Here is a 56,528-nt window from a genome sequence, read left to right as displayed (position 1 = left end):
GTGCATTCTTGTAACTTTTGGTTTTTTAACTTTGACAAAGTTTCAAAACTTTGTCAAAGTTTTTGGTTAAAAGTTATCGGAGTGCGTGCATTCTTGTAGCTTTTGTTTTTTTAACTTTGTCAAAGTTGCAAACTTTGACAAAGTTGCGGAGTCAAAAACTATCAGAAATCCTAAATGCTTATTGTTTCACGAGTACGGACATGCCGGGATGCAGGCCTTCAACGGGTTCCGTAGGATAGGCTTTTAGTTCAAAGGTCTTACGATCGAAGTCTCCTTGTGCTTTGGTAGCCGTCCACGTGGCGAAATCAGCCATTACGGAAATATGTTTAACCTGCAAGGTTACTTGCTTGTTGTTCAGCGCTGGAATAATAGCCTGAAAGGTGGCATTCTTTTGGAATCGGTGCATAAAATCCTCACGGATATTGAGCACTACCCATATGTTGGAAAGGTCGGCAATGGTGATGATGGGATATCCGGTATTTATCAATTCGCCTTCATTGGGGATTATCTTCATTATCTCACCTTTTGCGGGTGCATATAGGTTGGCTTCGCTCTTGTAGGCTGTTACTTCTTCTACGGCGCCTTTGGCACGCTCCACCATTGCTTTTGCGGCTTGTTTGTCTTCCAATTGTGCGCCCGATAAAGCAAGGTCGTACTGCGCTTTGGCTGCGTTAGCCTGCTCGATGGCAGCTTTGTATTTTGTATATACCTCGTCGCGCTTTTGTGCGGAAATTAATTGTTCTTTGAACATACTTTCAACACGCAAGAATGATGTTTCGGCAAATTCGGCAGCCAATTTTGCCTGCTCCCACATACTTTTTGCAGCCTGAATCTGCTGACTTCTTGCGCCGGCGTTAGCTTTTGCAAGCTGGGCTTCGGCGGCGCTCTGAGCGGCACTGGCTTGGGTAAGTTTGGCGTTGATTTCAGGGGTCTCGATGGTAAGTAACAATTCCCCTTTATTGATAGATTGCCCCTCGTTTACCAATATTTTATCAACCCGACCGGGTATTTTGGGTGCAACACTGATTTGTTTGGCTTCGGCTTGTCCTTGCCAGTACTGAGGCTCGGGTTTTAATAAATGACCAGTAGCCAAAATGGCAACAATCAATAAAATGATGATAACCGTAAGTTTGATGATTTTTTTTGCTTTCATTATTCTTGATGTTTTTAATAGGTGTTTTTGATGATATAGCTTATTTTTTTGTTTTGTAACTTTGTCAAAGTTTACAACTTTGACAAATTTTTGAGTAAAAAGTTATTGGAGTGTTTAAACTCTTGTAGCTTTTTGTTTTTGGAATAACCAGAATGCGTGCATTCTTATAATTTTTTATTTTTGGAATAATAAGAATGTATGTATTCTTGTTGCTTTTTGTTTTTGTAATAATCGGAATGCGTGCATTCTTATTACTTTTGATTTTTGGAATAACCGGAATGCGTACGTTCTTGTAGCTTTTGGTTTTTTAACTTTGACAAAGTTTCAAAACTTTGTCAAAGTTTGATGTTTAAAGTTGTTGGAATGCGTGCATTCTTGTAGCTTTTTATTTTTAGAATAATCGGAATGCGTGCATTCTTGTATCTTTTGTTTTTTTAACTTTGTCAAAGTTGCAAACTTTGACAAAGTTTTTAGTTGGAAAGTTGTCAGAGCGGCTGCATTCTTATAACTTTTTGTTTTTAACTTTGACAAAGTTTTGAAACTTTGTCAAAGTTTGATGTTTAAAGCTGTTGGAATGCGTGCATTCCGGTATTCTTTTATTGTTGGATATGGTAGTTATCGATGTTTCCGCTAACTTTTATAACTTCCATTGCGGCTTCACGCTGCTGTTGAATACCTTGGGCTTGCTCGATAATGGCTTTTTGGTAGTCGCTTTCGGCTTGCAATCGCTCGGAAATGTCGATTAGCCCCTCTTCATATTGTTTTATGGCAAGGGAAAGGTTGTTGTGAGCGATTTTGACCTTTTGCGCATTGATGGAAAGCTTGTCGTTGGCAACGTTATAGTGTTCTATGTTTTTTTGAAGTAACAACATCAGCTTGTCTCGGGCATCGGTAAGTTTGCTTTGGGTAGCAGCGATGTCAAGTCGGGCTTGTTTGATTTTGTTTGTGCGGTTTAGCCCGCTAAACAGCTCCCATTTGGCGCCGAGACCCACAAACCAAGTCGGCGCAAAGGTAATTTCGTTTATGCCAAGGGTAAAATTCCTGCCCGACAGGGGTAACGCGCCCAAATTAAGGTCGGCATTGTAAAGCGATGTGTATCGCACGCCTCCGAGCGCCATAACTTGCGGCAAAAATGCGTACTTTTCTTTTTTGAGAACGTATTCTTGTGCCTTGGCGAATGATTCCAGTGCTTTGACTTCGGGTTTCTCGTCGGCAGTCAGGTTATTTCCGGCATCTAAAAGTACGAAGGGTTCAAACGAGTTGGTAACTTGTGAAATTTGAAGTTGGTCTAAACCGGTGAGGTATTGTATTTTTTGGTGTATGAGACGCTTGTTTCCGTTGAGTTCCACCTGTTTTGATTCCAGTTCAAGCTGGGCGAGCTTGATTTTATCCATATCTAGCGGAATGGCAAGACCTTGCTCGATGCCTTTCTGCACTCTTTTGGCTTCGGTTTGTAGGCGTTTTTGGCTCTCGTCGATAAGTTTTTGTACGGCGTCAAGCACTTTAAGCTGGTCGAAGGCAGTTATGACTTCTTGCGTTAGGGCGTCAGCGGTGCTTTTGGCAAGTTGTTGGGTGCCGATGTGCTTTTGCTCCAAGGCTTTTGCTCCATACGGAATTTGAAGTCCGCTGAACAGCACGGTTTTGGCAGTTACGCCGGCCATTAATAGGTTGCCTTTGAAAGAGCTGGTTCGGTTTCCGTCAAATAAAGGGATTCCGAGCAGCGGCGTTTGCACTGTTTCGAAGTCAAAAGTTTCTTGACTGTTCAAATACATATAACTTCCGGAAGCCTCAATACGCGGAATGTAGCGTTGCAGGGCGTTTTGGCGCTCCAGAGTTATCTTCTCGGCTTCGATATCCTTTTGTTTGAGTGTCTGGCTTTTCTGTTTTGCAGCGCGGATGGCAGTATCCATTGACGGGGATACCGAGATTTGCGCCGTTACCGCAGTTGCCGAAAGTGCAAGTAACAAACTTGCGATGCGTTTTGTACATTTCATTATCAATAAGTTTAAAGACTGAAAAACGGGGGCAAAGATACGACAAAAAGAGTTGCCTCACTGACACAAATGCGTCATTTTTAGGCAGAAGGTTGTATGATTTTCTTACGAATACGGGTAAGTGCCTGCCGGCTGATACCCAGATAGGAGCAAAGATGTGAAACCGAAACCCGATGGATTAGTGTCGGGTTCTCTTTCAGGAAGTTTCGGTAACGCACTTCGGCATCGTCAAACAAAAAGCCTTCCATTCGGCGGTAAATACGTTGCAGAACTTCCTCAATGACGAGTCTTCCGTAGCGCTCAAACGCCGGAATTTGGTGCATACAGGCTTGCAAATGTTCGTAGGAATGGTTGATGATGGTGGTTTTTTCAAGTGCCTGTATGTTGTAGCGGCTGGGTTGAGGGCTTTCAAGCGATGTGTAGTAGGCGGCAACCATCTGCTCTTGCATAAAACTCACGGTGATGTCATCGCCTTGTTCGTTGGTGTAGAACGTGCGGAGCAATCCGTGCGTGACGTAGCCCATTTGCGTTTGCGCTTCACCGGCTTTGATGTAAAATTCACGGGGTGAAAGCACCGAAACGGATAATCCTTGTGCGAAAAAAGCAAGGTTATCGTCGGTCAGCGCCGGATTTTGGGTTTTTACGTTTTGCAGATAGGGTTCAATCACACAATTCATCGCAGTTGAAAATTATTGTAATGTATCGATTTTGGTATTTTTCGGCAATGCGGAATTACAATCGCTGCCGCATTACTTCATATAAAAATACGCCACAGGCGACGGAAACGTTCAGTGAACCGATTTCGCCCACCATAGGCAATTTGGCTTTGGCATCGGCGAGTTTCAGCAGGGCGGGGGAGATGCCCGTATCTTCGGCACCCATTATGATTGCCAGCGGTTGGGTCATTGGAACTTGGTACAGCAGGGAATCAGTTTTTTCGGTGGCAGCCAGTACTTTAACGCCACTGCCTTGCAAGTAGTACACGGCATCGCGCAGGTTGTCCACTTTGCAAATGGGAACGTTAAAAACAGCTCCCGCCGAGGTTTTTACCGTGTCTGCAGTAACGGAAACGCTGCCTTTCTTCGGAATGATGATGCCCGAAACGCCCGTGCATTCGGCAGAACGGATAATGGCGCCGAAATTGCGAACGTCCGAAAGATGGTCTAATATCAAAAACAGCGGTGTTTTGCCGCTTTCAATGCTTGTCATCACCAGATTTTCAAAATCGTGATACTCAACAGGAGCGAGCAACGCCACAACGCCCTGATGATTTTTTTTGGTAAGCCGATTGAGCTTCTCCGCAGGCACTTGTGAAACGCCGATTTGTTCTTTTTGCAGTAAGGTTTGTAATTCTTGAAAAAGCGGACTTTTTAATCCCTTCTGAACGAATACTTTATCGATGGTTTTTCCTGCCGAAATGGCTTCAATCACGGCGCGAATGCCAAAAATTTGATATTCTTTTTCCATAAATGGCTACTTTTATTTATTTGATTATGAGCTTAAAACTCTAACGGATTGTTGTAGGTTTTAAATTTGTGTTTAAGGGCTTCAATTTTGGTTTCTAAATTCTTACGAAAAGCTAAAAATTGCTCGCTTTCAGGATTAAAGGGTTTGTGTTTCAATCCTTTTTGAATGGAATCGACGGATTTCATATCTGCCAAACAATTCGGGTCGATTAGAGTGTTGATAAATCGTTCCCAAATATAGTCAATCGCCACTTGCGAGGGGTGGAGCATATCGTCGGCATAGAAGCGGTAATCGCGCAGTTCGTCTGTCATAATTTCGTAAGCCGGAAAGTATGCAACGTCGGTGTTTTTTGTTAGAAAAGAATGTAATCCGCTGATAAGATGCGCTTTACTGATTTGATTTTGAGTGAACCCGTCTTTCAGATGCCGAACGGGAGAAATGGTAAAAACGATTTTTGCCGAAGGATTACTATTTTTAATCTGCCAAATGCTGTTTTGCAAACTATTTTCTATTTCGTTGATTGTGAGTAATCTTTTTGAAAATTCCGTTTGCGGAAGTTTGTGGCAATTGGCAACGATTCCGTGTTGATGATGCTCGTAAATCCACGCGGTTCCTAAAGTAATAAATACAAAATCAGCTTCTTGCAGCCCCGTTTGTAGTTGCTTGCTTTGTTGGTTGGCGATTTTCACCATATTAATAAGGTGAAGTTGCGAAAGTTCGGAATGAAAGTCGAAACAATGCCATAAATCGTTGTGTTGGAAAAAATCTTCTTCGGAAAAAATTGCGTTTTGCATTGATTTTGTAATGATTTTTTCAATCGCCAACGGGTGGAACAAAATTCCAAACGGATTGCTAACTACTTGAAATTTATGATAATGCAGTTTTTGGGCGATGTTCACGGCAAAGCACGACCCAAGGCTCACTATCTTGGAATGATAGCCTATTTTGGGTGTGATTTCGTTTGTCGGAACAACGGTTCTGAATTCCATAATTTGTGTTTGTCAAGCGGATAAACGTTTTCGAGCGACAAAAATATGAAAAATGTGCCGAAAAAATTAATAATTAGGAGTTTAATGCGAATGGTTGATTTTTTTAATGATTTAAGTTATTGATTAATAGTTTTTTATTTCAGACAGAAAAATAAAAATACGCAAAAAATCATTGAATTTCAAAAAAAACGCGTAACTTCGGCGTTTCGTTCCTTATATATTTTAAAAGAAAATTAATGGATTGGATAAATCACTTATTATCAGCTGTTTTGATGCTGATAACTTTTGCCATAGGCAGTTCGTTGCGTTTTGCCGATTTTGAAAATATTTTCAGGAAATCAAAAGCACTTACCGTTGGTTTGGTTGCCCAAATGGTTTTTTTACCGATATTGGCGTTTGTAATTGCTTATTTTTCAGACCTATCTCCGGAATTGAAGGTGGGAATGCTCATCGTGGCGATTTGCCCCGGCGGAACGACCTCCAATTTTGTGTCGTATTTGGTGAATGCCGATACGGCTCTGGCTGTGGCACTTACGGCGGTTAATAGTTTGCTGATTTTGTTTACCATTCCCGTTTTTACCAATATGGCGATTTCGCTTTTTATGGGAACCACGTCAGAATTTTCACTTTCAATGACAGATACGTTTCTGGAAGTCAGTAAGATAGTGATTTTTCCCGCTTTTTTGGGTCTGGTGTTTAATCGCTATCTTCCGAATTTTGCGTTGAAAATAAAATTTCCGCTAAAAGTCATCAATACGATTTTGCTGGGCTTGGTTTTTGTAGTGAAATTTCTTGCCGATAAAGAATCGGGCGGGACGGGTATCGTTGTTGATGAAATGGTGCGTATTTTTCCATATGTGCTAGTAATGCATTTGGTTGCAATGATTTTTAGTTATTTGATTTCCAGAAGATTTTTCGGAGTTTCCAATGTGCAATCTACCACCATCGGGATTGAGGTTGGCTTGCAAAATACGGTCTTGGCGATTTACGTGGCGGGACTTATCCAAAGTGTTGAAATGGCAAAACCGGCGTTGGTGTACGCAATGTTTTCATTTTTTACCACGTTGGGCTTTGCTCTTTTCGTGATGCGGGATAGGTATAACAAATAGGAGTAAACTTTTTAAAAACTTTTTTGTGATATTTGTAACAAAATAAAAGTCACTTTTTTTTGAATAAAATATTTTATATTATTGATTTTTAGGTATTTAATTGTTTATGTATTAAAAAAAGAATTTTAAGTTTTGACAATGTTGCAAAATATTTTTTAATTAAATTATTGATTTCTTGGTTGTTTAAAAATTTAAAACTACTTTTGCACCCGCAAATAATAGAAGCAATGAAGATGGGGTGTTACTAAAAACCTCAAAATCATATCAAAATTGTAAATATATAACAAACATAATATTGTAAAATTAAATTATGCCAACAATTTCACAATTAGTACGAAAAGGAAGAACCAGAATTACCAAGAAGAGTAAATCGGTTGCTTTGGATTCGTGTCCTCAACGCAGAGGAGTGTGTACGCGTGTTTATACAACAACGCCAAAAAAACCGAACTCGGCAATGCGTAAAGTGGCGCGTGTTCGTTTGACAAACGGCAATGAGGTGAATGCGTACATCCCTGGTGAGGGTCACAACCTCCAAGAGCACTCGATAGTATTGGTACGAGGCGGAAGGGTAAAAGATTTACCGGGTGTGCGTTATCACATTGTTCGTGGAGCGCTTGACACTGCCGGAGTTGCAGGAAGAACGCAGCGTCGTTCTAAATACGGTGCAAAACGTCCAAAACCAGGGCAAGCAGCACCAGCAAAAGGAAAAAAATAATTTAAAAAATCTTTTAACAAGAAGAAATGAGAAAAAGACAGGCTAAAAAAAGACCTCTTTTACCAGATCCGAAGTTTAACGATCAGTTGGTAACGCGTTTTGTGAACAACTTGATGTGGGATGGTAAAAAGTCAGTGGCTTTTAAAGTATTTTACGATGCACTTGATATCGTAGAGCAAAAGAAAAATAACGACGAAAAATCAGCGTTAGAGGTATGGAAAGATGCTTTGACCAATGTAATGCCTCACGTTGAGGTGCGTTCGCGCCGTGTGGGTGGAGCTACCTTCCAAATCCCGATGCAAATTCGTCCTGACCGAAAAGTGTCAATGGCAATGAAATGGTTAATCGGTTACGCTCGTAAACGTAACGAGAAATCGATGTCGCAAAAATTGGCAGGAGAAATTTTGTCAGCAGCCAAAGAAGAAGGTGCTGCGGTTAAGAAAAGAATGGATACGCACAAAATGGCAGAGGCAAACAAAGCCTTCTCACATTTTAGATTTTAATACCTAATAAATAGATGAGTAGAGATTTAAAATATACAAGAAATATTGGTATTGCTGCACATATTGATGCAGGAAAAACAACCACCACTGAGCGTATTCTATTCTATACCGGAAAAACGCACAAATTGGGAGAGGTTCACGACGGAGCTTCTACAATGGACTGGATGGAGCAAGAAGCTGAGCGTGGTATTACAATTCAGTCAGCTGCAACTACTTGCGTTTGGAATTTTCCAACTGAAAACGGGAAACCTACCGCCGATGCAAAAGAATATCACTTTAACATTATCGATACCCCTGGTCACGTGGACTTTACCGTTGAGGTGAACCGTTCGTTGCGTGTATTGGACGGATTGGTGTTCTTGTTCAGTGCTGTTGATGGGGTTGAACCTCAATCGGAAACCAACTGGCGTTTGGCAGATAACTACAAAGTGCCACGTATCGGTTTCGTTAATAAAATGGACAGACAAGGTGCAAACTTCTTGAATGTTTGTAACCAAGTGAAAGATATGTTGAAATCAAATGCTGTGCCGATTGTATTGCCTATCGGTGATGAGGTTGATTTCAAAGGAGTAGTTGATTTGGTAAAAAACCGTGCAATCGTATGGCACGAAGAAACACAAGGAGCTACTTTCGACATCGTTGAAATTCCGGAAGAAATGAAAGATGAAGTTCATCAATATCGTGCGCAACTTATTGAAGAGGTTGCGGCTTATGATGAAGGTCTTTTAGAGAAATTTATGGAAGATGAAAATTCTATCACGGAAGAAGAAATTCACACCGCTTTGCGTGCTGCCGTGATGGATATGGCAATCATTCCGATGGTTTGTGGTTCGTCATTCAAAAACAAAGGGGTTCAGTTTATGTTAGATGCGGTTTGCCGCTACTTGCCTTCACCTTTGGATAAAGAGGCTATCGAAGGAACAGACCCAAATACAGGTGCAGAGATAGCAAGAAAGCCAGCTGTATCTGAGCCTTTTGCTGCTTTGGCGTTTAAAATCGCAACAGACCCTTATGTAGGTCGTTTGGCATTCTTCCGTGCTTATTCAGGGCATTTAGATGCAGGTTCATATGTATTGAACGCACGTTCAGGAAACAAAGAGCGTATTTCGCGTATCTACCAAATGCACGCCAACAAACAAAATCCGATTGAATATATTGAGGCAGGAGATATCGGAGCGGCAGTAGGTTTTAAAGATATCAAAACCGGTGATACGCTTTGTGATGAAAAACATCCAATCGTGCTTGAATCGATGGTGTTCCCTGATCCGGTAATCGGTATTGCGGTTGAGCCTAAGACAAAAGCTGACGTAGATAAAATGGGTATGGCTCTGGCGAAATTAGCAGAAGAAGATCCAACGTTCCAAGTGAAAACAGACCAAGCCTCAGGGCAAACTATCATTTCCGGAATGGGTGAGCTTCACTTAGACATCATCGTTGATCGTTTGAAACGTGAGTTTAAGGTGGAAGTAAACCAAGGTCAGCCACAGGTGGAATACAAAGAAGCACTTACCGCAGTTGCTAATCACCGTGAGGTCTACAAAAAACAATCAGGTGGACGTGGTAAGTTTGCTGATATTGTTTTCCGTATGGAGCCTGCCGAAGAAGGAAAAGTTGGTTTGGAATTCATCAACGAAATCAAAGGTGGTAACATTCCGAAAGAATATATCCCGTCAGTTGAAAAAGGCTTTAAAGAAGCAATGAAGTCAGGTCCGTTGGCAGGATTTGAAATGGACGCAATGAAAATCACTTTGGTCGATGGTTCATTCCACGCGGTGGATTCAGATTCATTATCGTTCGAGCTTGCTGCCAAGTTAGGATACAAAGAGGCTGCTCGTGCTGCCAAAGCGGTACTTATGGAGCCTATTATGAAGTTGGAGGTTATCACTCCGGAAGAAAATATGGGTGATATCGTTGGAGACTTGAACCGTCGTCGTGGTCAAGTAAACAATATGGACGACAGAAACGGAGCAAAAGTTATCAAAGCACACGTTCCGCTATCGGAAATGTTTGGTTACGTAACAGCATTGCGTACCCTTTCATCAGGTCGTGCCACTTCAACGATGGAGTTTTCACACTACGCGGAAACACCTTCAAACATTGCAGAAGAAGTAATTAAAAACGCCAGAGGCAACTAATTTTTAAGGAAATGAGCAGTCAAAAAATCAGAATAAAATTAAAATCTTATGACCATAATTTGGTTGATAAGTCGGCTGAAAAGATTGTAAAAACAGTAAAATCAACAGGAGCCGTAGTGACCGGACCAATTCCGTTACCGACTCATAAAAAAATCTTTACTGTGTTGCGCTCTCCGCACGTAAACAAGAAATCGCGCGAGCAGTTTCAGTTGAGTTCTCACAAACGCTTGTTAGATATTTATAGCTCATCGTCAAAGACTATCGATGCTTTGATGAAGCTCGAATTGCCAAGCGGAGTTGAAGTTGAAATCAAAGTGTGATAACGCAACTGTTTAGCAAGCTGATTTTCAGAAACTAACATTGTCCCGAAACTGCGAGTTTAGGGAAAAACGGAAAAAAATGATTCAGGGTTAAAAAGCCAAGGCATTTTTTGACCCTGAACCTATATAAACTAATATTAATAATTAAATTTAATTTATGTCTGGGTTAATTGGAAAAAAAGTAGGGATGACCAGTATTTTTGATGAAAACGGAAAGAACGTTCCGTGCACCATCATTGAGGCAGGTCCTTGCGTAGTTACCCAAGTCAGAACCGCAGAGGTTGACGGGTATGAGGCTCTTCAACTTGGTTTCGATGACAAAGCAGAACACCGCGCTAACAAAGCTGAGTTAGGGCACTTTAAAAAAGCAGGTACTTCTGTTAAGAAAAAAGTTATCGAATTTCAAGGATTTGAAACAGCCCACAAATTAGGTGATTTAATCACCGTTGAGCTTTTTACAGAAGGCGAGTTTGTTGACGTAACAGGAATTTCAAAAGGTAAGGGATTCCAAGGGGTTGTTAAACGCCACGGATTTGGTGGAGTTGGACAATCAACACACGGTCAGCACAACCGTTTAAGAGCGCCGGGGTCAATAGGTGCGTCGTCTTATCCGTCACGTGTATTCAAAGGAATGCGAATGGCTGGCAGAATGGGAGCAGAAAAAGTAACAGTACAAAACTTGAAAGTGTTGAAGGTGGTTGCCGAGAAAAATCTTTTAGTGGTTAAAGGGTGTATTCCGGGACACAAAAATGCTTACGTAACTATTCACAAATAATGGAAGTAGCAGTATTAAATATTCAAGGAAAAGAAACAGGCAGAAAAGTAACTCTTTCTGATGCTGTGTTCGCAATTGAGCCTAATAATCACGTGATTTACTTAGATGTGAAACGCTATTTGGCTAACAAACGTCAAGGAACTCACAAGGCAAAAGAGAGAAATGAAGTAGCGGGTAGTACTCGTAAGATTAAAAAACAAAAAGGAACCGGTACGGCTCGTGCAGGTAGTGTGAAATCACCTGTATTTGTGGGTGGTGGTCGTATTTTTGGACCTCGTCCGAAAGACTATACACAAAAACTGACCAAAAACGTGAAGCGCTTGGCTCGTCGTTCAGCGTTGAGCGCCAAGGCAAAAAGCCAATCCGTTTTGGTTCTTGAAGATTTGAATTTCGATGCTCCAAAAACAAAAGATTTTACTAATATTTTGAAATCTTTGGGGTTAGAAAATAAAAAATCACTTTTTGTATTGCCGGAAACAAATAATAATGTATATTTGTCGTCGCGAAATTTGAAAAGCTCTAATGTTGTAACAGCTTCTGAATTAAATACTTATCAAATAGTAAATGCTTCGGATGTAGTTCTTTTAGAGAGTTCGGTGAAAGTTTTAGAGTCAATTTTAACAAAATAAGAAAGAATGAGCGTATTAATCAGACCCGTAATTACGGAAAAAGCAAATGCAAATAGCGAGCTAAAAAGTTGCTATACGTTTGAGGTTTGTAAGCAAGCTAACAAAATTCAAATTAAAGAAGCTGTTGAGGCTGCTTATGGCGTTAAAGTTGCACAGGTTCGTACGTTGAACTACGCGCCTAAACGTAAAACGCGCTACACAAAAACAGGTTTGCAATTAGGAAAAACCAATGCCGTAAAACGTGCAGTGGTGCAAGTGGCAAGCGGCGAAACTATTGATTTTTATAGCAATATATAAGTTTAACAAATAGACAAAGATGTCAGTTAGAAAATTAAAACCGATTACCCCCGGGCAGCGTTTTAGAGTAGTAAACGACTTTGACACCATTACTACTGATAAGCCGGAGAAAAGCCTTTTGGTTCCGTTGAAAAAGTCCGGAGGTAGAAACAATCAAGGGAAAATGACCATGCGTTACATTGGTGGTGGTCACAAAAGAAAGTATCGTGTTATCGATTTCAAACGAAACAAGTTTGGTGTTGAAGCCAAAGTAGTTTCAATCGAATACGATCCCAACAGAACAGCGTTTATTGCTTTGGTGCAATACACTGACGGAGAGAAGCGTTACATCATCGCTCCGGCAGGTTTGAAAGTTGACCAAACAATCGTTTCAGGCGAAAGTAATGTAGCTCCTGAAATTGGTAATGCAATGCCGCTTTCACAAATTCCGTTGGGAACGGTAATTTCTTGTATCGAATTGCGACCGGGGCAAGGGGCAAACATCGCTCGCTCTGCCGGAACTTTTGCACAGCTTATGGCAAAAGACGGAAAGTACGCAACCGTGAAATTGCCTTCGGGTGAAACACGTATGATTTTACTTACTTGTATGGCAACAATTGGAACTGTGTCAAACTCTGACCATCAGTTGATTGTATCAGGTAAAGCAGGCCGTTCACGTTGGTTGGGCAGAAGACCACGAACCAGACCTGTTGTGATGAACCCTGTTGATCACCCAATGGGTGGTGGTGAAGGTAGAGCTACCGGAGGTCACCCACGATCAAGAAAAGGTATCCCTGCCAAAGGTTACAGAACTCGTTCTAAAACCAAGGCTAGTAATAAGTATATTGTAGAACGTAGAAAAAAATAAGAGACTAAGAAATGGCACGTTCATTAAAAAAAGGACCTTACGTTCACTATAGTTTGGAGAAAAAAATCCAACAAAATATTGAGTCAGGAAAGAAAACGGTGATCAAAACTTGGTCAAGAGCCTCAATGATTACCCCTGATTTTGTTGGGCAAACAATAGCAGTTCACAATGGTCGTCAGTTTGTTCCGGTGTATATCACAGAGAATATGGTGGGACACAAATTAGGAGAATTTTCACCAACACGCTCGTTCAGAGGGCACGCTGGTGCAAAAAATAAAGGTAAAAAATAATAGAAGGCTATGGGAGTTCGTAAAAGAGAAAAAGCAACAGAGATTAAAGAAGCTAAAAAGAGCTTGGCTTTTGCAAAGTTGAATAACTGCCCTACTTCACCCCGAAAAATGCGCTTGGTAGCGGATTTGGTTCGCGGGCAACAAGTAGATAAAGCCCTTGCTATTTTGAAATTCAACCAAAAAGAAGCGTCGGCTCGTTTAGAGAAATTGTTATTGTCGGCAATCGCCAACTGGCAAGCTAAAAACGAAGATGCTGATTTGGAAGAAGCTGGATTATTTGTTAAAGAAATCCGCGTGGACGGAGGTACTATCTTAAAAAGATTACGCCCTGCACCACAAGGAAGAGCACACAGAATTAGAAAACGCTCTAACCACGTTACAATCGTATTGGGAGCTAAAAATTATAACACAGAAAGCTAAGATAAACTATGGGACAAAAGACAAATCCAATTGGGAATCGCCTTGGAATTATCAGAGGATGGGAGTCTAACTGGTACGGAGGTAACGACTACGGAGATAAACTTGCTGAAGACGACAAAATCAGAAAGTATGTACAAACCCGTTTGTCAAAGGCTAGTGTTTCACGTGTGATTATTGAAAGAACTTTGAAACTTGTAACCGTTACTATCACCACCGCTCGCCCCGGTATCATCATCGGTAAAGGCGGTCAGGAGGTAGACAAGCTCAAAGAAGAATTGAAAAAAATCACCGGTAAGGACATTCAGATTAACATCTTTGAAATTAAAAGACCCGAACTTGATGCCAACTTGGTTGCGGCAAGCATCGCTCGCCAAATCGAAGGGCGTGTTTCATATCGTAGAGCCATTAAAATGGCAATTGCGGCTGCAATGCGTATGAACGCCGAAGGGATTAAAGTGATGATTTCAGGTCGTTTAAACGGTGCAGAGATGGCGCGTTCTGAAAGTTACAAAGAAGGACGCATCCCGTTGTCAACATTCAGAGCCGATATTGATTACGCACTTGACGAGGCACACACCACATACGGACGTATGGGAATCAAAGTGTGGATTATGAAAGGCGAAATCTACGGAAAGAAAGACCTTTCTCCGCTTGTGGGAATGAGTAAAAAATCTGCCGGAGTAGGCTCATCAGCAGGGAAATCTACGACTGACAAGCCTTCGGGAGCTAGAAGAGCACGTCGTAAAAAGTAATTTTTAAAGAAAAAAAGAAATGTTACAGCCAAAAAGAACGAAATATCGTAGAGTACAGAAAGGTAGAATGAAAGGCGTTTCACATCGTGGGGCGCTACTTTCAAACGGTATGTTTGGAATCAAATCGTTAGATTCAGCTTTCATCACTTCGCGCCAAATTGAGTCTGCCCGTGTTGCGGCAACTCGTTATATGAAACGTGAAGGACAGTTGTGGATTAAAATTTTCCCAGACAAGCCGATTACCAAAAAACCTTTGGAAGTACGTATGGGTAAAGGTAAAGGTGCCGTAGAATATTGGGCAGCCGTAGTTAAACCAGGAAGAATTATGTTCGAAGTAGGAGGCGTGCCGATTGAAGTAGCCCGTGAGGCGTTGCGTTTGGCAGCACAAAAACTTCCTGTGAGAACAAAATTCGTTGTAGCAAGAGATTATCAAGATTAATTAAAGAACAATGAAACAGTCTGAAATTAAAAATTTGACAATAGCTGAGCTGCAAGAAAAGCTTGGTGAGTACAAAAAATCGTATGCAGATTTGAAAATGGCACACGCCATTCAACCGCTTGAAAAACCGATTCAATTGCGACAAGTAAGAAGAACCGTTGCGAGATTGGCATGTGAGCTAACTAAAAGAGAATTACAATAATTCGAAGCTGCCTTATGGAAAAAAGAAATTTAAGAAAAGAAAGAATAGGGGTTGTTACCAGCAATAAAATGGAAAAAACCATTGTGGTTTCAGAAGTAAAACGCGTGAAGCACCCTATGTATGGTAAGTTCGTGTTGCGCACTAAAAAATACGTAGCACACGACGAGAAGAATGATTGCAACATTGGTGATACCGTACGGATTATGGAAACTCGTCCGCTGAGTAAAACCAAATGTTGGAGGTTAGTTGAAATCATTGAAAGAGCGAAGTAATTATGGTACAACAAGAATCAAGATTAAAAGTAGCCGATAACACCGGAGCAAAAGAAGTATTGACTATCCGCGTATTAGGTGGAACAAAACGTCGTTACGCTTCGGTAGGTGATAAAATTGTAGTAACTGTGAAGGAGGCAACTCCTAACGGAAGCGTGAAAAAAGGGCAGGTTTCAACCGCAGTAGTGGTGCGAACCAAAAAAGAGGTACGCCGTGCTGATGGCTCTTACATTCGTTTTGACGAAAACGCCTGCGTTCTTTTGAATGCAGCGGGTGAGATGAGAGGGACACGCGTTTTTGGTCCTGTTGCAAGAGAACTTCGTGATAAACAATTTATGAAGATTGTGTCATTAGCGCCTGAGGTGCTTTAATTTTTAATAACTGAATTGATGAAACTAAAAATTAAAACTGGAGACACAGTACGTGTAATGGCTGGTGAGCACAAAGGTTCAGAAGGCAAAGTACTACGTGTTGATCGCGAGAAGAATAAAGCGATTGTTGAGGGAGTGAATTTGGTGTCAAAGCACACCAAACCAAGCGCTCAAAATCCGCAAGGAGGAATCGTTAAAAAAGAGGCTTTTATTCACATTTCAAACCTTTCGTTAATTGACCCCAAAACAAAACAACCTACACGCGTTGGTTTTGAGGAGCGAAACGGTAAAAAAGTGCGAATTTCTAAAAAATCTAATGAAGTAATATAGTTATGGCATACGTACCCAGACTAAAACAAGAATACAGAGAGCGCATCGTGGCGGCTCTGAAAGAAGAATTTGGCTATAAAAATGTAATGCAAGTGCCTAAGCTCGAGAAAATCGTTGTGAGTCGTGGTGTTGGTTCAGCAGTGGCTGACAAAAAACAAATCGATTACGCCGTTGAGGAGCTTACCAAAATTACGGGACAAAAAGCAGTAGCAACTTATTCTAAAAAAGACGTTGCTTCGTTTAAACTCCGTAAAGGAATGCCCATCGGGGCAATGGTTACCTTGCGTGGTGAGCGAATGTACGAATTCTTAGACCGATTGATAACTGCGGCTCTTCCGCGAGTAAGAGATTTTCAAGGAATTAAGGCAACAGGTTTTGACGGGCGAGGAAACTACAACTTAGGGGTTACTGAGCAAATTATCTTCCCTGAAATTGACATTGACAAAATCAATAAAATTGCAGGTATGGATATTACTTTCGTAACTTCGGCTCAAACCGACAAAGAAGCCAAATCATTATTAAGCGAATTAGGATTACCTTTTAAAAAGAACTAAGTATATGGCTAAAGAATCAATGAAAGCCCGTGAGGTGAAAAGACAAAAATTGGTAGCAAAATATGCCGCAAAACGCAAGGCTTTAAAAGAAGCAGGTGATTATGAGGCACTTCAAAAACTACCGAAAAACGCATCGCCGGTTCGTTTACACAATCGTTGTAAATTAACGGGTCGCCCCAAAGGATATATGCGTACATTTGGAATTTCACGTGTTTTGTTCCGTGAAATGGCTAATAAAGGATTAATTCCGGGCGTGAAAAAAGCAAGTTGGTAATAATTAAAAGGACAAAGAATATGTACACAGATCCTATAGCAGATTATTTAACAAGAATTAGAAATGCGAATAATGCCAAGCATAGAGTGGTTGAAATTCCTGCATCGAGATTAAAAAAAGAAATTACAAAAATTTTATTCGACCAAGGATATATTTTGAGCTATAAATTTGAAGATAATGCCGTTCAAGGTACTATCAAAATAGCTTTGAAATATGACAAAATCACCAAAGAGCCTGTCATTAAGCACATCGAAAGAGCAAGCAGACCGGGGCTTCGTAAGTATGCCGGCGCTGATAACCTTCCTCGCGTGTTAAACGGATTGGGAATTGCCATCATTTCAACTTCAAAAGGAGTAATGACAGGTAAAAAAGCCAAAGAACTTAACATTGGCGGTGAAGTAATTTGTTATGTTTACTAATAAATAAAAGACAAAAAAATGTCAAGAATAGGTAAAGCACCCATCAAAATTCCGGCGGGCGTTACAGTAACCATCAATGGCGCTGTCGTAACCGTTAAAGGAAAATTAGGCGAATTGACCCAAGAGGTTAAAGACATTGCTGTAAAGCAAGAAGATGGACAATTAGTGTTAGAGCCTACCGCTCAAACCAAAGACCAAAATGCAAAACACGGTTTGTACCGCGCATTGCTTAACAATATGGTTGTTGGTGTGTCGGAAGGATTCACTAAAGAATTAGAGTTAGTCGGGGTTGGATACCGCGCTTCAAATCAGGGGCAAAAATTAGATTTGGCACTTGGTTTTTCTCACAACATCGTTTTGGAATTGCCGCAAGAGGTAAAACTTGAAACCGTTAATGAGAAAGGTAAAAACCCAATTATTAAATTAACTTCACACGACAAACAGCTGGTAGGGCAAGTGGCGGCTAAAATCCGTAGCTTCCGTAAACCAGAGCCTTACAAAGGAAAAGGCGTTAAGTTTGTGGGCGAAGTGTTGAGAAGAAAAGCAGGTAAATCAGCTTAATAGTTAGAACAATGGCATTATCAAAATTAGAAAGAAGACAACGTATTAAAAGTAGAATCAGAAAAGTAGTGAACGGTACTACGGAGCAACCTCGTTTGGCGGTGTTCAGAAGTAACAACGAAATCTATGCGCAAATCATAGATGACACAAAAGGAACTACTTTGGTAGCTGCATCTTCAAGAGATAAAGAAATCAGTACTGCAAAAATGACTAAATCAGAAAAAGCAGCATTGGTTGGGAAAGCTATTGCAGAAAAGGCTTTGGAACAGGGTGTTGAAAAAGTAACTTTTGACCGAGGAGGCTATTTGTACCACGGTAGAGTAAAATCATTGGCTGACGGAGCAAGAGAAGGCGGACTTAAATTCTAAAAAACTATGTATCAGAAATATAAAAATGTAGAATATGTAAAACCAAGCGGACTTGAACTAAAAGACCGTTTGGTAGGAGTTCAACGTGTTACCAAAGTAACCAAAGGAGGACGTGCGTTCGGGTTTTCGGCTATCGTTGTAGTAGGTGATGAAAACGGTGTTGTAGGGCACGGGCTAGGCAAATCAAAAGAGGTTGCCGATGCCATTGCCAAAGCCGTTGAAGATGCGAAAAAGAATTTAGTTCGCATTCCGCTTAACGGAACTACCTTGCCACACGAGCAAAAAGGAAAATTCGGAGGTGCCCGCGTGTATTTACAACCGGCAACCGAAGGTACCGGAGTAATTGCAGGTGGAGCGGTGCGTGCCGTTTTGGAGGCTGTGGGTGTTCACAACGTACTTTCAAAATCACAAGGGTCATCAAACCCTCACAACGTGGTGAAAGCTACTTTTGATGCATTGTTGCAGTTGCGTTCAGCAAAAACAATTGCTGCCCAACGCGGAATTTCGTTAGAAAAATTGTTTAAAGGTTAATATTCGAAAAGCAATGACAAAAGTAAAAGTAACTCAGATTAAAAGTAGCATCAAGCGCCTAAAAGACCAAAAATTGACTTTGCAGGCTCTTGGACTCAAAGGAATAGGAGGCACGGTTGAGCATCAAGCAACGCCGAGTATCTTAGGAATGATTAATAAAGTAAAACACTTAGTTTCTGTTGAAGAAATTAAATAATATTTTTATACAAAGTTATGAACTTGAGTAATTTACAACCTGCAGAAGGTTCAATTCATAGAGAAGGGAAGCGCGTTGGTCGTGGGCAAGGTTCCGGAAAAGGCGGAACCGCTACACGCGGGCACAAAGGGGCAAAATCTCGTTCAGGTTATTCTAAAAAGATTGGCTTTGAAGGAGGACAAATGCCTTTGCAAAGACGCGTACCAAAATTTGGTTTCAAAAACTTTAACCGTAAAGAGTATGTAGGTATCAACCTTGGGCAATTGCAAAACTTGGTCGACACCGGTAAAATTACCGATTCGGTTGATTTAGAAACCTTAGTTCAACTTCGTTTAGTTAAGAAAACCGATTTGGTTAAAATTTTGGGCGGAGGAGAGTTAAAAGCAAAATTAAAAATATCTGTTCATAAGTTTACGGCAAGTGCCAAAGCGGCTGTTGAAGCGGCGGGAGGCGAGGCTGTAGCTTTGTAATGCATTAAATTATTATGAAGTTTATCGAGAACCTAACCAATATATGGAAAATAGAAGAGTTAAGAAACCGAATTATCTTAACTCTCGGGATTTTGTTAGTGTATCGTTTCGGAGCGCATATCGTTCTGCCGGGTATTGATTCGGCTCAGTTACACGAGTTGGCATCAAGAACGTCAGGCGGCGGATTGTTGGATATTTTAAACGCATTTACCGGAGGGGCTTTTGCCAATGCCTCCGTTTTTGCGTTGGGAATTATGCCGTACATTTCCGCTTCAATTGTGGTACAGCTGATGGGAATAGCCATTCCGTATCTGCAAAAACTACAAAAGGAAGGTGAAAGCGGGCGACGAAAGATAAATCAAATTACTCGATGGCTTACCATAGCAATATGTATTGTTCAAGCACCCGTTTATCTCTACGGAATCAATCAGTTGGGAGTTCCTGATAGCGCTTTTGTTTTAGGAAAAGGTCCTGAGTTTATTGTTCCCGCAGTACTCATTTTGGTAACCGGAACTATTTTTGCGATGTGGTTGGGTGAAAAAATCACAGACAAAGGGATTGGTAACGGTATTTCGTTACTTATTATGGTGGGGATTATTGCTCGTCTTCCGTTGGCTTTTGCAGCTGAATTTGATGCCCGTGTGGCACAATCAAACGGAGGTTTGATGATGATTCTTATCGAAATCATTATTTGGTTTGTAATTATTTTGTTGTGTATTTACCTAATCAAAGCAACGCGTCAAGTACCGGTTCAGTATGCCCGCAGAACGGCTGATGGTAGTGTGGCGGTTGAGAAAAATGTTTTTGGTGCACGTCAGTATATTCCCTTGAAGTTGAATGCTTCGGGGGTAATGCCAATCATTTTTGCACAGGCGCTAATGTTTGTGCCGGCTGCCTTGGCAGGACTTTCAAAGTCAGAAACGGCATTGAGCATTCAGCAGGCGTTTAGCAATATATTTGGTTTTTGGTATAACTTGTTGTTCGCGACAATGATTATATTGTTTACCTATTTTTATACGGCTATTACTGTGCCTACCAACAAAATGGCTGATGATTTAAAACGAAGTGGCGGATTTATCCCGGGTATTCGTCCGGGTAAAGAAACCGGTGATTATTTGGATAAAATAATGTCGCTTATCACCTTTCCGGGATCAATTTTCTTGGCTTTGATAGCTGTTTTTCCGGCATTTTTGAAGGTAATCGGGATGCAAGACAGTTGGGCGTTGTTCTATGGCGGAACCTCATTGCTGATTTTAGTGGGGGTTGCCATCGATACGGTGCAACAGGTGAATTCATACTTACTAAATCGTCATTACGACAGTTTGATGAAAACGGGTAAAAACAGAAAGGCTTAATCATATGGCGAAACAAGCAGCGATTGAACAAGACGGTACAATCATCGAAGCATTATCAAATGCGATGTTTCGGGTGGAGTTAGACAACGGGCACGTGGTAATTGCTCATATCTCAGGGAAAATGCGTATGCACTACATCAAATTACTTCCCGGTGATAAAATAAAGTTAGAAATGAGCCCTTATGACCTAACAAAAGCTCGGATTACGTATCGCTACTAAAAGAAAGTGTTTGGGTGTTATCGGTTTTTTGTATTGAATTTTGATAAAAATCTTTGTCAAAGTGATTTAGCTTTGACAAAGATTCTTTAATGCGCTAATAGATTGAAAATAAGTGTCTTTAGTGTAAATTGTAAAAGTCAAAATTTTTTATGGGACAGCCGTGCTTGGTATTTATTTAAAAAATTACATAATAAGTTCAAAATATTTTGTAGTTTTGCAAACTCTATTGATAAAATCACAATAAAGAAATGAAAGTTAGAGCATCAATTAAAAAAAGAAGCCCCGAGTGCATTATTGTGCGTAGAAAAGGGGTGTTGTACGTAATTAACAAAAAAAATCCTAAATTTAAACAAAGACAAGGATAATTATGGCAAGAATTGCAGGTATTGATTTACCAAAAAACAAACGTGGTGTTATTGGATTAACCTACATTTTTGGTATCGGAAAAAGTAGAGCTCAGGAAATTTTAGCAAAAGCTCAGGTAAATGAAGACAAAAAAGTAAACGAATGGGATGATGCCGAAATCAACAGCATTCGTGAGGTAGTTTCGTCTTATAAGATTGAAGGCGAGTTGCGTTCTGAAATCCAGTTGAACATCAAGCGTTTAATGGATATTGGTTGCTATCGCGGAATCCGTCACAGAATCGGGTTGCCGTTACGTGGACAAAAAACCAAGAACAATTCTCGTACAAGAAAAGGTAGAAGAAAAACTGTTGCAAACAAGAAAAAAGCAACTAAATAATAAGTAGTTACTATGGCAAAATCACATGCAAAATCAAATGCAAAGGCTTCTAAAAAGAGAAAAGTAGTTGTTGAAGCAGTGGGCGAAGCACACGTTTCGGCTACCTTTAATAACATTATCATCTCTCTTACAAATAAAAAAGGAGACGTTATTGCTTGGTCGTCAGCAGGGAAAATGAATTTTAGAGGTTCAAAAAAGAACACGCCTTATGCTGCACAGGTAGCCGCGGAAGATGCTTCAAAAGCAGCTTTTGATGCAGGACTTCGAAAAGTGAAAGTATATGTTAAAGGTCCCGGAAACGGACGTGAGTCTGCTATCCGAACCATTCACAATGCAGGGATTGAAGTAACTGAAATCATTGATGTTACTCCGCTTCCTCACAACGGTTGTCGTCCTCCTAAAAGACGTAGAGTTTAATTCGTTGAATAATAACTAAAACGAAAGGTGTTTGATTATCGAAGGAATGCCTTAATTCATAATCCCTTTCATTTAAAAAATTAATAATGGCAAGATATACAGGTCCAAAAACAAAGATAGCCCGTAAGTTTGGTGAGGCTATTTTCGGTGATGATAAATCTTTTGAAAAGAAAAATTATCCACCCGGGCAACACGGTATTGCCCGTCGTAGAGCAAAACGCTCAGAATATGCAATTCAGTTGCAAGAAAAACAAAAAGCAAAATACACATACGGAATTTTAGAAAAACAATTCCGTAATTTGTATGAAAAAGCAAAACGAAGTAAACACGTTACCGGTGAGGTGTTGTTACAACTTTGTGAGTCGCGTTTAGACAATGTAGTGTATCGTATGGGGATTGCTCCTTCACGCAGTGCGGCGCGCCAGTTGGTTTCACACCGTCATATCACGGTTAACGGCAATATCGTAAACATCCCTTCATACACACTCAAACCGGGTGATGTGGTTGGTGTTCGTGAAAAATCAAAATCACTAAGCGTTATTGAAAATTCATTGGCAGCTAACAACACTGTTTACGAGTGGATTACTTGGAATACTGAAAAGTTGGAAGGTACTTTTGTTGCTGTGCCTCAGCGTATTCAAATTCCTGAAAATATTAAAGAACAGTTAATCGTAGAGTTGTACTCTAAATAATAAATAAGACAGCAGTCAAATTATGGCATTATTCAACTTTCAAAAACCCGATAAAGTTATAATGATTGAATCATCCGATTTTGAGGGGCGATTTGAATTTCGTCCGTTAGAACCCGGATACGGTTTAACAATAGGTAACGCATTACGTAGAGTTATGCTCTCTTCGTTGGAAGGTTTCGCAATTACTTCCGTAAAGTTTGATAAGGTAGGGCACGAGTTTTCTACCATTTCAGGCGTCGTGGAAGACGTTACCGAAATCATCTTAAATTTGAAACAAGTGCGTTTCAAACAACAAGTAGAGGATATAGAGAATGAAACAGCAACGATTTCTGTTTCAGGAAAAAAACAGTTGACTGCCGGTGATTTTCAAAAATATCTTTCAGGATTTCAAATCTTAAATACAGATTTGGTAATCTGTAATATGGAACCATCTGTAACCTTCAACCTCGAAATAACCATCGAAAAAGGGCGTGGGTACGTTTCGGCAGAAGAAAATGCAAATCCAAATGCAGCTATTGGTGTTATTGCCACCGATGCTATCTTTACGCCGATTAAAAACGTAAAATACGCCGTTGAGAATTATCGGGTTGAGCAAAAAACCGATTATGAAAAGTTGGTTTTTGAAATCAAAACAGATGGCTCAATACATCCAAAACAGGCTTTGACAGAAGCTGCCAAAACATTGATTCACCATTTTATGTTGTTCTCAGATGAGCGTATCACGTTAGAGTCTGACGAAATTGCTCAAACTGATGTATACGACGAGGAGTCATTGCATATGCGTCAGCTTTTGAAAACCAAATTGATGGATATGGATCTATCGGTTCGCGCACTTAATTGCTTGAAAGCAGCCGAAGTAGAAACATTGGGTGATTTGGTTTCGTTCAACAAAGCTGATTTGATGAAATTCAGAAATTTTGGTAAAAAATCACTTACAGAACTTGACGAATTGGTTGCCAACAAGGGGTTGACTTTCGGTATGGATTTGTCAAAATATAAATTAGATAAAGATTAACAATCGCTTTTGCGTTATTTAATTAAGGAAAAATGAGACACGGAAATAAAATTAATCATTTAGGAAGAAAAACAGCTCACAGAAAGGCGATGCTTGCCAATATGGCTTGTTCACTCATTGAGCATAAAAGAATAAATACCACCTTGGCAAAAGCAAAAGCCTTGAAGCTCTTTGTTGAACCTTTGGTGACAAAATCAAAAGAAGATACGACTCACAATCGTCGTGTAGCTTTTAGCAGATTAAGAAATAAATATGCTGTAACAGAGTTGTTTAAAGAGGTTTCAGTGAAGGTGGGCGACAGACCCGGAGGGTACACCCGCATCATCAAACTCGGGAATCGTTTGGGTGACAATGCTGAAATGGCACTTATTGAGTTTGTTGATTACAACACTACGTACAATGTAGAGAAAGCTGCGGCTAAGAAAAAATCAACACGTCGTGGTAAGAAAAAATCAACAGATGCACCTGCGCAAACAGAAACTCAAAAAACTGAAACAGCAGAATAATATCAGTAGATTTTATACTTTGAAAAGCTATTCCGTATGGAATAGCTTTTTTTATGACTTTTTTAGAACTTAGCATAAAAAGTTTATTTTCAATGTTTATTCAGCCTTAAAACAAATTGAATAATCCGTACTTTTTGATAAGGTAATTTAAAATATATTTTAACCGATTTTTCTTGTGAATTTGCATTTTTTTTTTTAAACTTGCAACGTGATTTTTCTAAAATAACAAACATAAAAAAACAATAAATTGTGAACGAAATTACCTTAGAATTAACGGATATCAGTCCGCAGCAGTTTTTTGGAGAAGAGGAGATTAATATCAAAAAAATCAAATCATTTTTCCCGAAACTGAAAATCGTGGCACGTGGTAATAAAGTTTTGGCATTTGGCGAGCAGGAGCTGCTCAAAGATTTTCAGCAGAAAATGCAATTGCTCATCAAACATTACGGCAAATACAATCGGTTAGACCAGCGTTCGATTGATTCTATTTTAAACGGAAATGAAGAGCCAATTGAATTGACTGAAAAAAATAATGCCGACACGATTCTGCACGGCGTAAACGGAAAAATCATTCGTCCGCAAACCAAAAATCAGTTTAAATTGGTGGAGCTGATGAAGAAAAACGATATGGTTTTTGCCGTGGGACCCGCCGGAACCGGAAAAACCTATATGGGTGTAGCCTTGGCGGTTAAGGCCTTGAAAGAAAAACAAGTAAAACGAATTATACTGACGCGTCCGGCAGTGGAAGCAGGTGAAAATCTCGGTTTTTTGCCCGGTGATTTAAAGGAAAAACTCGACCCGTATATGCAGCCACTTTACGATGCCTTGCGCGATATGATTCCGTATGAAAAACTCGCCGGATTTATTGAGGCGGGCATCATTGAAATTGCGCCTTTGGCGTTTATGCGCGGGCGAACCCTTGATAATGCGTTTGTTATTTTGGACGAAGCTCAAAATACCACGCACGCACAAATGAAAATGTTTCTGACCCGTATGGGGCGAAACGCCAAATTTATGGTAACGGGTGACCCCGGACAGATTGACCTGCCCCGTCGCGTGTCTTCCGGATTAAAAGAAGCCTTGCTCATCCTGCGAAACGTAAAAGGCATCGGTATTTTGCATTTAGACGACAAAGACGTGGTGCGTCATCCGTTGGTAAAAAATATTATCGAAGCTTATAAAAGCATCGAAAACATAGAATAAATGAATATAATATAAAAAAAATATGAATACAACATTAGTGATTTTGGCTGCCGGATTGGGTAGTCGTTTTGGTTCAGACAAGCAATTGGAAGGAATTTATAACGGAAATTCGTTATTCGATTACGGAATTTACGATGCCCTTGAAGCGGGTTTTTCTGACGTGGTGATGATTATTCGCACTGAAATTGAAGAGCTTACCAAAAAACATTTGGAAAATCGTTTTAAAGGATTGCCCGTTTCGTTCGTGTTTCAAAACTTGCACAACCCCAAAGGCATTGAGCGTCAAAAACCTTGGGGAACAGGGCACGCAATGCTTTGTGTGAAAGACGTGGTGAAAAATCCGTTTTTGATTATCAATGCCGATGATTACTACGGAAAAGATGCCTTTTCATTTATGGCAAAAGCCTTAAAATCAGGTAAAAATAAAACGTTTTTCTCTGCCGGATATTTGCTTAAAAATACGTTGAGCGAAAACGGAACGGTTTCACGTGGAGTTTGCAACGTAAACAAAGATAATCACTTACAATCAATCGTTGAGGCTACCAAACTCAGAAAAATAGATGAAAATACGGCAATTGATGAAGAAACAGGAACGAAATATGACATCAATTCATTCGTTTCGATGAATTTCTGGGGCTTTACGCCTGAAATTTTCCCGATGACGGAAAAACTTTTTGCCGATTTTGTTGAAGCAAACCGCGAAAAACCCAAAGCCGAGTTTTTCATTCCGTTAATCGTTCAGCACGCCATTGAAAATGAGGGATATGTATTGGAAGTGCTTCCAAACAACGATGCTTGGTTTGGAATGACTTACCGCGAGGATTTGGACAAAGTGAAAAACGAAATCAAAAATCTGACCGAAAAAGGAAAATATCCACAGAATTTTTAAATACGCTTAACTTTGTCAAAGTTGAAAACTTTGACAAAGTTATTCTTTTGAAAATCATAGTTATATAAATAATTTAAATATAGTAATAATGAAAAACACAGCTGAAAAAATTGCGCCTTTGTTTGATTTTAAGGGCGAAATCCTATCGGTAACACCTTTCGGGAATGGGCATATCAATTATACTTTTTTGGTAAAAACCACCGAAGATGAATACGTTTTGCAAGGCATTAACACCAATGTTTTCAAAAAACCGTATGCCATTATTAAAAACATTGAATTGTTGTGGGAAACAGAGCCTTCTAACAAAATTATTCTCAATATGTTACCTGTTAAAACGGGAGGATACTCGGTTGATGCGGATAATGCCGTTTGGCGTGCCGTTCCGCTGGCAAAAAACTATACGGCTTTTGAGTTTGTGCAAGAGGCGTGGCAGGCTGAAAAAGCGGCTTCTGCCTATGCAACGTTTATCAAAACATTCGAGAAAATCGATACTGCCAAATTGGAAGACACAATTCCTGATTTTCACAACGGATTGATGCGTTATGCACATCTGGAAGCGGCATATGCACAAGCAAAACCCGAGCGTATCGAAAAAGCGCAACATTTGTATGATTTTGCAAAATCGCACAAGGTGATTTTTGATGAAGTTAAAAAGGCGGTTGATGAAAAACGCATTCCCATACGGGTAACGCATAACGATACGAAAATCAATAACGTGTTGATTAACAACGATAATCCGGATGATTTTAAAGTAATTGATTTGGATACGGTAATGCAGGGAATCTTGCTTTATGACTTTGGTGATATGGTGCGCACTTCGGTAAGCCCTACCAATGAAAATGAGCTTGACGACTCAAAAATTGTGTTCAATACTTCATTTTTTGAAGCCATCTGTAAAGGATTTTCGGTAATGAAAGACGTGATGACGCCAACGGAAAAAGAAATGATTTTGGACGGAGCTAAGTATATGATTTTCATCATCGGTGTTCGTTTCCTTACTGATTATTTCAATAACGACATCTATTTCAAAACGCATTTTGAAGACGAGAATTTCATCAGAGCAAGAAACCAATTTGTGCTTTTACAACGTTTGGAAGAAAAAGAGACCGAATTGCGAAAAATTACGGCGGCTTGCTTTAAATAAAAATAGTTGTTTTTGACAAAACTGTCTGGAAAAGGGTTATATTTGCCCCGTTTTCAGGCAGTTTTAATTTATAATTCATATGAAAAAATACATCTACGCACTACTTTTTTGGTTGCCCTTTTTAGGCTTTTCACAAATAAAAATTGAAGGAAAAGTGATTGATGAAGACGGAAATCCAATTGCTTACGCCAACGTTATTTTTCCAAAAACCACCAAAGGAACTTCAACCGACCTTGACGGAAGGTTCTCCTTGTATTCCGATAAAAAACAAAAAGTGATTGAAGTTTCGTTCATCGGTTACGTTACCAAATCCGTGCATTTAAAGGGCGAAGACCTTCGTAATCTGGTAGTTGTCTTGACCGAAGGTGAAGAACTCAGTGAGGTAGTTGTTGTGGGAAAACCCAAAAAAGCACTTTCAAAAAAAGAAAATCCGGCGTACCGAATTTTGCAGGGAATTTGGAAAAACAAAAGCAAAAAAGGATTGCAAAATGCTGATTCATATGAATATAAAAAATATACGGCTGTTGAAATGGGGCTGAATAATTTAGATTCCGTTTTTTTAAAAGAAACCTTGGGGCGCGATTATGACACGGTGCGTAAAATGCTTTCCGAAAAGAAACATAAAAACACGTTTTCAATGCCTATCTATCTGAAAGAGAGCGTTGAAAAAGTGTATCAAAATAACAAATCCAACAAAACACGCACCGATGTGGAAATGGAACGTTCACAAGGCATTACCCAAAAAGGATTTGGTTTAGAGCGTTTTAGCAGGGCTTTTGATGAATTTAATATTTATGACAATTCATATCTTATTTTAAATCAAGCATTTGTAAGCCCGTTGTCGGAATTTGGTTACAGCACCTATCACTATGTGCTTAACGACACGATACGGACAGACGAGCGCAATTTTTACCGTGTTTTCTTCTTCCCGAAAACCGATGAGGATTTGGCTTTGGAAGGGCATTTTGTAGTAGATGATAAATCATTTATTGTTAAATCAATAGAAATGCGAACCACCGCCAAAACCAATATTAATATGGTACGCGGAATGTTTTTTGAAAAGCATTTCAAAATTGAAAATGACAGCGTGTATGTTCCTGAAAAAGAGATACAAGAGGGGGATTTTACGTTGCTCACCAAAAACGATTATGAAAAAGGGTTGTATATCCACAACGTAATTGAATATTCAGATGTGTTGCTGAACAAACCCAAATCCGATTTATTTTACACCGAACAGACCGTTTTGCGCAGTAAAGGGCAATCGCGAAAAGACAGTGTTCATTGGTTGGAAACCCGAACAGAAAGCTCTGAAAGTCTGCTAAAAACACAGGCACTTATTGAAAAAATAGGGGGTACGCCTCGTATAAAAGCCGTTACTGATGCCATTGATTTCATAGGTTCGGGCTATTTGTCGCTGACAAGTTACCTGCAAGCGGGAACTTATTGGCAACTCTATGAAGCTAATGATGTTGAAAAACACCGTTTTAGGCTGGGATTCAGAAGTTTTGTAACCACCGAAGACCGCTTTCGAACTTATTTTTACGGAGCCTACGGAACGCGTGACAAAAGATTTAAGTACGGGTTGAGTGCCAGTTACTTACTAACGGAATATCCACGTATAACCCTTGGAGCGATGTATCAAAATGATTATCTGCAACTTGGGCGAAACAACGCTTTCAAGGGCGAATCGGATATGAGTTTTAGAACAATAGCCAACGCTGTTATCAATCGGGGCGATAATTATTTTTTAACCGAAGCCCAACGCGTGCAAGCTGCCATAACGTACGATATCCACAACAATTTTAAAATTACGTTTTTCGGGCGTCATCAAAGGTCAAAACCTGCCGATACCGAACACTTTTCAATAGCATATAAAGATGTTGATAACCAAAAAGTTATTTCAGAATATACCGATTTTAATTCAGGAATCAGCATTTCATACACACCCGGTAGAAACGTCTACGGCGAAGGCGTGGAACAGCGCTATGGCAAAAAACTTTTTTCAACCTACGCATTCAAGTACACCAAAGCCGCCAAAGGAGTTTTTAACAGTGCGTTTGATTATGACAAAGTAGAAATTTTGCTGAGTAAACCATTGCCTTTATGGGGATTAGGTATTTTACACACAACCATTGAAGCCGGAAAAATATTCGGGAATGCACCCCTTACGGGACTCGCGCCAACACCCTCCAATCAATCCTATTCGGTGGGGAAAAACGTTTTTGCTTTGTTGGATTATTATGATTTTGTGTCAGATACTTACATCAACGGGCATTTTGAGCATCATTTTAACGGGCTTATTTTCAATAGAATACCTTGGGTGAAAAAGCTGGGATTACGGAGTTTGGTTTTTGCCCGATTTACCCTCGGAACGATTTCCGACAAAAATAAGACCCTCAATGCCACCAACTTGCTGTACAACGCTCCCGAAAAACCTTACTGGGAATACGGTTTTGGTATTGAAAATATCGGACTTGGGAATTTCCGTTTTGTGAGGATTGATTTTGTTTGGCGTAGTGATTTTAATGACGTCAACGGCGTGCGAAACCCTAAATTTGGCATTCGAGTGGGGATAGCACCGACATTTTAGTAAAATAACTATTTAAAAATCAGTAGTATGATTCTGACCACTTCTGAAAGCCATCGCAATTGCCCTACGGGATACAGCGTTTATGCTTTGAATGAAAATTTTTGTATGTTTTCAGGCGATAAGGGAACGCATATTTTTATTCCGGATGTTGATTTTGAGTATGTTAAAAATGAATTTCAGACGTTTTATCCGCGTGTAAATCCGTTGTTTGATGAGTTGGAAACACAAATCGATCCCACTTCCGATAATGTGTTTGACCGAGAAACCTGCCGAGCCATTATTGAAAAAATCCAACAGAAATTATTTGAAAATGAAAGTATTACCAAGTTTGCACAGGATTTGGTTCATTGGCTCAATCAGCGTTTGGAATATGCCCCGTACATCAATTTTTACGGAAATTTGTAAACGAAACAAAATATACCGAAAGGATTTTAAGAAGTTGTGTTTTCTTAATTTCACTTCCCAAAATTTGGATTTTCTTCTTTCATAAACCAAAACTGACAACAATTTCCGGAGGCGAAAGTAACGGGACGCACGAAGCGAACACCGTGTTTTTCGGGTTTTATGCCGTTTATCCAAGCCAAATCCATTCGGCAGAGAAGCGGTTGGAGGTCGGTTCGGTCTAAAAGTTGCAAAGTTTGATGAAAAAGGCACTTTTTGATATGCAAAACATAACCAAAATCGCTGTCGATGGGGCGTTCAAACGAAAAACTATCGCCAAAATAGTCTTTTTCTCGGTTTTTGGAGATGTTTACCAAATTTTTTAACGGATTTTCAGCGGAATCAAGTATTTTTTCAGTGCCTTCCACTACGAAATTATAAATCGGAGCGTTGATGCTTTTTTCCGTTTGGAGCATCGCCGTTTTTTGCGGAACGCCAACTTGCAAGAAGGCTTCGTACAGCGAAACTGCCAAAACCGCAAACGACACATTTCCTTTGTCTAAATCGTTGTTAATGAGTGGTTTTGCTTTTTGGAGATTTTCCGAGAATCGGATTTTAAAAATGTTTTCAAACGACTCAAAATCGGACTCTTCTAGCCAATTTTGATTTTTGATATGCCGAAACGCCTCGTTTTGTATCCACTGAAACACTTCCCAAGGCGAAAAGCTATTTTCCTGATAATGTGTGTTTTTATTTGCCATAAGCTGAATTTTGTTTTACGGCAAAAGTATGGAGTTCGTCAGTGGAAAAAGTTGCGAAATGGCAATTAATCAGGTTGTTGTTATTTTCTTTATAGCAAATTTCATATATTCCGAAATTCGTTTATTTCTTTTATCTATCAAATTGATTATATGACTTTTATAAGACTTGTATTCGGAAGCATTTAAAGGAAAAGGGGGGCTTTTAAAATCATCAAAAGGTAACGAAAAATGTACTTGGCCTTGCGAATTGATGAAATCTTGCAATAAGAAAAAGTTAATATACCCTTCAAAATCAACAAATAAATCAAAAAAGAATTTGTAATTGCTCAAAATAGCGGAAAGCGGATTGGATTCATTTATGTAGAAACGCCTTATACATTCAAGTGTCAAATCAAACCGATCGCCTATTTGCGGGTGAATACCTCTTGCTTGATTGATAGTCAGACCCTTATGCTTATGGGCTGGAAAAATAATATGTCCTCCCATTGTTCGCACTTTGTACATAAGTTGTTCTCTTTCAAGTTCTGAAAGCCACGGGTCAAATTTATTGTTGTACTTTTCACTAAAATGAGGACACATTCTATCGCTTGACAAATTCATACAGAGATTATTACGCAATAGCAATCTGTTATTTCCTTGAATATCAATAATAAGCAAGTCTTCATTTGGAAGTTTTTTACTCCATAGTATTTTATGTATTTCGTATAATTTTCGACTATCTGTGTCGGGGTCTCCACATTTACTGTCTATTCTAAAATCAAAATTTACATTAAATTCTTGCATTTTATATACTATTTCATTCTTTCTACTCTACTAATCGAAAACTTACGCTGAGCATTGAGGCGAGGTCTTTTTGTTTTACTTTTTTAATGAAATTGGGGTACTCAAAAAGGGCTTGGTAACGGTTTTTGGCGTGAGACATTTTATTCTATTTTATTTACAATTTTCCCACTATAAGCAAAATTCGAATTAAAAAATAATTCTGGGGAATTGATTATGGTGTTATTAAATAAAAAAGCGAAATGAATTTTGTAAAAATTAATCAATGGTTTTTGATTTTGAATCTGAATTCGCAACGGAGATTTAGGATACACAAAAATAGGGTCTTTTAGTGCTATAACTTGCTTGTCTATATCGGTGTAGTTAAAATTAAAATCTATTAAAAACCTTTTTGTAGGTTTTAAAATGCCATTAGGTCGAGGTGGAAATCCTCCACGAGCCACAGCAAGTGTTTCACAAAATCCTTCAATTGAATTTAGGGTAATTGTATTGTCCGAATTGTTTATAAAACTAAAATCAAAGACTGGTAGTTGGTTTCTGTCTTTTATGTTATTGAAAATGAATAATCTGTCATTTTTATCTGATTTTTGGTAAATGGACTTATTTAGAACTTCTATTCGTGCAATTTCTACGGAATTATTCCTAAACGGATAATATTTGTTTACAATGTTGCTGTAAAGAAAAATTTCATTGCTAATTTTAGACCAGCTCCATAACTCTATCACACAGGCAATTCCGTTAGTAAGCAAAAGCGTGTTCAAATAATCTTGTATTTTAGTATCATTTTGTATCGTTGTTGCAATAATGATTTTTGATGGGCTAAATCCATTTGAAAAGATATTACCTATGTCTCTTTTTATTTCTTGTACAAATTGTAATTTTGTTTTACGGTCAAAAAGGTTAATAGTTCTTAATTTACATTGAATTATTATGTTTAATTCACAAGAAATAATATCGATTCCTTTTTGATTTTGTCCTTTTCTTCCGTAAAGAATGAAATTTGAGGTTTTATATGTATGATTGGCTAAATCACAAATTAGATTTTCAAAAATTTCAAAACTTTTTGGTAAAGGAAGCTCGTATATCATCTTATTTTGTTTTTTGCAAAAGTATTATATTTCTTTGTTTCTATAAAAGTTTCATCTTTACTTCTGATATAAATTTTAAGTCTTTAAGAAGTTTTTAAAAAGCATTTCAATCAAATTTATTCGTTGTCTCTTTTTTACCCTGTTAATCGAAAATTTGCTTCGAGTATTGAAGTGAAGTTTTTCTGTTTCTCAGTTTTCTAAAAACCGTTGAACGCACAAAAAAACTTTTATCCCTACAACGCAATGTAAGGGCAAATTGCAATTGCTTCGCCAGTTCGCGTTGCTCGGGTCGCCCCTATGATGTGCCGAAACCTATGTTCCTATGTGGTTCATTTCTCCCTCTCCTTGGGAGAGGGTCGGGGTGAGGAATTTCACATTGTACTGCGTATAATTCTCAAAAAATCTGTACATTTGCATTTTAATTCCAGAAAAAATGTCAGAAGAACAAAAATCAAATAATTTTATTGAAAATATTATCGAAGAAGATTTGTCTAATGGGTTTTCTTCCAGTAAGTTGCGTTTTCGTTTTCCGCCCGAGCCAAACGGCTATTTGCACATCGGACACGCCAGTTCCATCTGCCTCAACTTCGGACTGGGTTTGCGGTACAATTCGCCTGTAAATCTGCGGTTTGACGATACCAATCCGTCCAAAGAAGAACAAGAATACGTCGATGCCATCAAACGCGATGTGGAGTGGCTCGGATTCCGTTGGGAAAGAGAGTGTTACGCTTCCGATTACTTCCAACAATTGTATGATTGGGCGGTGCAGCTCATCAAACAAGGAAAGGCGTATGTCGATGGGCAAACTTCCGAAGAGATTGCAAAACAGAAAGGTACGCCCACACAGGCAGGGGTGGAAAGTCCGTTCCGAAACACGTCCGTTGCCGAAAATCTCGACCTTTTCGAGCGAATGAAAAACGGCGAATTTGAAAACGGAAAATACGTGCTTCGTGCCAAAATCGATATGGCTTCGCCCAATATGTTGATGCGCGACCCGATTATTTACCGCATTATGCACTCGGCTCATCATCGCACTGGAAATCAGTGGTGTATCTATCCGATGTACGACTGGGCTCACGGTGAAAGCGACTATTTGGAACAGATTTCGCACTCGCTTTGTACCCTCGAATTTTTGCCTCACCGCGAGTTGTACGACTGGTTTTTAGACCAGATTTACGATGAAAAATTGGTTCGCCCTAAACAACGCGAATTTGCTCGTCGCAACCTCTCGCATACGGTGGTGAGCAAACGAAAATTGTTGCAGTTGGTCAATGAAAAACACGTTTCGGGCTGGGACGACCCGCGTATGCCTACCATATCCGGCTTACGCAGAAGGGGTTACACGCCTGAATCGATTCGCAAGTTTGCCGAAACCATCGGAATTGCCAAACGCGAAAATCTGATAGATGTCTCATTATTAGAGTTTTGCATTCGCGAGGATTTGAACAAAAAAGCCAATCGCGTTATGGCAGTGCTTGACCCTGTTAAGGTACTGATTACCAATTACCCGGAAGAAAAAGAGGAGTGGCTCGATGCCGAAAACAATCCAGAAGTAGAGCCGATGACGTATCGCAAAGTACCGTTTTCGCGTGAAATTTACATCGAAAGAGAAGATTTCCGTGAGGAAGCAAATAATAAGTTTTTCCGTTTGAAATTAGGAGGCGAGGTACGTCTGAAAAATGCGTATATCATTAAGGCTGAGAGCGTTGTAAAGGACGAAAACGGCAATATCACCGAAATTCACTGCACCTATGACCCCGAAAGCCGCAGCGGAAGTGGAACGGAGGCGAGCAAACGCAAGGTAAAAGGTACATTACACTGGGTATCAGTCCCTCACGCTTTGGAAGTGGAAGCACGAATTTACGACCGCCTGTTTACCGTTGCCGAGCCTGACCGCCAAGAGGGCAACTTTTTGGACTATGTAAATCCGGATTCGCTCAAAGTAACGACCGCCTATGCCGAGCCGAGTTTGAAAGAAGCCCAAGTAGGGGAAGGCTTTCAGTTTCAGCGATTGGGATATTTCAGTCTCGACCCTGATTCCACTGCCGAAAAACTGGTTTTCAACAAAACCGTCGGTCTCAAAGATACCTGGGCGAAAGTGGAAGAAAAACAATAATTTACGCAAAGGCAATGAAACTCGTTGCCTTTGTCTTATTAATAACCAATTAGGAAATGAAAAATCAATTTTATCTTTTTATCAGCTTTGTATTGTGTTGTTTTTTAGCTTCTTGCAGTTCTGTTAAGTTAGATGGCGGAACTAAAAATGCAAGCCAAGTTGGGCAAATAAATGATATAACACTTATTGCCAAAACAGAAAAAATCCAACATCAATCCAAAAAGATAGGGCGTTTTGTGTTAAAAGAAGATTTTAACATCGAATGGAGCAATATCAGAAAAAAGATGACCGATTTTGCCAACGCAAATGGCGGTAATTTGTTTGAAATATCCGAAATCGGTTTTGGAAAGAAAGGACACGTTTTTTATGTAGAAGGGGAGTTGTGTTACAACGAAAATCTAACGGAAATCCGTTCGCAATTTGATAACACTTGTGCCGTAAATATTATTTATCCGAGTTTTGGGGCGGTTTTGACTTTTCCGGTAGATATTGAAATTGAGAAAGATATATACAAAAAAGTAACCTACAAAGAAAAAGCTATTAGAAAAGAATTTGCGGATTGCAATCAAGAAACTACAATTTTTGTCAATAAAACTAAAAATATAGTGAAACTCAACGGAATGTCGAAATATTTTTTCATTCAGCGTGAAGGAGGAATGACGGCTACCGCAGGAGGAGTAGGAGTGAGCGCTGGCGGTTTTATTCTGACAGAGATAGAAGATGCTGATTTTGGTAGAGTTATGACCTTGTTGCATTAAAAACGATTTGTTACTTTATAAAAACAAAATACAATGAACACAGAAAAAGTTTCACAACATATTGTTAGTTGGCTGAAAAATTACGTCGAAACTTCCCGCGTGAAAGGGCTTGTTATCGGTATTTCGGGAGGGATTGATTCGGCGGTGGTTTCAACTCTTTGTGCCAAAACGGGTTTACCCACACTTTGCCTTGAATTGCCTATACATCAGGCAGAAAGCCACGTGTCGCGCGCCAAAGAACACATTGCTTTCCTGAAAAAAAATTACCCGAATGTTTCAAATCTTCAAGTGGATTTAACGCCTGTTTTTGACCGGTTTGTGAGCCAAATCCCGAAAACGGATAAAACCACTTATGAAATGGCGTTAGCAAACACGCGGGCACGTCTGCGAATGACAACGCTTTACTATTTTGCTGGTTTAGAAGGATATATCGTGGTGGGAACGGGTAACAAAATCGAAGATTTCGGTGTCGGATTTTTTACCAAATACGGCGACGGAGGCGTAGATGTAAGCCCCATTGCCGATTTGATGAAAAGCGAAGTGAGGCAACTGGCTCATTATCTGAATATTCCTGATTCCATTTTGAAAGCCAAACCCGCTGACGGGCTTTTTGGCGATGACCGTAGCGATGAAGACCAACTCAAAGCCTCGTATGATGAGCTGGAATGGGCAATGTTGCAAGACCAAAACGGAAAGCAAGCCGATGATTTTTCGGGGCGGGAAAAAGAAGTTTTTCAGATTTATAAACGTTTGAATAAAGCTAATCAGCACAAAATGAATCCGATACCAATCTGTAAAATAGAAGATAAAAACTGATTTTTAATCATTAATCAATTAGAAAACAATGAAAAACATACTGATTTTAGGTTCCGGCGGACGTGAACACGCTTTCGCCTTGAAAATAAGCCAAAGTCCGCTTTGCAACCAATTGTACGTAGCTCCCGGAAATGGCGGAACTCATCAAGTGGCTACCAATGTGAGTGTGAATCCTACTGATTTTCAGTCCGTAAAGCAATTCGTATTGGAAAAACAAATCACGATGGTGGTAGTAGGTCCCGAAGACCCGCTGGTGCAGGGCGTTTATGATTTCTTTGAAGAAGATGAGCAACTGCAACATATTCAGGTGATTGGACCTTCCAAAAAAGGAGCTCAGCTGGAAGGAAGTAAAGAATTTGCCAAGCAATTTATGCAACGCCACAATATCCCGACGGCTAAATATGAGAGCTTTACGAAAGAAACCGCAGAACAAGGTTGCAAATTTTTGGAATCAATGCAGCCACCTTATGTTTTGAAAGCTGACGGACTGGCGGCCGGAAAAGGTGTGTTGATTATCAGTGATTTAAAAGAAGCTCAAACGGAACTTAAAAATATGCTTTTGAATGAAAAATTCGGAAGTGCCAGCCAAAAGGTTGTAATTGAGGAGTTTCTGGACGGAATTGAGTTGAGTTGTTTTGTTCTTACCGATGGAAAGAATTACAAAATCTTGCCCACAGCCAAAGATTACAAACGCATAGGCGAGAACGACCAAGGTTTGAACACGGGCGGAATGGGGGCGGTTTCTCCCGTGCCTTTTGCCAACGCCGATTTTATGGAAAAAATTGAAAATCGCATCGTAAAACCGACCATCGCAGGGCTTCAAAAAGATAAAATTGAATATAAAGGCTTCATTTTCATCGGGCTTATCAAAGTGAAAGGCGAACCTTACGTGATTGAATACAACGTGCGTATGGGCGACCCCGAAACGGAAGTTGTTCTGCCTCGAATTGAGAGCGATTTAGTTCCGATTTTTGAGTCATTAAGAGAGCAAACGCTTGATAATGTTACGATTGACATCAATCCGCAAAGTGCCGTTACTGTGATGTTGGTTTCGGGCGGTTATCCGAAAGATTACGAAAAAGGAAAACACATCACCGGAACAGAAAACGTAGAAGGTAGCATCGTTTTTCACGCCGGTACATCACTGAAAAATAATGAATTACAAACTTCGGGCGGACGCGTACTTGCCGTTACTTCTTTCGGAAATGATTTCAAAGAAGCCTTGCAAAAATCGTATAAAAACATTGAAAAAATTCATTTTGAAAAGATGTATTTTCGAAAAGACATTGGCTTCGATTTGTAGTAATTTTTTAAAACCATCTAAGATTATTTAAGTATGTTAGATGTTTTTTTTTCTGTCATTTTGTCAGTAATGTTGGTTTGGTATTTTTTTTGTAAAAACACTTCCCGTAAAAAATCATTTACTAAATTAATAAGCAAGAACAAATGAAAGGAAATATCAATGTTTCGGTGGAAAATATTTTTCCGCTTATCAAGAAATTTTTATACAGCGACCACGAAATTTTCCTGCGGGAACTTATCTCCAACGCTACGGACGCAACCTTGAAGCTCAAACACTTAACCCAAATCGGGGAAGCCAAAGTGGCCTACGGAAATCCGATGATTGAAGTGAAAATTGACAAGGAAAACAAAACCCTGCACATTACCGACCAAGGCATCGGGATGTCGGGCGAAGAGGTCGAAAAATACATCAACCAAATCGCTTTTTCGGGTGCGGAAGAATTCCTTGAAAAATACAAAGACACTGCCAAAGATGCAGGCGTTATCGGGCATTTCGGACTCGGATTTTACTCCGCTTTTATGGTGGCTAACAAGGTGGAAATCATCACTAAATCTTACACCGATGCTCCCGCCGTGCGTTGGACGTGTGACGGCTCGCCCGAATACACACTCGAACCTGCCGAAAAATCGGAACGAGGCACCGAAATTATTTTGCACATCGCCGACGATTCCACCGAATTTTTGGAAGAATATCGCATTGAAGAATTGTTGCGAAAATACAACAAATTTATGCCGATTCCCATCAAATTCGGAACCAAGCAAGTGCCGCTTCCTCGCCCTGAAAATGCTCCCGATGATTACAAAACGGAATACGAAACCGTTGATAACATCGTGAACAACCCAACGCCCGCGTGGACAAAACAACCGTCTGATTTACAAGACGATGACTACAAAAATTTCTATCGCGAACTCTATCCGATGCAGTTCGACGACCCGTTGTTTCACATTCATTTGAACGTGGATTATCCGTTTAATTTAACAGGAATTTTGTATTTCCCGAAATTATCGATGGATATGCAAATCCAAAAAGACCGTATTCAATTGTATCAAAACCAGGTGTTTGTAACGGATAATGTGGAAGGTATTGTTCCTGAATTTTTAACGATGCTCAAAGGGGTGATTGACTCGCCCGACATTCCGCTTAACGTGTCGCGTTCGTATTTGCAAGCCGACGGTAACGTGAAAAAAATCGCGAATTACATCACGCGTAAGGTTTCCGACAAGTTAAAATCCCTTTTTAACGCCAATCGGGAAGATTTTCAATCAAAATGGAACGATATTAAGATAGTTTTGGAGTACGGAATGCTTTCCGAACCGAAATTTTACGAAAAAGCAGGCGATTTTGTGCTTTATCCAACGGTGGACGACCAATATTTCACGCTTTCCGAGTTAAAAGAAGCCTTAAAAGAACAACAAACTGACAAAAACGGCAAATTGGTGGTGCTTTACGCTCAAAATAAGGAAACGCAACACGCCGCCATCGAAGAAGCCAAAGAAAAAGGCTATCAGGTTTTGCTTTTGGATTCGCCCATCGTGTCGCATTTAATTCAGAAGTTGGAACACGACAATGAAAACCTGACGTTTGCTCGGGTGGATTCAGCTCCGATTTCAAAACTTATTGAAAAAGAAGAAACTACGATTGCGAAATTTTCCGAAGAGGAAAAAACATCGCTCAAAGAAAGCATTGAAAAAACGATTCCGCAAGAAGGTTTTGTGGTGCAATTGGAGGATTTGGAGAGCGACAGCACGCCGTTCAGCATCAATCAGCCCGAGTTTATGCGACGAATGAAAGAAATGAGTGCTACGGGCGGCGGAATGTTCGGTATGGGGAATTTCCCTGAGATGTATCACTTGGTGGTGAACACGAATTCGCCTTTGGCAACGTCCATTCTCAACACGGCGGACGAAGCTGAAAAACAGCACCTTATCAAGCAAGCCTTTGATTTGGCACGACTTTCGCAAGGGTTGTTAAAAGGCAAGGAACTCACCGATTTTGTAAAACGGAATTTTCAAGAATTGAAATAATTTTAATTTTTTCATAGGAAGAAAGGCGATACACAGCGTTGTGTGTCGCTTTTCTTTTTTTGAAAGGTTAAGGTCTTGATTTGTTTTGGATTATATAAAAATGAAAAAGCCTTCCTAAAATAGGAAAGCCTTCCATTGGTTTACTATAAACCCGTGTAAAAGTATTTACACAAAACAACACAACTAAATTTTATTGCGGTCTGGACGGGACTCGAACCCGCGACCCCATGCGTGACAGGCATGTATTCTAACCAACTGAACTACCAAACCAATATGTATTGCAAATCATTTCATCATTGCGGTTGCAAAGGTACAGCTTTTTTTTATTCCTGCAAATTTTTTTTGCAAAAAAAATGCTTTTTTTTTAGTTTTAAATGTAAGTGCTTGATATTTAGTGTGTATTTTTTTGTTGAAAAAAATCATTTTTTTGGAATTTATACAAATTCGGACTGAATCTTGCCTTCCAATTTCAAGATAATGCTCTTTTCATTTTTCGAAAAATATTTCAAAATATGTCAGTTTATTATCAAAAGAAATGGTTGTAACCTTAACGGGATTCTTCTGCAAAAAAAATACGCTTTTTATAATCAAGTAATAAAATGATTTACAAGGGCAAAAGTAGTTTTTTCTGCTTAAAAAAAATAATTTTTCTACCTTTGCACGAAAAATAAAAGTAGCTTATGCTCGAACAAATTAATTTGAATTATGAAAAAGTCGTTTTGGTGGGAATTATCAATCAGCATCAAGACGAAGAAAAATCAAAAGAATATCTGGACGAACTCGAATTTTTGACCTATACCGCCGGGGGTGAGGTACTTAAACGCTTTACGCAGAAATTGGACGTTCCAAATCCGAAAACCTTCATCGGAACGGGAAAAATGGAAGAAGTACAGCAATTTGTGGAAGAAAATGAGGTCGGTACGGTGGTTTTTGACGATGAACTTTCGCCCGCACAGCAAAAAAATATCGAACGCATCTTAAAAGCCAAAATTTTAGACCGAACAGGACTTATTTTGGATATTTTTGCCCAGCGGGCCCAAACCAGTTATTCCCGAACTCAGGTGGAATTAGCTCAATATCAGTATCTTTTGCCACGACTTACGGGACTTTGGACGCACTTGGAACGCCAGCGGGGAGGTATCGGGATGCGAGGACCCGGTGAGACTGAAATTGAAACTGACCGCCGTATCGTACGCGACCGCATCGCACTTTTGAAGAAAAAACTCGCCACTATCGACCGTCAAATGGCGGTGCAACGGGGCAATCGTGGGGCGTTGGTGCGGGTGGCTCTCATCGGATATACCAATGTTGGGAAATCGACCTTGATGAACGTTATCAGCAAGAGCGATGTTTTTGCCGAAAACAAACTTTTTGCCACGCTCGACACCACCGTCAGAAAAGTGGTAATCGGTAATCTTCCGTTTTTATTATCTGATACTGTGGGATTTATCCGAAAATTACCTACACAACTGATTGAGTCGTTTAAAAGTACGCTTGACGAGGTTCGCGAAGCTGATTTATTGCTTCACGTGGTAGATATTTCGCATCCTAATTTTGAGGAGCATATTGATTCGGTGAATCAAATTCTTGCCGAAATCAAAAGTGCTGATAAGCCTACTATTATGGTTTTCAATAAAATAGATGCTTATACGCACGAAAGTATTCCGGAAGATGATTTAATAACCGAACGCACGTCCAAACATTTTACGTTGGAGCAATGGAAACAGACTTGGATGCACAAAATGGGCGGCGATGCGCTGTTTATTTCCGCCTTAAATAAGGATAATTTGGAGGAGTTCCGTGAGAAAGTGTATGCCAAAGTGCGGGAAATTCACATAACGCGATTTCCGTTTAATAACTTTTTGTATCCGGAATTGGAAGACGAAAATTCTTAAAAAAAGGGATTTTTACGCCGAAGTTTTTCTGTTATGGAAAAAGGTTTTTGTTTTTGTAAATCAATTTATTATAAATTTTAACAACAAAAAAAAGACTGATATTTACCCAGAACGATGGCTATTTAAAAAAAGTTTATTACTTTTGCCCACAGTAATATTAAATAAGAAGAAATTATGTCAGACATTACATCAAGAGTTAAAGCCATTATCGTTGATAAGTTAGGCGTAGATGAAAACGAAGTAGTTGCAGACGCAAGCTTCACGAACGACTTAGGAGCTGATTCATTAGACACGGTTGAATTGATTATGGAGTTTGAAAAAGAATTTGATATCCAAATTCCGGACGATCAAGCTGAAAATATCGCAACTGTTGGTCAAGCTATCAAATATATTGAAGAAGCAAAACAATAATGAGCGAAAGCTATAAACAACAGGCTATAAGCAGTAAAAATATTTTATGCTTATAGTCTGATGTTTTCAAAACGATGTATTCGTAACAAAAATAGTGGCTAATCATTTTTTTTGGCAAAGGCTTAAAAAAAATAAAATTTGTTTAAATTTATGAAAAACAGACGTGTTGTAGTAACAGGTTTAGGCGCTTTAACCCCAATAGGTAATACAGTCAAGGAATATTGGGAAAACTTGATAGCGGGCACGAGCGGTGCGGCTACCATAACCCATTTTGATGCCTCAAAATTCAAAACACAATTTGCCTGTGAGGTAAAAAACTTTAATGTAGAGGATTTTATCGAACGCAAAGAAGCTCGCAAATTAGACAAATTCACACAATATGCCGTTGTTGCTTCTGATGAAGCAATTAAAGACGCCAAAATTAATATTGATTCCATTGATAAAGACCGTGTGGGGGTTATCTGGGGTTCTGGAATTGGGGGGCTTGAAACTTTTCAAGAAGAAGTTATTAGTTTTACCAAAGGAGACGGAACGCCTCGGTTTAACCCTTTTTTCATTCCGAAAATGATTGCTGATATTGCCTCGGGGGTAATTTCAATCCGTTACGGGTTCAGAGGGCCTAATTTTGCAACCGTATCGGCTTGTGCATCAGCGGCTAACGCAATGATTGATGCGCTGAATTATATTCGATTGGGGCACGCCGATGTGATTGTTTCGGGAGGTTCGGAAGCTGCCGTAACCATTGCCGGAATGGGTGGGTTCAACGCGCTTCACGCACTTTCCACACGCAATGACAATCCTGCTCAGGCTTCACGTCCGTTTGATGCTAATCGAGACGGATTTGTTTTGGGCGAGGGAGCTGCTGCCGTTGTTTTGGAGGAATATGAACACGCTGTGGCACGTGGGGCTACCATTTATTGTGAGTTAGCCGGCGGAGGACTATCAGCCGATGCTCATCATATGACAGCGCCACATCCCGAAGGGTTAGGGGCTAAAAACGTGATGCTTAACTGTTTGCGTGACGCCAATACCCAACCCGAAGAAGTTGATGCTATCAATCTGCACGGAACATCAACACCACTGGGCGACATTGCCGAATCAAAAGCTGTTTTGGAGGTTTTTGGTCAGCACGCCTATTCTATTAACTTAAACTCAACTAAATCAATGACGGGGCATCTGTTGGGTGCTGCCGGTGCCGTAGAGGCAGTTGCTTCAATTTTGGCAATTAAAAATGGGATTGTCCCACCAACGATTAATTTTGAAACCCCAGATGAAAAAATCGACCAAAAGCTGAATTTCACGTTCAATAAGGCTCAAAAACGTGATATAAAGGTGGCAATGAGTAACACTTTCGGCTTCGGAGGTCATAATGCTTGTTTGCTCTTTAAAAAAATATGATACTTTGTGTTCAATTTTAAAAAAATATTAGATTTTTCCCGTTTTAAGAAGAGAAAAGATGGGATTTTCTATGCTAAAATGAAAACGCTTTTGGGGTTTTCGCCTAAAACCTTATCGTATTACAGTGAGGCTTTTACGCATCCGTCGTATCAGTACAATAAAAATTCACGCAAAAGTTATGAACGACTTGAATTTTTGGGTGACGCCATCTTGGGCGCCGTAATTGCTGATTATGTTTTTACCAATGCCCCCGATCAAAACGAGGGGTATCTTACTAAAATGCGTTCTAAAATCGTGGAACGCCGCTATTTAAATCAATTAGGTGAGGAGTTAAACTTGCTCGACTTATTGCGTACGAAACTTTCTCACAGACAATTAGGTAACAATATTACAGGTAATCTCTTTGAAGCCTTAATTGGCGCTATTTATTTGGATAAAGGCTATCAAGAGTGTTCTAATTTTATTGAGCGAAAACTCATCATTCCGTACATTGATTTGAAAAACTTGGAAGAAAAAGTTATCAGTCATAAGAGTCTCCTTATTGAATGGTGTCAAAAGCATAAGCGTGATTTTTCATTTGAAACTCAGGAAGATAAGGAAGATTGTTCAGAAGTTAGGCATTTTGTTTCAAAAGTTCATGTACAAGGTTTTTCATCCACACGGGCGCGCTCTACTTCCAAGAAAAAAGCAGAAGAAAATGCTGCAAAACGCGCTTGTTACAAAATTCAGGGTAGTAACAATTCATTAAAAGGATAATCAGTATCTTTACTTTTTATTAACTATTGTTGTATATTTGTAATAATTTTACATTGTTGATTTTTAACATGTTAATTTAAGTTCGTTATATTTGAAACAAAATAAAATGTTAAAATTTAACGTATGTATTAATATTCGTATTAAATTTGCTTCGCAGTATTAACGAATATATTAATGGCAGTACAAAAAGGTTATAGAAAAACATTAGTGTTCATCACCACACTGTTTTTTTTGTGGGGTTTTGTTGCGGTCTTTACAGATGCGTTAGTACCGCGTCTTAAAGACGTTTTTGGACTCACGTATTTGGAGGCAAGCATGGTTCGGTTTGCTTTTTTTATTACGTATTTGCTTTTTTCAATTCCCGCAACATTCATTTTAAATAAGATAGGATACAGATACAGTATTGTTGTTGGGCTTTTAACAATGGCAACAGGCTGTTTTATTGTCTATCCTGCAGCTTCTGAGCGTATTTTCTTTTTGTTTTTGGTTGCTATTTTTGTGTTGGCAAGCGGTGTTACGCTTTTGCAATCCGTTGCAAATCAGTATGTATCTACACAAGATAAGGACGTTTTAGCTTCGGGGAAATTAAATGTTTCACAGGCGTTTAACGCTTTAGGGACTACCATTGCACCCATTGTTGGGGCTATTTACATCCTTAGTGATAGGGTAATGATGCCCGATGAAATTGGTATGTTAAGCAGTTTTGAGCAGAGTGTTTATTTCACGACTGAAACTACGGTGGTGGTGCTTCCTTTCACGGTAATTGCCATAGTGCTGTTGCTCCTTACAATTGTTTTTCTGTTTGCAAAATTTCCGAAAATGGGAGGTGAAAAGCAGCTTTTCCGATGGAAGGAATATGTTACTGTGTTAAACAAGCAGAGTCTGCTTTTTGGTGCTATTGCTATATTTTTGTATGTAGGTGCCGAAGTGGCTATTGGCAGTTTTTTAGTGAATTACTTCATTGAAACGAACATCATAAAACACGTGTTTGAAAGTAATTTTATTGGTTCGGCAATTGTTAATTTTGGAAAATTTTTGGGTAGAAACCTCATTGAAGACGATTCAAAAACCATTGCAGGGATTTTCGTTACATTTTACTGGGGCGGAGCGATGATTGGGCGTTTTGCGGGAGTTTTTCTTTCAAAAATAATTGCTCCGGCAAAATTATTGATATTATTTTCGCTCGGTGCGATGATTTCAATCCTTATTTCAATAAATACCGACGGATTGACCTCAATGTGGAGCATTTTGGCAGTTGGTTTTTTCAATTCAATTATGTTTCCTTCCATTTTTGCCCTAACGTTAGACGGATTGGAAGATTTTAAGACGGAAACCTCCGGAATTTTATGTACAATGATTGGCGGAGGAGCTATTATTCCGCTTGTTTTCGGTTTTTTTATTGACCATATCGGGTTCAGAATGGCATTTTTGTCGTTGGTTGCTTGTTATGGATTTATTCTTTTCTTCGGATATTACAAACGTTTTATACGATTTTAATGTTTTTTATTCATAATAAAAAGAATGTGCCGTAAATTCATTTTTACGACACATTCAAAATATAGCTTAATACACAACTTTTTTACGTTTGCCTTTCAAAACACAGGCAAGTTTTTACAACTTTATCTTCAAACCGGCAAAGAACGTTCGGGGCAGTGAGGGACCATAAATATAATTCGAGTCGCGGTCAATGCCTGTATCAAAATCTTTTTGGTAATCGTTAAACAAGTTTTTTACCCCGATACTGGCTTCCATCGTGAAGAAATTCCCCCATTTAAAATAGTACGAAGAGTTCAAACCAAAGTCAAACATATTGGGTGTGGTAACCAGTTCGTTTCTGCCTTCGTGTAGGGTTTCCATCGAGCCAGTAAAAACCGTTGTGAGGTTAATTGCCCAAGGGTCAAGGGGTTTGTAGGTGACCGTGAAATTCCCGTAAGCCGAAGGCGAACGCAACATATTGTCGCTGGCAAGCACTTCGCCGGTTTCGGTTTCGGCAACCACTTGCGGTTTTTCGTATTTTGAACGCTGAAAAGTTGCTCCCAACTGCAAGGCAATTTTAGGGTTGGGGCTGTATTTGAGTTCCAAATTAACGCCTTTCACGGTTGCCTTATCACCGTTTTGTTTCTCCTTGATATCCAGTTCGTTTTCTTTCCCAACAGAAACATATACAAACGGATTGTGCAGTGCGGTGTAAAAACCTTCCAACATCGCCACCAACTGATGTCCGTCGTGTGAATGGTTGTATTCCAATGAAGCCGTGAAGCTGTCCGAAGTTTCTTTTTTCAGATTGGAAGCCAATTGTACACGGCGTACTTCTCCCGTAATCAATTCGTTATGAGCATCTTCGGAATAAAACAACGGAGCTCTAAATCCACGTGCGTACGAAGCTCGCGTAATTACCTCATTAGTAATATTATACAAAACGCTGGCTCTGGGATTGATGGTCGTGATTGATTTTTGTAACAAATTAGAAGACGTATTATCCAAACGTAAGCCTGCCAAAATTTTGAAATTTGGAAGGATTTTCCAGTCGGCTTGGGTAAACAATCCGAAGACATTTTGATTTTGATTTACGGAAAGAATATCGGGATTGCGGCGATTTTCCGAGATTTTGTCAGCTTTGTATTCCGCACCCGATGTCAATTGTACGGAACCTTCTCCTACGTAAAGTTGTGCGGTGTGTTGCCCGCCAATCACCCAAACATTTTCGCGCGTAATTCCGTAGTTAAGTGCTTCAACGTCATAGGTTTGGTTCTCAGTGTCGAAAGCTCCGTAGTAATTGTCGGCTTTGGTTCGTTGTCCGCTAGCAAAAACCGAAAATTTGTGATTGTACGATGGCGAAAGATAATCGTACGTCAGATTTCCGCCCACCATATTGGTTCGGATTGATTCGGCGATGTCAGCCAAATGTTCGGGCTCATCAAATTTATTGCCTCCGCGTCGGTTTTCATTGCCGATATTAAGTTCGCCAGTCATTTTCTTACGGGAAGTAAAATCGTTGAAAAACTTGGCTCCGACGTTGAGATTTCGCAGTCTGGGAAGTTCCGAAAGGTCATCGCCATTGGCGTCGTACGCTTCGCGGTTGCGGTTTATTCCGTAAAAAGAAATGCCGCGGGCAAAATTCTCGCTTACGATTGAGCCGTTAAACGAAGCCACCACATCTTCTGATTTTCCGCCGATAAGCGCCATTGAAATGCCTGCTTGAGCCTCATTTTCAGTAGGATTCTTTGTGATTACGTTAATCGTTCCGCCTATGGCATTTGCTCCGAAAAGTGCCGAACCGCCACCGCGAATCACCTCAATGCGGTCAATCATACTTGCCGGAATTTGTTCCAGTCCGTACACGCCGTTAAACGACCCGAAAATAGGACGGCTGTCAATCAAAATTTGGGAATATGCACCGCTTAAACCGTTGATTCTCACTTGTGAAAATCCGCAATTTTGACAGTTTACTTCGGTTCGTAATCCGGGTTGGAAAACCAAACCTTCCATCAGCGTGGTGGCTTTCACGTTTACCAAATCTTTCTGTCCCGTAACACTCACTAAAACAGGAGCTTCCTTGCGGTTCAAGGCGGTTTTAGTGGCTGTGATTACCACCTCGTCAATGCCCAAAACGTCGGGTTTTAAGCTGAAATCCTTTTTGAGCGTTTCATTGGCTTTCAAAACGATTTTTTCGGTAACGGAAAGATAACCTAATGAGTTGATTTTTAGTGTGTAATTTCCGCTTGGAATGCGAAGTTCAAAACTTCCGTTGCGATCGGAAGTTACCCATTTTTTATGCTCCGAGTTTTCCAGAACGAGTGAAACGGCTTCAAGCGGTTGTCCTTCCGATGTGATAACTCCTTTTAAAACAGCTTCTTGCGACCATATTTTTGCACAAGTGAGCAGTAAAAACGTAAATACATATTTTTTTAGCATCATTTATTATTTATGTGTTATGAAAATAATTTTTCGGCAAATCTAAAAAATATATTTCATTTATAAAAATACAATTGTAATTATTTTGATGAAAAAGATGTAACATATTGAAAAACAAAAAACTGCCAACTTACCAAGCCGACAGTTTTTTTGTAATTATTAAAATCCAAAAGAGATTAATTTCGGATAACTTCCACCCATTTTCCTTGGGTTCGGGTATTGTAGCGTGGGTTGTACATCGCTTCGGCAAAAGTACCCGGAAGATAGTAACGACCTGCATACGAAGCGTTGATTTTCAATCGGATAACTTTTGTTTGATTGCCTCGCAGTGATAAATAGAAATTAGCGCGGTCATCCCTAAAATCAGCGTAATCAATATGCGCATCTTGCTCAGTATCAACATAATCCGTAAAGCGTGTGTTGATAATTTCCCACCCCGACGGAATAATTTGCGTAAGAGCCACATTTTCAACCGATTCATTGGTCAGGTTTTTAACTTCAATAGAAAGGGTCAGTTCCGTGCTTTGACGTAACATACGCTCATCAAGCACGTTACCGTTTTTATCGCGATAGGTGGTGACAAGTGCCAATCCGTTTTGCATTGTTAATTCTTCCCCAACGGGCAATACGCCACTTGAAATAAGTCGCACGTAAAGTGTTTGTTTTGAGGTGTTTTTCAGCTGTACGGGCTGTTTATCTCCTTGGGTTGGTAATGCAACGGAAGCCATTGGTTCACTTGATGTAACGGTTTCGGTTTTCCCCGCAAAGGAATACGATACTGAAAATGAAGCACCACTTTTATTGATTTCCACGTATTTAGCCATTGCGTAAAGTGCGTAGGCAGTGGTTTGCGTACTCATCCAATCGGAAGACGAGAGTTTGTCGGCAATTTCCAACGCCCAACGAGCTGCATCTTCTTTCTTCCCAACGAGCAGAGCCGTTTCCAGCGCCATCGCTTTGTTACGAACTTCCGAACCGTAATAATAACCGTGGTTGCTGCCGTCCAACGTGGTTGATTGAAACAGATTGATGGCGGTTTGTTTCTGTCCCGCAACGGCGTAAGAAGCTGCCAGTAAACGTTTTGCATCGGACGAAATTTCGCCGGTCTCCCGTAATCGGTTCATAGCTCCCATATTGGGTTCGCCTGCCAAAGCCAACGTGTACAAGCGATATGCCTGAGCAAAATCATTGCGAGATTGGGGTTCAAAACGCCATTGACGGGCTTCGTTATTTTGATAATTCAGCCAATTTTGCTTGCTTCCCGACGGAAGAACGTAGCCTTTTTTCTCTGCTGAAATAAAGAAATGACCGATGTATGACGTTGCCCAATCATCGGCATATCGATTTCCTTTCCAATAGGCAAATCCACCGTTAGGAAGCTGATTTTCGTGTAATTTGCTGATGGCAGCGGTTACATTTCGGCGTACTTCTTCGCTTTTTTCAGAAGTAAGTTTTACAAAATCACCCAAAAACAATTGCGGAAACGCCCCCGATGTAATCTGTTCGCCACAACCGTGCGGATACGAAATCAAATAATTCAACCGTTGGTGTAAATTCACACCCGGGAAACTCGAAATTTCCAACACGGTTTTGGCTTTTTCACCAAAAACGGAAGTGTTTAGACTTTGACTTTCTCCTGCCGCAAGAACCGCATTTTGAACAAAATACGTTACCGGATTCGGGTTGTAAATATCCATTTCCACTTCGTAAGTTGCTTTTTCATTGCCCGAAGTTGCCGTGATTTTTACCTTTCCGATGCCTGTTTGTTGGGTGGTTTCCAGTTCAAAATACGCCATTTTTTCGCCCGTTCCGCTGAATTGTAACGATTGTGATTTATTACCAACTACTTTAAAATGAGCATTTGTTTCTACGGAAACGGTGGCATTTCGGATATTTTTTTCCATTGCAAAAACCGTAACCGGCAAGGTGATTTTCTCACCCGGAACCGCTTTTCGAGGCAACGAACCAAGCAATGACAATGGACTAATAACCGGAATGTCTTTCTTCTCGGCACTTCCAAAGGCATTTTTAGCCACATCGGAAGCGATGACCATAACCCGTGCCGAGCCCATATAATTCGGGATTTGTACCGTGTGAGCATTCGTGTTCCCTTTTTTCAATTCAAACGGACCTTTAACAATTACAAACGGCTTGAATCGGTTGGCTTTTTGTGCGTCAGCTCCGCCCAAATCTTCATCACCACCAATGCTAAAAGCTTGATTTACCGTGCCTCCGTAAGCTCCGATAATGTCGTTGTACACGTCCCAAGTTTTTACGCCCAGAGCCGTTTTTGAGAAAAACTTGCTCCAAGGGTTCGGGGTTTTGAATCGGGTTAAATTCAGCAAACCGTCTTCCACAATAGCAAGCGAGTAAGTCATTGTTTTTCCGTTCTTTTCACTGATTTTGATAGTCGTTTTTTGTTCGGGACGTAATGTTTCTGCCATTTGAATAACAGGCTCCAAACGGGTTTGTTTATCCACTACCGAAATCGGCAAAACGCCATACAAACGAATGGGAGCATCGTTAGCCGAATGGGCGTGCGGTTGCAACAACGTAACGTAAAAATAAACGTTTGGTGTCATTCTTTCAGTAATCGGAATTTCATAAGTTGTTTCTCCGGAATCAGCTGTTACCCAGTGAGTTTCTATAACGTCACTTCCGTTTTCAACAGAGATTAATGCACGTCCGCCCTTATCCGAAGGGAATGAAATTTTGGCTTTTTCGCCCACATTGTATTCTTTTTTGTTACTTCCGATGGCGAGCATAACGGCTTCATCTCCTGAGGCGTTTCGCGATTTTCCCGACCAATCTCCCCAGTCGAAATACACGGTGGTTCCGCATTTGTGTCCGCTATCTTCTTCGGAAAGCAAAATGAAATATCTGCCCCAATCGCCATCAGGAATTTTGATGTCAAATTTGGCTTTTCCGCTTTGGTCAGTTTCGATGTTTTTAGTGGTGTACAACGCGTTACTGCTTGAACTGCTGTATGTTGAAATATTTTGATTGGAAGCATCCCACCACCAATTCCAGCCTACTTTGTAAACCGAAACTTGAATATTTTTCCCACTCAGCGGTTTGCCTTTTTCGGAAAGCACCACCGTTTGGAAAGTGTGATTTTTTTCGGTGTCATAATAATCATATTTGTTGGTTTCGGGCAATCGTAAACCTACGTAACTATCATAAGGTGAGAATGATGCAGTTGTAACATCGGTGCTGAAATCACCTCCGCTTTCATCGGCTTGTGTCAGGAAATTTACCCGTAACATTCCGGGAGCTTGTAATTCTTCGGCTTTGAAATAGAAATTGGTATTTCCTTGGCTGTCAGTTTGTCCTTCATAGACAGAAATTTCTTGATTTTCAAATTGATAGGCTTTGTTGTTGAATAAATATTTCTCGTAGCCTTTAAACGCCGTTTCCATCGGGTAGAATTTGGCTTTTACGTTCACTTTCGTGTTTCCGGCTGGCGAACCGTGTAACCAAAGTACTTGTAAACGAGCGTTTTCACCCTGTGCCGAAATTAATTTTCCGCTTAGGCTGTTTTCAATTTTTAATCGGTTGGGCTTTATGGTTTCGACCTTGATTTGCTTGCTGAATTTAGCCGCACCTGCCGAAATGCTCACATTCCAATTTCCGGTGGGAGCTTCGGGCGAGGTTTTTAATCCGAAAACGTAATGATGTGTTGGGTTACTGCTTTGTACACGTTCTGCCATTACTTTTCCGTAAGGGTCTGTAAATTTGAGTTTTATAGGCAAGTTTTCAGGCGTTTTTTGAGCAAAATCATTCAGCACGAAGCCCACGTAAATGCTGTCGCCAGGTCGCCATACGCCTCGCTCGGCGTAAATATGTCCGTTCAAGCCTTTTTGCAAACGAAGCCCATCCACGTCGTAATTACTGAGCGATTGCGGCACTCCGTCGTCCATTTTCACGTATGTGGTGCTGTTGTCTTTTCTTACCTTCGCAAAAAAAGCACGGTGCGAAATCTCAAATTTAGCAATTCCGTTGCCGTCTGTTTTGCCTTCCTGTATTTTTTGTTGCTGATAATCAAACACTTCAACCGTAGCTCCACTAACAGGTTCGGTGTCTAAAATATTGTTTACGATAACCGTATAATGATTGTTCTGTCCTTTTTTGACAATTACGCCTAAATCACTCCCTAACACATTGGTTGCCACGTTTTTGTGTGCGCCGTAATATTCTTCATCACAAGGATTGTTGCTGCCACCCCAGTAATAGTAATAATCATCTTCATCAAGTTCTTTTTCAAGCGGTTCTTCTTCAAATGAAAGGTCAAGCGGCTCATTTTCAGAACCACAGGCATAAAGCGAATAGTTTTTCTTCATTGAAAACTCCACGCGGTAAATAGCCCCAGGTTCGGGTGATATAACTGATGATAAATCAAGTGAATACGTATTCCATTCTTTCAGAGGAGATAACGTGCTTTCTGAAAGTTGAATTACTTTTTTGGCGATAGGTTTCCCAACCCGATGCAGAGAATGCCCTGTGCCTAAATTGTTCTCTTGCAAAAATTGCAGAATATTATTCTCATAAATGCGATAAACCGTGGCATTTACGGCACGCAAATTAATGGTTTGGAAATGAATTTTAAGGTTTTGTGAGCTTGGCAAAATCGTTCCGTTTTTTACAAGCCTGATTTCAGGTTTTTGCTGTAAGAAATTGACTGAGAACGATTTCGCTTCACTGATGCGTTTTCCGTAAAGGCTTCGAATTCCTTCATAAACGGTTACTTGAAACTCACCTTCCTCAGAAGTTTCACGAAAAACATTCAGTACGTTTCCATTAACGCTGTATTTCAGTTCGTTACTTGTTTGTGAAAGCGTTACCAAACCGTTAAAATTCTGATTTTTTTCAAGCGGTTCCGAGAAATTGATACGAAACGATTGATTTGAAGTGTTTTCCGTTTTTACACCAAGCGCCTTGAAAACGCCTCTTTCAGGGATGACAAATGAAAAAGGTGTTGTGCTTTCGGGGGCGCCACTTTGCCATTTAATTTCCAGATTTTGTGGCTTTTCGGCACGTGGAAGACTGTCAAAAACAATCGAAAAACGATTGCTACTACCTTGCGAAAGGAATTTTACCGCTACTTTTTTGTTTCCTAATTGCGCTGAAATCAGTTTTTTGGCTGTTTCATACGAAATTTTATCATTGGCAAGCAATTCGGCATTTAAAAAATACAGATTTTCATTGTAAGATTGCAAATCTCCTTCCTTAATTTTATAACCTTGTTGCAGGGTTTTTACTGAAAAACGAAACGTTTCCAATCCGTCAGAAACCTCAAATAATTTCTTTAAATGAAAAGAAACTTTGTATTGAGTATTTTGTTCCAAACGTTTTTCCGGAATGAATTCCACTTCATACGGATTGGAACTTACCACTTTCCCTTTAACTTTCGGGGCGATTTCAAACAAATCTAAGTTGTTGATTTTCGATATTTTGTCGGGTGAAAGCGCTTTGTTGAAAGCAATTTTAAAACTCGTTTCGGCAGAAACGGTTCCACCGGTAAATCCGGAAATATAATCTTTGTACAACAACGGATTACTGTTAAAAACCGTCGTTTCCTTTCGGCATGAACCAAATGCCAACAGAATTAGTAAAATAAGTAGCGAATTTCTCATAAGTACTTGAATATTTATTTCTTTGGGCAAAGGTATGAAAAAGAAAATGATAAAGATAACAATTGCCGGAAAATATTTTTTCGTTTCGGGCATTTGATTTTCACCGGAAAAGATGTACCTTTGTGCAAAATTCAGATTTAAAAATGACAAAATTAAGCGTAAATATCAATAAAATCGCAACTCTGCGAAATTCACGCGGCGGAAACGTGCCCAACCTGCTGAAAGTTGCCACCGATGTACAAAAATTTGGAGCCGAAGGGATAACAATCCACCCGCGACCCGATGAGCGCCACATTCGCTATCAAGATGCCTTTGATTTACTGAATGTTGTGGTAACCGAATACAACATTGAAGGCAATCCCATCCCGAAATTTATGGACTTGGTGCTGAAAGTGAAGCCCACACAGGTAACACTCGTGCCTGATGCCGATGATGCCATCACTTCCAATGCCGGATGGGATACCCGCAAGCACAAAAACTTCTTAACCGAGGTTATTTCCGAATTTAAACGAAACGGAATCCGTACATCACTCTTTGTTGATCCCGTTGAAGCGATGGTAAACGCCGCCGCCGAGACAGGAACCGACCGCGTAGAGCTGTACACCGAAAGTTACGCAACCGAATATGAAAAAGGCAACCAAAAAGGTATCGAACCCTATGTGAAAGCCGCCTTGGAAGCGCAAAAAGTAGGGCTGGGGCTCAATGCCGGACACGATTTAAGCCTCGATAATATCAAATTCTTCAAGGAAAACATTCCCAACCTGTTGGAGGTTTCCATCGGGCACGCGCTTATTAGCGAATCTCTGTATTTGGGGCTTGAAAACGTGGTGAATCTGTATCTAAATAAACTGAAATAAATAATTTTACTGCCGTAAAAACAAAAAAACAAGCAAAAAATAGTTGTAAATTTACTGTAATTTAATCTTGAAATCCTGTTGGTTTTAAATAACCGGCAGGATTTTGTTTGTTATGTGTCGGTTTATCTTTTCCGATAGCATAAAAAAATGATTTTCTTACAAGAAAAGAAATTTTTTGTGAAATAAAAGAATACTTTTCCTGCTATAAAAGAAAATTTTCCAGCAAAGAAAAATAATTTCCTTGCAATGAAAGAAGATTTTCGTGCAAGGAAACGTAATTTTACTGCAAAAAAAGAAAGTTTCCCTGCACGGAAAAACCATTCGCGTACAATAATTTTACTGAAAACAGCAGTTTATCATTAAAATATCGCTACATTTGTCCGCTTGAAATCACAAAAAAACTAAAAATGAGAATAATATCATACAATGTAAACGGGATAAGGGCAGCAATGACCAAGGGATTAGCCCAATGGCTCGAAAATGCCAATCCCGACGTGCTTTGCCTGCAAGAAATTAAAGCGTTGGAAAGCCAAATCGACACGAAAACCTTTGAAGACTTAGGGTATAAATACCAATACTGGCATAGCGCCGAAAAAAAAGGATACAGCGGGGTGGCTATCCTCTCGAAAATCAAACCTGACCACGTGGAAATCGGGAGCGGTATCGATTATATGGATAAAGAAGGGCGGATTTTACGCGCCGACTTCAATTCAGTTTCGGTAATGAGCCTCTATTTGCCTTCGGGAACCAATATTGACAGGCTCGACTTCAAGTTTGCCTTTATGGACGACTTCCAAAAGTACATCGACCGGCTCAAACAATCCGTTCCTAACTTGATAATTTGTGGCGACTACAATATTTGTCATCAAGCCATCGATATTCACGACCCCGTGCGCAATGCAAACGTTTCGGGCTTCTTGCCGGCAGAAAGAGCTTGGTTGGATTCCTTTATGAAAAGCGGTTTTATCGATAGTTTCCGCCATTTTAACAAAGAACCTCACAATTATTCGTGGTGGAGTTATCGCGCAAACGCCCGCAATAATAATAAAGGCTGGCGCATTGATTATAATTTGGTGGCGCAACCGCTTGAAAGTCGTTTGCAACGTGCCTTAATCTTACCCGAAGCAAAACACAGCGACCATTGCCCCATTTTAGTGGAGATTACAGATTAAAAAATATATTTGACAGTTAGTGAACCTCACTAACTGTCAAATTTTTTGGTTATACCTGCCGGTTTTCGTCGGTATTTTTAGCCACAACACCGTTTGACAGCATTTTTTAAAGCAATACCGTCTTGTTTTGGCAAAATAATAAATCACTTCGCGCCATTTACGCCAAACCGACTATTGCATATTCTTGGCTTCAATGCTCAACGTGGTATGCGGAACGGCAAGCAAGCGGCGTTTATCGATAAGTTTGCCCGTAACCCGACAAACCCCGTAGGTTTTGTTTTCAATACGGATAAGGGCGTGCTTTAAATC

At 39.9% G+C, this 56,528-nt stretch carries 61 protein-coding genes and 1 tRNA gene (1 of these 62 only partly in view); 50 read left to right on the top strand and 12 right to left on the bottom strand.

Features of this window, described 5'->3' with window-relative positions:
- Positions 1-178: 178 nt before the first annotated feature.
- The 5 genes from Q4D72_RS02305 to Q4D72_RS02285 all read right to left on the bottom strand — a co-directional run bounded on the left by Q4D72_RS02305 (position 179) and on the right by Q4D72_RS02285 (position 5,603).
- Entirely contained in the window at positions 179-1,153 is a 975-nt protein-coding gene (locus Q4D72_RS02305; protein WP_303075801.1) for an HlyD family secretion protein, read from the bottom strand.
- Positions 1,154-1,749: 596 nt separating this feature from the next.
- Entirely contained in the window at positions 1,750-3,147 is a 1,398-nt protein-coding gene (locus tag Q4D72_RS02300; protein WP_303075800.1) for a TolC family protein, read from the bottom strand.
- Between the two features lie 80 nt (positions 3,148-3,227).
- On the bottom strand, positions 3,228-3,824 hold the full coding sequence (locus tag Q4D72_RS02295; RefSeq protein WP_303075799.1) for a Crp/Fnr family transcriptional regulator: 597 nt from the start codon (positions 3,822-3,824) through the stop codon (positions 3,228-3,230).
- 55 nt (positions 3,825-3,879) lie between these two features.
- Positions 3,880-4,614: a 23S rRNA (guanosine(2251)-2'-O)-methyltransferase RlmB gene (gene rlmB, locus Q4D72_RS02290; RefSeq protein ID WP_303075798.1), complete on the bottom strand. Its 735-nt coding sequence runs from the start codon at positions 4,612-4,614 to the stop codon at positions 3,880-3,882.
- A 32-nt stretch (positions 4,615-4,646) separates the two neighbouring features.
- Positions 4,647-5,603 carry a GSCFA domain-containing protein gene (locus tag Q4D72_RS02285; protein WP_303075797.1) on the bottom strand — a complete coding sequence of 319 codons (957 nt, stop codon included), beginning with the start codon at positions 5,601-5,603 and terminating at the stop codon, positions 4,647-4,649.
- 215 nt (positions 5,604-5,818) lie between these two features.
- Between Q4D72_RS02285 and Q4D72_RS02280 the strand changes: the two genes are divergently transcribed.
- The 38 genes from Q4D72_RS02280 (at position 5,819) to Q4D72_RS02095 (ending at position 30,560) form a co-directional block, all read left to right on the top strand.
- Positions 5,819-6,712 (top strand): bile acid:sodium symporter family protein, encoded by an 894-nt coding sequence (locus tag Q4D72_RS02280; RefSeq protein ID WP_368502024.1) that lies wholly within the window; start codon positions 5,819-5,821, stop codon positions 6,710-6,712.
- Positions 6,713-7,022: 310 nt separating this feature from the next.
- Positions 7,023-7,427 (top strand): 30S ribosomal protein S12, encoded by a 405-nt coding sequence (gene rpsL / locus Q4D72_RS02275; RefSeq protein WP_303075795.1) that lies wholly within the window; start codon positions 7,023-7,025, stop codon positions 7,425-7,427.
- Between the two features lie 26 nt (positions 7,428-7,453).
- Positions 7,454-7,930: a 30S ribosomal protein S7 gene (gene rpsG, locus Q4D72_RS02270; RefSeq protein WP_303075794.1), complete on the top strand. Its 477-nt coding sequence runs from the start codon at positions 7,454-7,456 to the stop codon at positions 7,928-7,930.
- A 14-nt stretch (positions 7,931-7,944) separates the two neighbouring features.
- Entirely contained in the window at positions 7,945-10,065 is a 2,121-nt protein-coding gene (gene fusA / locus Q4D72_RS02265; RefSeq protein WP_303075793.1) for an elongation factor G, read from the top strand.
- An 11-nt stretch (positions 10,066-10,076) separates the two neighbouring features.
- Positions 10,077-10,385, top strand: coding sequence for a 30S ribosomal protein S10 (gene rpsJ, locus Q4D72_RS02260; protein WP_303075792.1), 309 nt, complete (start codon positions 10,077-10,079; stop codon positions 10,383-10,385).
- A gap of 157 nt (positions 10,386-10,542) precedes the next feature.
- Positions 10,543-11,160 (top strand): 50S ribosomal protein L3, encoded by a 618-nt coding sequence (rplC, locus tag Q4D72_RS02255; RefSeq protein ID WP_303075791.1) that lies wholly within the window; start codon positions 10,543-10,545, stop codon positions 11,158-11,160.
- Positions 11,160-11,789: a 50S ribosomal protein L4 gene (rplD, locus tag Q4D72_RS02250; RefSeq protein WP_303075790.1), complete on the top strand. Its 630-nt coding sequence runs from the start codon at positions 11,160-11,162 to the stop codon at positions 11,787-11,789. Before rplC ends, rplD begins: the two co-directional genes overlap by 1 nt.
- 6 nt (positions 11,790-11,795) lie before the next feature.
- Entirely contained in the window at positions 11,796-12,086 is a 291-nt protein-coding gene (gene rplW, locus Q4D72_RS02245; protein ID WP_303075789.1) for a 50S ribosomal protein L23, read from the top strand.
- 19 nt (positions 12,087-12,105) lie between these two features.
- Positions 12,106-12,933, top strand: coding sequence for a 50S ribosomal protein L2 (gene rplB / locus Q4D72_RS02240; protein WP_303075788.1), 828 nt, complete (start codon positions 12,106-12,108; stop codon positions 12,931-12,933).
- 11 nt (positions 12,934-12,944) lie between these two features.
- A complete protein-coding gene (gene rpsS, locus Q4D72_RS02235) occupies positions 12,945-13,223 on the top strand; it encodes a 30S ribosomal protein S19 (protein WP_066431444.1) in 279 nt (92 codons plus the stop codon).
- A gap of 9 nt (positions 13,224-13,232) precedes the next feature.
- Positions 13,233-13,643, top strand: coding sequence for a 50S ribosomal protein L22 (rplV, locus tag Q4D72_RS02230; protein ID WP_303075787.1), 411 nt, complete (start codon positions 13,233-13,235; stop codon positions 13,641-13,643).
- 8 nt (positions 13,644-13,651) lie between these two features.
- Positions 13,652-14,395, top strand: a complete 744-nt coding sequence (rpsC, locus tag Q4D72_RS02225) for a 30S ribosomal protein S3 (RefSeq protein ID WP_303075786.1) — start codon at positions 13,652-13,654, stop codon at positions 14,393-14,395.
- Positions 14,396-14,414: 19 nt separating this feature from the next.
- A complete protein-coding gene (rplP, locus tag Q4D72_RS02220; protein ID WP_303075785.1) occupies positions 14,415-14,834 on the top strand; it encodes a 50S ribosomal protein L16 in 420 nt (139 codons plus the stop codon).
- Between the two features lie 10 nt (positions 14,835-14,844).
- On the top strand, positions 14,845-15,036 hold the full coding sequence (gene rpmC / locus Q4D72_RS02215) for a 50S ribosomal protein L29 (RefSeq protein ID WP_018279596.1): 192 nt from the start codon (positions 14,845-14,847) through the stop codon (positions 15,034-15,036).
- Between the two features lie 14 nt (positions 15,037-15,050).
- Positions 15,051-15,308: a 30S ribosomal protein S17 gene (rpsQ, locus tag Q4D72_RS02210; RefSeq protein WP_303075784.1), complete on the top strand. Its 258-nt coding sequence runs from the start codon at positions 15,051-15,053 to the stop codon at positions 15,306-15,308.
- Between the two features lie 2 nt (positions 15,309-15,310).
- Positions 15,311-15,679: a 50S ribosomal protein L14 gene (rplN, locus tag Q4D72_RS02205; RefSeq protein WP_066431429.1), complete on the top strand. Its 369-nt coding sequence runs from the start codon at positions 15,311-15,313 to the stop codon at positions 15,677-15,679.
- Between the two features lie 18 nt (positions 15,680-15,697).
- Positions 15,698-16,009 carry a 50S ribosomal protein L24 gene (gene rplX / locus Q4D72_RS02200; RefSeq protein ID WP_303075783.1) on the top strand — a complete coding sequence of 104 codons (312 nt, stop codon included), beginning with the start codon at positions 15,698-15,700 and terminating at the stop codon, positions 16,007-16,009.
- A 2-nt stretch (positions 16,010-16,011) separates the two neighbouring features.
- On the top strand, positions 16,012-16,563 hold the full coding sequence (gene rplE / locus Q4D72_RS02195; RefSeq protein ID WP_303075782.1) for a 50S ribosomal protein L5: 552 nt from the start codon (positions 16,012-16,014) through the stop codon (positions 16,561-16,563).
- Between the two features lie 4 nt (positions 16,564-16,567).
- Positions 16,568-16,837: a 30S ribosomal protein S14 gene (gene rpsN / locus Q4D72_RS02190; protein WP_013996569.1), complete on the top strand. Its 270-nt coding sequence runs from the start codon at positions 16,568-16,570 to the stop codon at positions 16,835-16,837.
- Positions 16,838-16,857: 20 nt separating this feature from the next.
- Positions 16,858-17,256, top strand: a complete 399-nt coding sequence (gene rpsH / locus Q4D72_RS02185) for a 30S ribosomal protein S8 (protein WP_303075781.1) — start codon at positions 16,858-16,860, stop codon at positions 17,254-17,256.
- 18 nt (positions 17,257-17,274) lie between these two features.
- Entirely contained in the window at positions 17,275-17,817 is a 543-nt protein-coding gene (gene rplF / locus Q4D72_RS02180; RefSeq protein ID WP_303075780.1) for a 50S ribosomal protein L6, read from the top strand.
- Positions 17,818-17,828: 11 nt separating this feature from the next.
- Positions 17,829-18,185, top strand: coding sequence for a 50S ribosomal protein L18 (gene rplR / locus Q4D72_RS02175; RefSeq protein WP_303075779.1), 357 nt, complete (start codon positions 17,829-17,831; stop codon positions 18,183-18,185).
- 6 nt (positions 18,186-18,191) lie between these two features.
- Positions 18,192-18,716, top strand: coding sequence for a 30S ribosomal protein S5 (gene rpsE / locus Q4D72_RS02170; protein ID WP_303075778.1), 525 nt, complete (start codon positions 18,192-18,194; stop codon positions 18,714-18,716).
- 13 nt (positions 18,717-18,729) lie between these two features.
- A complete protein-coding gene (gene rpmD, locus Q4D72_RS02165) occupies positions 18,730-18,912 on the top strand; it encodes a 50S ribosomal protein L30 (RefSeq protein WP_303075777.1) in 183 nt (60 codons plus the stop codon).
- 17 nt (positions 18,913-18,929) lie between these two features.
- Positions 18,930-19,382: a 50S ribosomal protein L15 gene (gene rplO / locus Q4D72_RS02160; protein WP_303075776.1), complete on the top strand. Its 453-nt coding sequence runs from the start codon at positions 18,930-18,932 to the stop codon at positions 19,380-19,382.
- Positions 19,383-19,393: 11 nt separating this feature from the next.
- Complete coding sequence (secY, locus tag Q4D72_RS02155) at positions 19,394-20,737, top strand: preprotein translocase subunit SecY (protein ID WP_303075803.1); 1,344 nt, start codon at positions 19,394-19,396, stop codon at positions 20,735-20,737.
- A gap of 4 nt (positions 20,738-20,741) precedes the next feature.
- A complete protein-coding gene (gene infA / locus Q4D72_RS02150) occupies positions 20,742-20,957 on the top strand; it encodes a translation initiation factor IF-1 (protein WP_303075775.1) in 216 nt (71 codons plus the stop codon).
- Between the two features lie 248 nt (positions 20,958-21,205).
- On the top strand, positions 21,206-21,322 hold the full coding sequence (ykgO, locus tag Q4D72_RS02145) for a type B 50S ribosomal protein L36 (RefSeq protein WP_040353965.1): 117 nt from the start codon (positions 21,206-21,208) through the stop codon (positions 21,320-21,322).
- 2 nt (positions 21,323-21,324) lie between these two features.
- On the top strand, positions 21,325-21,699 hold the full coding sequence (rpsM, locus tag Q4D72_RS02140; RefSeq protein ID WP_303075774.1) for a 30S ribosomal protein S13: 375 nt from the start codon (positions 21,325-21,327) through the stop codon (positions 21,697-21,699).
- A gap of 12 nt (positions 21,700-21,711) precedes the next feature.
- The gene (gene rpsK, locus Q4D72_RS02135) at positions 21,712-22,116 is read left to right on the top strand and encodes a 30S ribosomal protein S11 (protein ID WP_303075773.1); all 405 of its coding nucleotides are present in this window, start codon (positions 21,712-21,714) and stop codon (positions 22,114-22,116) included.
- Between the two features lie 86 nt (positions 22,117-22,202).
- A complete protein-coding gene (rpsD, locus tag Q4D72_RS02130) occupies positions 22,203-22,808 on the top strand; it encodes a 30S ribosomal protein S4 (protein ID WP_303075772.1) in 606 nt (201 codons plus the stop codon).
- Positions 22,809-22,830: 22 nt separating this feature from the next.
- Positions 22,831-23,823 (top strand): DNA-directed RNA polymerase subunit alpha, encoded by a 993-nt coding sequence (locus tag Q4D72_RS02125; RefSeq protein ID WP_303075771.1) that lies wholly within the window; start codon positions 22,831-22,833, stop codon positions 23,821-23,823.
- A gap of 32 nt (positions 23,824-23,855) precedes the next feature.
- Positions 23,856-24,329, top strand: a complete 474-nt coding sequence (rplQ, locus tag Q4D72_RS02120; RefSeq protein ID WP_303075770.1) for a 50S ribosomal protein L17 — start codon at positions 23,856-23,858, stop codon at positions 24,327-24,329.
- Between the two features lie 249 nt (positions 24,330-24,578).
- On the top strand, positions 24,579-25,532 hold the full coding sequence (locus tag Q4D72_RS02115) for a PhoH family protein (protein ID WP_303075769.1): 954 nt from the start codon (positions 24,579-24,581) through the stop codon (positions 25,530-25,532).
- Between the two features lie 22 nt (positions 25,533-25,554).
- A complete protein-coding gene (locus tag Q4D72_RS02110; protein WP_303075768.1) occupies positions 25,555-26,421 on the top strand; it encodes a sugar phosphate nucleotidyltransferase in 867 nt (288 codons plus the stop codon).
- A gap of 88 nt (positions 26,422-26,509) precedes the next feature.
- Complete coding sequence (locus Q4D72_RS02105; RefSeq protein WP_303075767.1) at positions 26,510-27,565, top strand: phosphotransferase; 1,056 nt, start codon at positions 26,510-26,512, stop codon at positions 27,563-27,565.
- Positions 27,566-27,644: 79 nt separating this feature from the next.
- On the top strand, positions 27,645-30,155 hold the full coding sequence (locus Q4D72_RS02100) for a DUF5686 family protein (RefSeq protein WP_303075766.1): 2,511 nt from the start codon (positions 27,645-27,647) through the stop codon (positions 30,153-30,155).
- Positions 30,156-30,182: 27 nt separating this feature from the next.
- Positions 30,183-30,560, top strand: coding sequence for a hypothetical protein (locus tag Q4D72_RS02095; protein WP_303075765.1), 378 nt, complete (start codon positions 30,183-30,185; stop codon positions 30,558-30,560).
- 50 nt (positions 30,561-30,610) lie between these two features.
- Here Q4D72_RS02095 and Q4D72_RS02090 read toward each other — a convergent pair whose 3' ends face one another.
- From Q4D72_RS02090 to Q4D72_RS02080, 3 genes are all read right to left on the bottom strand, one after another.
- Positions 30,611-31,297 (bottom strand): L-2-amino-thiazoline-4-carboxylic acid hydrolase, encoded by a 687-nt coding sequence (locus Q4D72_RS02090; protein WP_303075764.1) that lies wholly within the window; start codon positions 31,295-31,297, stop codon positions 30,611-30,613.
- Positions 31,298-31,366: 69 nt separating this feature from the next.
- Positions 31,367-32,080 carry a hypothetical protein gene (locus Q4D72_RS02085; RefSeq protein ID WP_303075763.1) on the bottom strand — a complete coding sequence of 238 codons (714 nt, stop codon included), beginning with the start codon at positions 32,078-32,080 and terminating at the stop codon, positions 31,367-31,369.
- A gap of 140 nt (positions 32,081-32,220) precedes the next feature.
- A complete protein-coding gene (locus Q4D72_RS02080) occupies positions 32,221-33,165 on the bottom strand; it encodes a hypothetical protein (RefSeq protein ID WP_303075762.1) in 945 nt (314 codons plus the stop codon).
- Positions 33,166-33,598: 433 nt separating this feature from the next.
- Between Q4D72_RS02080 and Q4D72_RS02075 the strand changes: the two genes are divergently transcribed.
- The 5 genes from Q4D72_RS02075 to htpG all read left to right on the top strand — a co-directional run bounded on the left by Q4D72_RS02075 (position 33,599) and on the right by htpG (position 40,182).
- Positions 33,599-35,281 (top strand): glutamine--tRNA ligase/YqeY domain fusion protein, encoded by a 1,683-nt coding sequence (locus Q4D72_RS02075; RefSeq protein ID WP_303075761.1) that lies wholly within the window; start codon positions 33,599-33,601, stop codon positions 35,279-35,281.
- 56 nt (positions 35,282-35,337) lie between these two features.
- The gene (locus Q4D72_RS02070; RefSeq protein ID WP_303075760.1) at positions 35,338-36,039 is read left to right on the top strand and encodes a hypothetical protein; all 702 of its coding nucleotides are present in this window, start codon (positions 35,338-35,340) and stop codon (positions 36,037-36,039) included.
- A 33-nt stretch (positions 36,040-36,072) separates the two neighbouring features.
- Positions 36,073-36,855, top strand: a complete 783-nt coding sequence (gene nadE, locus Q4D72_RS02065; protein WP_303075759.1) for an NAD(+) synthase — start codon at positions 36,073-36,075, stop codon at positions 36,853-36,855.
- 28 nt (positions 36,856-36,883) lie between these two features.
- The gene (purD, locus tag Q4D72_RS02060) at positions 36,884-38,158 is read left to right on the top strand and encodes a phosphoribosylamine--glycine ligase (protein WP_303075758.1); all 1,275 of its coding nucleotides are present in this window, start codon (positions 36,884-36,886) and stop codon (positions 38,156-38,158) included.
- A 143-nt stretch (positions 38,159-38,301) separates the two neighbouring features.
- Entirely contained in the window at positions 38,302-40,182 is a 1,881-nt protein-coding gene (htpG, locus tag Q4D72_RS02055; RefSeq protein WP_303075757.1) for a molecular chaperone HtpG, read from the top strand.
- A 196-nt stretch (positions 40,183-40,378) separates the two neighbouring features.
- Here htpG and Q4D72_RS02050 read toward each other — a convergent pair.
- A tRNA-Asp gene (locus Q4D72_RS02050) sits at positions 40,379-40,452 on the bottom strand.
- 410 nt (positions 40,453-40,862) lie between these two features.
- Here Q4D72_RS02050 and hflX point away from each other — a divergent pair.
- From hflX to Q4D72_RS02025, 5 genes are all read left to right on the top strand, one after another.
- On the top strand, positions 40,863-42,077 hold the full coding sequence (gene hflX, locus Q4D72_RS02045; RefSeq protein WP_303075756.1) for a GTPase HflX: 1,215 nt from the start codon (positions 40,863-40,865) through the stop codon (positions 42,075-42,077).
- A 174-nt stretch (positions 42,078-42,251) separates the two neighbouring features.
- Positions 42,252-42,488 carry an acyl carrier protein gene (locus tag Q4D72_RS02040; RefSeq protein WP_303075755.1) on the top strand — a complete coding sequence of 79 codons (237 nt, stop codon included), beginning with the start codon at positions 42,252-42,254 and terminating at the stop codon, positions 42,486-42,488.
- 150 nt (positions 42,489-42,638) lie between these two features.
- Entirely contained in the window at positions 42,639-43,886 is a 1,248-nt protein-coding gene (gene fabF, locus Q4D72_RS02035) for a beta-ketoacyl-ACP synthase II (RefSeq protein ID WP_303075754.1), read from the top strand.
- Positions 43,887-43,892: 6 nt separating this feature from the next.
- The gene (rnc, locus tag Q4D72_RS02030) at positions 43,893-44,642 is read left to right on the top strand and encodes a ribonuclease III (RefSeq protein WP_303075753.1); all 750 of its coding nucleotides are present in this window, start codon (positions 43,893-43,895) and stop codon (positions 44,640-44,642) included.
- Positions 44,643-44,816: 174 nt separating this feature from the next.
- Positions 44,817-46,139: a sugar MFS transporter gene (locus tag Q4D72_RS02025; protein WP_303075752.1), complete on the top strand. Its 1,323-nt coding sequence runs from the start codon at positions 44,817-44,819 to the stop codon at positions 46,137-46,139.
- A gap of 114 nt (positions 46,140-46,253) precedes the next feature.
- Here the strand turns inward: Q4D72_RS02025 and Q4D72_RS02020 are convergent, their stop codons facing one another.
- Together Q4D72_RS02020 and Q4D72_RS02015 are read right to left on the bottom strand one after the other, a co-directional pair.
- Positions 46,254-48,560, bottom strand: a complete 2,307-nt coding sequence (locus Q4D72_RS02020) for a TonB-dependent receptor (protein ID WP_303075751.1) — start codon at positions 48,558-48,560, stop codon at positions 46,254-46,256.
- Positions 48,561-48,733: 173 nt separating this feature from the next.
- Positions 48,734-54,190 (bottom strand): alpha-2-macroglobulin, encoded by a 5,457-nt coding sequence (locus tag Q4D72_RS02015; protein WP_303075750.1) that lies wholly within the window; start codon positions 54,188-54,190, stop codon positions 48,734-48,736.
- 143 nt (positions 54,191-54,333) lie between these two features.
- On the opposite strand from Q4D72_RS02015, the gene Q4D72_RS02010 reads away from it, so the two are divergent.
- On the top strand, positions 54,334-55,047 hold the full coding sequence (locus Q4D72_RS02010; protein WP_303075749.1) for a pyridoxine 5'-phosphate synthase: 714 nt from the start codon (positions 54,334-54,336) through the stop codon (positions 55,045-55,047).
- Between the two features lie 407 nt (positions 55,048-55,454).
- Entirely contained in the window at positions 55,455-56,219 is a 765-nt protein-coding gene (locus Q4D72_RS02005; protein WP_303075748.1) for an exodeoxyribonuclease III, read from the top strand.
- 171 nt (positions 56,220-56,390) lie between these two features.
- On the opposite strand, the gene Q4D72_RS02000 is transcribed toward Q4D72_RS02005, so the two are convergent.
- A protein-coding gene (locus Q4D72_RS02000; protein ID WP_303075747.1) for a TraR/DksA C4-type zinc finger protein crosses the window boundary here: on the bottom strand, positions 56,391-56,528 show its final stretch. Its footprint extends 246 nt past the window's final position; only the last 138 of its 384 coding nucleotides appear in the window; its start codon lies beyond the right edge, outside the window — the gene reads right to left on this strand; it ends in the stop codon at positions 56,391-56,393.

It is taken from the genome of Capnocytophaga sp., assembly GCF_030532915.1.
Lineage (GTDB): Bacteria > Bacteroidota > Bacteroidia > Flavobacteriales > Flavobacteriaceae > Capnocytophaga.
This window is presented reverse-complemented; position numbering and strand designations above follow the sequence as displayed.

Coding starts and splice junctions, on each gene's coding strand:
- Q4D72_RS02305 (WP_303075801.1), bottom strand. CDS start 1,153: ATGAAAGCAAAAAAAATCATCAAACTTACGGTTATCATCATTTTATTG.
- Q4D72_RS02300 (WP_303075800.1), bottom strand. CDS start 3,147: ATGAAATGTACAAAACGCATCGCAAGTTTGTTACTTGCACTTTCGGCA.
- Q4D72_RS02295 (WP_303075799.1), bottom strand. CDS start 3,824: ATGAATTGTGTGATTGAACCCTATCTGCAAAACGTAAAAACCCAAAAT.
- rlmB (WP_303075798.1), bottom strand. CDS start 4,614: ATGGAAAAAGAATATCAAATTTTTGGCATTCGCGCCGTGATTGAAGCC.
- Q4D72_RS02285 (WP_303075797.1), bottom strand. CDS start 5,603: ATGGAATTCAGAACCGTTGTTCCGACAAACGAAATCACACCCAAAATA.
- rpsL (WP_303075795.1), top strand. CDS start 7,023: ATGCCAACAATTTCACAATTAGTACGAAAAGGAAGAACCAGAATTACC.
- rpsG (WP_303075794.1), top strand. CDS start 7,454: ATGAGAAAAAGACAGGCTAAAAAAAGACCTCTTTTACCAGATCCGAAG.
- fusA (WP_303075793.1), top strand. CDS start 7,945: ATGAGTAGAGATTTAAAATATACAAGAAATATTGGTATTGCTGCACAT.
- rpsJ (WP_303075792.1), top strand. CDS start 10,077: ATGAGCAGTCAAAAAATCAGAATAAAATTAAAATCTTATGACCATAAT.
- rplC (WP_303075791.1), top strand. CDS start 10,543: ATGTCTGGGTTAATTGGAAAAAAAGTAGGGATGACCAGTATTTTTGAT.
- rplD (WP_303075790.1), top strand. CDS start 11,160: ATGGAAGTAGCAGTATTAAATATTCAAGGAAAAGAAACAGGCAGAAAA.
- rplW (WP_303075789.1), top strand. CDS start 11,796: ATGAGCGTATTAATCAGACCCGTAATTACGGAAAAAGCAAATGCAAAT.
- rplB (WP_303075788.1), top strand. CDS start 12,106: ATGTCAGTTAGAAAATTAAAACCGATTACCCCCGGGCAGCGTTTTAGA.
- rpsS (WP_066431444.1), top strand. CDS start 12,945: ATGGCACGTTCATTAAAAAAAGGACCTTACGTTCACTATAGTTTGGAG.
- rplV (WP_303075787.1), top strand. CDS start 13,233: ATGGGAGTTCGTAAAAGAGAAAAAGCAACAGAGATTAAAGAAGCTAAA.
- rpsC (WP_303075786.1), top strand. CDS start 13,652: ATGGGACAAAAGACAAATCCAATTGGGAATCGCCTTGGAATTATCAGA.
- rplP (WP_303075785.1), top strand. CDS start 14,415: ATGTTACAGCCAAAAAGAACGAAATATCGTAGAGTACAGAAAGGTAGA.
- rpmC (WP_018279596.1), top strand. CDS start 14,845: ATGAAACAGTCTGAAATTAAAAATTTGACAATAGCTGAGCTGCAAGAA.
- rpsQ (WP_303075784.1), top strand. CDS start 15,051: ATGGAAAAAAGAAATTTAAGAAAAGAAAGAATAGGGGTTGTTACCAGC.
- rplN (WP_066431429.1), top strand. CDS start 15,311: ATGGTACAACAAGAATCAAGATTAAAAGTAGCCGATAACACCGGAGCA.
- rplX (WP_303075783.1), top strand. CDS start 15,698: ATGAAACTAAAAATTAAAACTGGAGACACAGTACGTGTAATGGCTGGT.
- rplE (WP_303075782.1), top strand. CDS start 16,012: ATGGCATACGTACCCAGACTAAAACAAGAATACAGAGAGCGCATCGTG.
- rpsN (WP_013996569.1), top strand. CDS start 16,568: ATGGCTAAAGAATCAATGAAAGCCCGTGAGGTGAAAAGACAAAAATTG.
- rpsH (WP_303075781.1), top strand. CDS start 16,858: ATGTACACAGATCCTATAGCAGATTATTTAACAAGAATTAGAAATGCG.
- rplF (WP_303075780.1), top strand. CDS start 17,275: ATGTCAAGAATAGGTAAAGCACCCATCAAAATTCCGGCGGGCGTTACA.
- rplR (WP_303075779.1), top strand. CDS start 17,829: ATGGCATTATCAAAATTAGAAAGAAGACAACGTATTAAAAGTAGAATC.
- rpsE (WP_303075778.1), top strand. CDS start 18,192: ATGTATCAGAAATATAAAAATGTAGAATATGTAAAACCAAGCGGACTT.
- rpmD (WP_303075777.1), top strand. CDS start 18,730: ATGACAAAAGTAAAAGTAACTCAGATTAAAAGTAGCATCAAGCGCCTA.
- rplO (WP_303075776.1), top strand. CDS start 18,930: ATGAACTTGAGTAATTTACAACCTGCAGAAGGTTCAATTCATAGAGAA.
- infA (WP_303075775.1), top strand. CDS start 20,742: ATGGCGAAACAAGCAGCGATTGAACAAGACGGTACAATCATCGAAGCA.
- ykgO (WP_040353965.1), top strand. CDS start 21,206: ATGAAAGTTAGAGCATCAATTAAAAAAAGAAGCCCCGAGTGCATTATT.
- rpsM (WP_303075774.1), top strand. CDS start 21,325: ATGGCAAGAATTGCAGGTATTGATTTACCAAAAAACAAACGTGGTGTT.
- rpsK (WP_303075773.1), top strand. CDS start 21,712: ATGGCAAAATCACATGCAAAATCAAATGCAAAGGCTTCTAAAAAGAGA.
- rpsD (WP_303075772.1), top strand. CDS start 22,203: ATGGCAAGATATACAGGTCCAAAAACAAAGATAGCCCGTAAGTTTGGT.
- Q4D72_RS02125 (WP_303075771.1), top strand. CDS start 22,831: ATGGCATTATTCAACTTTCAAAAACCCGATAAAGTTATAATGATTGAA.
- rplQ (WP_303075770.1), top strand. CDS start 23,856: ATGAGACACGGAAATAAAATTAATCATTTAGGAAGAAAAACAGCTCAC.
- Q4D72_RS02110 (WP_303075768.1), top strand. CDS start 25,555: ATGAATACAACATTAGTGATTTTGGCTGCCGGATTGGGTAGTCGTTTT.
- Q4D72_RS02105 (WP_303075767.1), top strand. CDS start 26,510: ATGAAAAACACAGCTGAAAAAATTGCGCCTTTGTTTGATTTTAAGGGC.
- Q4D72_RS02100 (WP_303075766.1), top strand. CDS start 27,645: ATGAAAAAATACATCTACGCACTACTTTTTTGGTTGCCCTTTTTAGGC.
- Q4D72_RS02095 (WP_303075765.1), top strand. CDS start 30,183: ATGATTCTGACCACTTCTGAAAGCCATCGCAATTGCCCTACGGGATAC.
- Q4D72_RS02090 (WP_303075764.1), bottom strand. CDS start 31,297: ATGGCAAATAAAAACACACATTATCAGGAAAATAGCTTTTCGCCTTGG.
- Q4D72_RS02085 (WP_303075763.1), bottom strand. CDS start 32,080: ATGCAAGAATTTAATGTAAATTTTGATTTTAGAATAGACAGTAAATGT.
- Q4D72_RS02080 (WP_303075762.1), bottom strand. CDS start 33,165: ATGATATACGAGCTTCCTTTACCAAAAAGTTTTGAAATTTTTGAAAAT.
- Q4D72_RS02075 (WP_303075761.1), top strand. CDS start 33,599: ATGTCAGAAGAACAAAAATCAAATAATTTTATTGAAAATATTATCGAA.
- Q4D72_RS02070 (WP_303075760.1), top strand. CDS start 35,338: ATGAAAAATCAATTTTATCTTTTTATCAGCTTTGTATTGTGTTGTTTT.
- nadE (WP_303075759.1), top strand. CDS start 36,073: ATGAACACAGAAAAAGTTTCACAACATATTGTTAGTTGGCTGAAAAAT.
- purD (WP_303075758.1), top strand. CDS start 36,884: ATGAAAAACATACTGATTTTAGGTTCCGGCGGACGTGAACACGCTTTC.
- htpG (WP_303075757.1), top strand. CDS start 38,302: ATGAAAGGAAATATCAATGTTTCGGTGGAAAATATTTTTCCGCTTATC.
- hflX (WP_303075756.1), top strand. CDS start 40,863: ATGCTCGAACAAATTAATTTGAATTATGAAAAAGTCGTTTTGGTGGGA.
- Q4D72_RS02040 (WP_303075755.1), top strand. CDS start 42,252: ATGTCAGACATTACATCAAGAGTTAAAGCCATTATCGTTGATAAGTTA.
- fabF (WP_303075754.1), top strand. CDS start 42,639: ATGAAAAACAGACGTGTTGTAGTAACAGGTTTAGGCGCTTTAACCCCA.
- Q4D72_RS02025 (WP_303075752.1), top strand. CDS start 44,817: ATGGCAGTACAAAAAGGTTATAGAAAAACATTAGTGTTCATCACCACA.
- Q4D72_RS02020 (WP_303075751.1), bottom strand. CDS start 48,560: ATGATGCTAAAAAAATATGTATTTACGTTTTTACTGCTCACTTGTGCA.
- Q4D72_RS02015 (WP_303075750.1), bottom strand. CDS start 54,190: ATGAGAAATTCGCTACTTATTTTACTAATTCTGTTGGCATTTGGTTCA.
- Q4D72_RS02010 (WP_303075749.1), top strand. CDS start 54,334: ATGACAAAATTAAGCGTAAATATCAATAAAATCGCAACTCTGCGAAAT.
- Q4D72_RS02005 (WP_303075748.1), top strand. CDS start 55,455: ATGAGAATAATATCATACAATGTAAACGGGATAAGGGCAGCAATGACC.